This window comes from Streptomyces sp. NPDC002032 (assembly GCF_042890765.1).
Lineage (GTDB): Bacteria > Actinomycetota > Actinomycetes > Streptomycetales > Streptomycetaceae > Streptomyces.
Window position 1 is genome coordinate 53615 of the sequence record NZ_JBIASM010000013.1, and the last position, 55300, is coordinate 108914.

A 55300-nucleotide genomic window follows, 5' to 3' on the forward strand; every position below is an offset into this window, starting at 1 on the left:
GGATCCTTGATGAGCGGGACCGGGACGAGGTGGAGACGCGGGCCGTCATCCTCTCCGACCCGTCGGTCAACGAGCGGCAGAAGCAGGTGCTGCTCCAGATCTACGACGCGTTCCGCAGGGAGAACGCGCTGGAGGCGGACGCGGCGGAGGCCGCCGCGGCCGACGCTTCCGGCTCCGGAACGGACCCCGGCTCCGCAGCGGGACCCGGCTCCGACGACCCCGCGGTGCCCCCCAAGAACTGACTGTGATCCGGGAGGACCAAGCACATGGCCATCGCCGATGACCTGAAGAAGACCCTCACCGACCCCACCCCCCTCTACTTCGCCGCCGGCACCGCCGACCTCGCCGTCCAGCAGGCGAAGAAGGTGCCCGCGCTCATCGAGCAGCTGCGCGCCGAGGCCCCCGCGCGCATCGAGGCCGTCAAGAACACGGACACCAAGGCCGTCCAGGACCGGGCCCGCGTCGCCCAGGAGGCCGTCACCTCGAAGGTCGCCGAGGTCTTCGGGGCCATCGACCCGAAGAAGCTGGGCGAGACCGCCCAGGACCTGGCGCTGCGCGGGGTCGGCGTGGCCGCCGAGTACGCCGTCCGGGCGAAGGAGACGTACGACAAGGTCGCCGAGCACGGCGAGCAGACCGTACGTGCCTGGCGCGGCGAGGTCGCCGACGAGATCGTGGACATCGCCGGCGCCGTGGAGCCCGAGCCCGCGGCCGCCCCGGCGCCCGCCTCCGAGCCCGAGCCCGAGGCGGCCGAGGCCTCCGCGGACGGTGCCGACGGCGCCGACGGCGAGAAGCCCGCGAAGAGGGGCACCGCCCGCCGTGGCGCGGCCAAGAAGGCCACCGTCCCGGCCGGCGACGAGAGCTGACCGAGGGAGACGGACCGGGCACCAGCGCGGTGCCCGGTTCGTTGCCGTTTCGGAAAGCGGCTGTGGCGGTAGCGTGGAGTCAGGTGGGCCCGAGGTGAGAAGGCGGTCGAGACGATGCTGATGCAGGGGTTCAACAACGGGGTGCTCCCGTTGCTCGGCTACGCCATGCTGGCGCTCGCCGTCGTGGCCTTGGTCTTCGCGGTGATCGCCCGCGAGGACGCCTACCGGGCCGCCGACAAGCAGACCAAGACCTTCTGGTGCGTCGTCCTCGGCGTCACCGTCCTGGTGGACTTCTTCCTCGGGATGCTGTTCCTGCAGATCGCGGGCCTGGTGGCGACCATCGTGTTCATGGTCGACGTACGCCCCGCCCTCAAGCAGGTCTCCGGCGGCCCCCGCCGGGGCGGCAGCAGCAGCGACGGACCGTACGGCCCCTACAACGGCGGCCGCTGACCGGCGTACCGGCCGGGGATCCTTCAGCCCGCCGCGCGGGAGAGCAGGACCACGGCCACGTCGTCGGTGAGCTCGCCGCCGTTGAGGCGGCGGGCCTCGGTGACGGAAGCCTCCAGCAGGCCCTCGCCGCTCAGGCCGCGGTCCAGGTGGCGGTTGATCATCTCGATCATGCCGTCCTGGCCGAGGCGTTCCCGGCCCTCACCGATCCGGCCCTCGATGAGGCCGTCGGTGTAGAGCATCAGGCTCCAGGTGCCGCCGAGGTCGACCTGACGGCGGGGCCAGCGGGCCCGGGGCAGCAGTCCGAGCGCCGGGCCGCTGTTCTCGTAGGGGAGGAGCCGGGCGGGGCGGCCCGGCCTGGATATGAGCGGGGCCGGATGGCCGGCCAGGCACAGGCCCGCGCGGCGGCCGTCCGGGGCGATGTCCACCGTGCACAGCGTCGCGAAGATCTCCTCGCAGGGCCGCTCCACCTCCAGGACCTCCTGGAGGGTGGCCAGCAGGTCGTCCCCGCACAGGCCGGCCAGGGTCAGGGCGCGCCAGGCGATGCGCAGCTCGACGCCGAGGGCCGCTTCGTCGGGGCCGTGGCCGCAGACGTCGCCGATCATGGCGTGGACGGTGCCGTCGGGGGTGCGGACGGCGTCGTAGAAGTCCCCGCCGAGCAGGGCCCGGCTGCGGCCGGGGCGGTAGCGGGCGGCGAAGCGGAGGTCGGAGCCCTCCAGCAGGGGAGTCGGCAGCAGACCGCGTTCGAGGCGGGCGTTCTCCTGGGCGCGCAGTTTCGATTCTGCGAGCTTGTACTGGGCGGTGTCCGCCCGTTTTCTCTCCACGGCGTACCGGATGGCGCGGCTCAGCAGCCGCCCGTCGAGCTCGTCGCGGAAGAGGTAGTCCTGGGCGCCGGCGCGGACGGCCTCGGCGCCGCGGTCGGCTTCCGCCTCGGCCGTCAGGACGAGGACGGCGTGCCGGGGGGCGATCCGCAGGACCTGGCGCAGGGCGGCGAGGGCGTCGGCCTCGCCGGGCAGGACCAGGTCGAGGTCCAGCAGGACGCAGTGCACGTCGGGCGTGAGCAGCCGGGCGGCCTCGGTGAGGTTGCGGGCGCTGCGCAGGCGGATGCGGTGGCCGTCGGCGTCCAGGATCTCGGGGACGGTGAGGCCGCCCGCCGGGTCGTCCTCGATCACCAGCAGGGTCAGCGACGCCTGGGGTGCGGTGGCGGTGGCGGCGGGGGCTGTGGCGGCCGCAGTGGCTGCCGCCGCTCCGCTCTCCACGGCCGGGATCTCCCTCTGCCGCGGTACGGGTGCGGGCATCGTCGTCTCCGGTTCCTTCCCTCCCCCCGAGGGTGCGCTCATGCGCCAGACCCTAGCGGGCGGGTGGCGGCGAGCGGAATGGGCGGCGGGACGGGCGAGGGGGAGGGCCTCCGTCATATGCCCTTATCGCGGGGGAAAACCGAAACCCCGGGATGACCAACGTCACCCCCGGACGCATCCCCGTCCCGTCCACCGGACCCGCCACTCCCGGGCCCGCCGCTCCCGGACCCGCCGCTCCCGGACCCGCCGCTCCCGAGACCGCCAAGGACCCCGGGGTCCGTAGCGGCGCCCGGCCGGGGCCTACGCGTCGGGGCGGACCACGGCCTTGATCGGCATCGAGCCCGCGCCCGCCATCGTGACGTTGCGGCCCGGCCGCGGGGCGTGGACCATCGCGCCGTCACCCACGTACATCCCGACGTGGCTCGCGTCGTCGAAGTAGATGATCAGATCGCCGGGACGCATGTCCTTCAGCGCGACCTTCGGCAGCAGCCGCAGCTGCTCCTGCGAGGTCCGCGGGATCCCGCGCCCCGCCGCCAGCCACGCCTGCGAGGTCAGCCCGGAGCAGTCGAACGAGTTCGGCCCCTCCGCTCCCCACTCGTACGGCTTGCCCATCTGCGCGGTGGCGAACTGCACCGCCCGCTTGCCGGCGTCCGTCGCCGCGCCCTTGACGTCCCTCAGCGCGCCCGAGGACAGCCACGCCGTCTGCGCCTTGTACTGCGCTTCCTGCTCCAGCTGGATCAGCCGGGCCTTCTCCTCGGCCGCCAGCCGGTTCTCCAGGGCCTCCGCCGCCTTGATCTTGCCCTCGATCTCCTTCTTGGCGGCTTCCTGCTTGACCCGGTTCTCCTCCATCTTCTGCCAGAGCGCGCCCGCGTCCTTCGCGTACCGCTCCAAGTCCGTCTGGGTGCGGTTCAGTTCGGACAGCAGGTCGGTGGTGGCCTTCTCGCCCTGCCGCAGCCGGCCCGCCCCGTCCAGGTACGCGGACGGGCTGTCGCTCAGCGCCAGCGCGGCGCCCGGCGGGAGTCCGCCCGAGCGGTACTGGGCGCGGGCGGCGGCCCCGGCGCGGTCCTTCAGGCCCGTGATCCGGTCCTGGCCCGCCACCACCAGCTTGGCGATCTCCACGATCCGCTCGGACTGTGCCTTCGTCTCGCCCACCGCGAGGTTGTACGCGTCCGTCGCGCTGCCGGCCTGCCGGTAGAGGTCCTCGATCTCCTTGCGGACCTGCTCCAGGGACTTGCCCTCCGGCGCGGGCGCCGGCGCGGCCGGGGCCGCCGGATTCGGCGGCGCGCCCGGAGCGGCGTACGCGCTGCCCGCCGCGAGCCCGGGGGCCGTCAGTATCGCCATCGCGCACAACAGCGCGAGGGCGGACACTCCCTGCACGCGCGACGACGCTCGCTTCGCGGTCCCCATGGCTCCCCCAGGCGCCCCGAGTCAGACCGGACATCACCCGGCATCAGATCTGACTATTCATCAGTAACTTGGCACTGTCATCGGGATGGTGCCACGACTCGGTGAATTCCAACACCCTCCGGATGCCGCCCCGATCATGACCGCCCACGTCTCGCCCACCCCTGACGACTCAACGGTCATCCCCCGCAACCGGTTCCCCGGCCCGCGAGTTTCACCCCGCCGGGCGCAACGCCTCCCAGCGCACGGTCAGTTCCCCCTGCCGCCACCGCGCCGGCCCGTCCGCCAGCGGCCAGTCGCCCGCCAGGGCCCGCGCCGTCCGGATCCACCGCTGCCGCGCCCCGTACGAGGCGTACGGGGCCGCCGCCGCCCACGCCCGGTCGAAGTCGCGCAGGAACGCGTGCACCGGCTCGCCCGGCACGTTCCGGTGGATCAGCGCCTTCGGCAGCCGCTCCGCCAGGTCCGAGGGCCGCTCCAGCGAGCCGAGCCGGGTCGCGAAGGTCACCGTCCGCGGCCCCTCCGGCCCCAGCGCCACCCACACGTGCCGGCGCCCGATCTCGTCGCACGTCCCCTCGACCAGCAGCCCGCCCGGCGCCAGCCGCGCGCACAGCCGCTGCCACACCTGCTCGACCTGCTCCTCGTCGTACTGCCGCAGCACGTTCGCGGCCCGGATCAGGGCCGGCCGCTGCCCGCCGTCCAGCGGCACCTCGAAACCGCCGTGCCGGAAGCTCAGCCCCTCCCGTTCGTACGGCTTCGCCCCCGCCACCCGCGCCGGCTCGATCTCGATGCCGACCACCCGCACCCCCGGGGCCGCCTTCCGCAGCCGCGCCAGCAGCTCCACCGCCGTCCAGGGCGCGGCCCCGTACCCGAGGTCCACCGCGACCGGCGCCTCCTCCCGGCGCAGCCGCGCCCCGTGCTCGGCGGCGATCCAGCGGTCCATGCGGCGCAGCCGGTTCGGGTTGGTGGTCCCGCGCGTCACGGTGCCGACAGGGCGCTTCGGGGGCGGCTGAGTGCTGCGGGAGACCATGCGCCGAGCGTATGCCGACCGGCCCGGCAAGATAAAAAACCGGCGGTGCGACCAGGAAGTTCCGGCTCCCCGGAATGCGGGGGACCGCCGTTCGGGTTGCACTCCTAGCAGGGCGCCGACCGCGCTCCCGCAGCCATGCCACCCCGGGTGCGCTGCCCAGCCCGTCGTCCACGCGATCACAGCGACGCGATCCGAGCGAGAGGAACAGCTCCCTTGAGCCAGTACGTGTCCCGTCTCGGCGGCAGCATCAGCGGCCGCATCGCCGCTGCCCGCGGACCCCGCCACGACCAGCCCCGGCTGCGCCTGCCGGCCGTCGGCCACCACCGCAAGCCGCGCCGCGTGGCGATGCTCAGCGTGCACACCTCACCGCTGCACCAGCCCGGCACCGGCGACGCCGGCGGCATGAACGTCTACATCGTCGAGCTCGCCAAACGCCTGGCCGCGATCAACATAGAGGTCGAGATCTTCACCCGCGCGACCACCGGCGGGCTGCCGCCCGTCGTCGAGCTCGCGCCCGGGGTCCTCGTACGGCACGTGGACGCGGGCCCGTACGAGGGCCTCGCCAAGGAGGAGCTCCCGGCCCAGCTGTGCGCCTTCACCCACGGCGTCATGCAGGCCTGGGCCGGCCACCGTCCCGGCTACTACGACCTCGTCCACTCCCACTACTGGCTTTCCGGCCACGTCGGCTGGCTCGCCGCCGAACGCTGGGGCGTCCCGCTCGTCCACGCCATGCACACCATGGCCAAGGTCAAGAACGCCTCCCTCGCCGAGGGCGACACCCCCGAGCCGGCCGCCCGCGTCATCGGCGAGACCCAGATCGTCGCCGCCGCCGACCGGCTCATCGCCAACACCGCCGAAGAGGCCGACGAGCTCGTACGCCACTACGAGGCCGACCCCGGCAAGGTCGCCGTCGTCCACCCCGGCGTGAACCTCGACCGCTTCACCGCCGGCGACGGCCGCGCCGCCGCCCGCGCCCGCCTCGGCCTGCCCCAGGACGCCGTGATCCCGCTGTTCGCGGGCCGCATCCAGCCCCTCAAGGCCCCCGACATCCTGCTCCGCGCCGTCGCCGAGCTCGTCGACCGCGACCCCTCGCTGCGCTCCCGCCTCTTCGTCCCCGTCGTCGGCGGCCCCAGCGGCAGCGGCCTCGCCAAGCCCGAGGGGCTCCAGAAGCTCGCCGCCCGGCTCGGCATCGCCGACCTCGTGCACTTCCACCCGCCGGTGGGCCAGGACCGGCTCGCCGACTGGTTCCGGGCCGCGTCCGTCCTGGTCATGCCGTCCTACAGCGAGTCCTTCGGGCTCGTCGCGATCGAGGCCCAGGCCACCGGCACGCCGGTCCTCGCCGCCTCGGTCGGCGGCCTGCCCGTCGCCGTCAACGACGGGGTGACGGGCATCCTCGTACCCGGCCACGACCCGGTGGACTACGCGCGCGAACTGCGCCGCTTCGTGGACGAACCCGGCCTCACCGACCGCATGGGCGCCGAGGCCGCGCGGCACGCGCAGTTCTTCGGCTGGGACACCGCCGCCGGCGGCACCGCTGACGTGTACACCGCAGCCATGCACGATCACCGCCGTCGCGTACGCTCCCACCATGGCTGACGCTGACACCGCCGCGATCATCGAGTCCACGCTGGCCGGCGCCGAGCTGGGCTGGGAGAGCCCCGAACCGGGCAGCTACGTCGTCCAGCTCCCCGGCACCCGCAAGCTGAGCACCACCTGCTCGCTCCGCATCGGCCGCCACTCCCTCTCGGTGAACGCCTTCGTCATCCGCCACCCCGACGAGAACGAAGCGGGCGTCCACCGCTGGCTGCTGGAACGCAACCTCAAGCTCTACGGGATGGCCTACGCCGTCGACCCGCTCGGCGACGTCTACCTCACGGCCCGCCTGCCGCTGTCCGTCATCACCCCGGAGGACCTCGACCGGCTGCTGGGCACCGTCCTGGAAGCGGCGGACGGCGCCTTCAACACCCTGCTGGAGCTCGGTTTCGCCGGCGCCATCCGGCGCGAGTACGACTGGCGCGTGTCCCGGGGCGAGTCCACCCGCAACCTGGACGCGTTCAAGCACCTGACGCGGCCGTCGGCCTGAGGCGGCGGGCGGCCGGGGCGCGCCCGTCGGCCGGGGCCGCGCCCGTTGACCTGACGCGCCCGTCGGCCGGGGTCGCGCCCGTTGCCCCCCCGCCCGGCCGGGCTTCCGCTCAGGCCTCCACCGCCGCGGCCGTCACCGGCTTGGCCTCCGCCGCCTGCGCCTGCGCCTGCGCCTGCGCCGCGGCCGGTCGGCCGCTCGGCACGGCGGCCGGTCCCGGCCCGCTCCGCGGCAGCCCCCGCATCAGCAGCCAGTACCCCAGCGCCGCCACCGTCCCCAGGACCCCCGTCGCCCCCCACAGCCAGGCCGCGCCCAGGTGGTCGATCACGAAGCCGGCCATCAGCGGCGCCACCAGCGCGGCCACCGCCCAGGACATCGTGTACATCCCCTGGTAGCGCCCGCGTCCGTGCACCGGCGACAGCCGCGCCACCAGTCCCATCTGCGTCGGGGAGTTCACGATCTCCGCGAGCGTCCACACCAGCACCGTCAGCGCGTACGCCCACAGCGGCCCGGCGAAGGCCGTCATCGCGAACCCGTACCCGGCCAGCAGCGCCGAGGCCACCAGCAGCTTCTGCGGGTCGCGGTGCTCGATGAACCGCGTCACGGGGATCTGGAGGGCCACGATCAGCACCCCGTTGACCGCGAGGACCAGCCCGTAGTCGCCGGGCGAGAAGCCCGCCGCGCCCATCGCGACCGGCAGCCCCACCGAGCCCTGGGTGAAGATCAGCGAGATCAGGAACGACAGCCCGACGACGCTCATGAAGCGCCCGTCCCGCAGCACGCTCCCCAGCCGGACCTCGGGCCCGGCCGCCGCCTCCGCGGCCGCGTCCTTCACCGGCCGGGACTCCGGCAGCTTCAGGAACACCAGCACCGCGCAGAGCAGGGTCAGCGCCGCCTCCCCGAGGAAGCCGGCCAGGTAGCTGTACTCCGCCACCAGCCCCGCCACCGTCGAACTGATCGCGAAGCCGAGGTTGATGGCCCAGTAGTTCAGCGCGAAGGCCCGTACCCGGTCCTCCGGCCGGACGATGTCCGCCATCATCGCGGAGACCGCGGGCCGCGAGGCGTTCGACGTCATCCCCACCAGCAGGGCCACCGCCGCGATCGCCGCCGGGTGCTCCATGAAGCCCAGCAGCGCCACCGACAGGCCCGTCGAGACGTTCGCCGCCAGCATCGTCGGCCGCCGCCCCAGCCGGTCGGTCATCACCCCGGCCACCAGCGAGGACACCACGCCGCCCAGCCCGTGCAGGGCGACCACGAGTCCCGCGAAGGAGGCCGAGTAGCCCCGGTCCAGGGTCAGGTACATGGTCATGAATGTGGCGACGAAAGCCCCGAGCCGGTTGACGAGCGTGCTCGCCCACAGCCACCAGAAGGCACTCGGCAGACCCGACACGCTCTCCCGGACAGCCCGTCTCATGCTGGCAACGGACATAAGGAATCCCCCCGGCGGTGTAAGCGTCTCTTCTGCTTCCCGCACGTTACGAGGACGCCTCCGCGACCGCCACTGGATTGACGCCGGACGTCAATCGAAGGTCCCGCGGGCCCTTCCCCCGCCGCGCGCGAGCGCCCCGGGCCGTCCATTAGGCTCGTACGCATGGCCGACGCACCGTACAAGCTGATCCTCCTCCGTCACGGCGAGAGCGAGTGGAACGCGAAGAACCTGTTCACCGGCTGGGTGGACGTCAATCTCAACGAGAAGGGCGAGAAGGAGGCAGTCCGCGGTGGCGAACTCCTGAAGGACGCCGACCTCCTCCCCGACGTGGTCCACACGTCCCTCCAGAAGCGCGCGATCCGCACCGCCCAGCTCGCGCTGGAGGCCGCCGACCGCCACTGGATCCCGGTCCACCGCTCCTGGCGCCTGAACGAGCGCCACTACGGCGCCCTCCAGGGCAAGGACAAGGCCCAGACCCTCGCCGAGTTCGGCGAGGAGCAGTTCATGCTGTGGCGCCGCTCCTACGACACCCCGCCGCCGCCCCTCGAGGACGGCTCGGAGTTCTCCCAGTCCGGGGACCCGCGCTACGCGACGATCCCGCCGGAGCTCCGCCCCCGCACGGAGTGCCTGAAGGACGTCGTCGTCCGCATGCTCCCGTACTGGTACGACGGCATCGTCCCCGACCTCCTCGCGGGCCGCACCGTCCTGGTCGCCGCGCACGGCAACTCCCTGCGCGCGCTGGTCAAGCACCTGGACGGCATCTCCGACGCGGACATCGCGGGCCTCAACATCCCCACCGGCATCCCGCTCGCCTACGAACTGGACGCCTCCTTCAAGCCCCTCACCCCGGGCGGCACCTACCTCGACCCGACCGCCGCCGCGGCCGCCATCGAAGCCGTCAAGAACCAGGGCAAGAAGTAACCCGTACGCACTGAACAGCCCCCCACCTGCCGTTTTCCGGCGGGTGGGGGGCTGGCCGTTTTTGGGGGTGCGGGGGGTGGGGGCGGTTTTGCGTCGGGGTGGGGGGAAATCGTTGGTTTGGGGTGGGGGAGGGTGGGTTCGGGCGGGGGTGCAGTGGCGTTTCGGCGCTGAAGGTGGTGGGCCGGACGGGTGAGTGCTTCGTTTCTGCGCTGTCGGCCGTGCCCGGAGCCCGGCTACAACTCCGGTTCATGATCAAGCACTTCGTGCGGCGCGGTCTCCCCGCGCTCGCCCTCGCGCTCCTGCCCGTATTCGCCTCCGGCCCGGCCGCCGACGCCTCGTCCGCGCCCGCGGCCGCCGCCGCCGCCCGGAGCGACGCCCACTTCTACGGCGGCTCCACCCTCCACAAGAACCAGGCCTGGACCTCCGGCAACGGCCGGACCGTCCTGCGCGTCCAGAACGACGGCAACTTCGTCCTCTACAAGGACGGGCACGCGGCCTGGCAGGCGCCGGGCGTCTGGCCCAAGGCCAGCAGCGCCGTCTTCCAGGAGGACGGCAACTTCGTCGTCTACGACAGCAACGGCAACGCAGTCTGGGCGGCCGGCACCTGGCACAAGGGCCACTACCTGTCCGTCCAGGACGACGGCAACGTCGTCGTCTACAACAGCAACAACCAGCCGGTCTGGGCCACCAACACCGGCGACTGACCGGCGCCGGCAAGACGAAGGGCCCCGCCGGACCGGACTCGGCCGGGCGGGGCCCTTCGGGCGTGCTTCCGGGGGCGGGGTCAGCCGCCGCACTGGCAGGGGGCGCCGGACTGGCAGCCGCAGCCGCAGCCGGAACCGCAGCCGCAGGCCGCGAGCAGCGGCAGGCGCAGGGGCTCCGGCCGGGACTGCTGCTGCTCCTGCTCCGGGGTGAGCGGGACGGGGGAATCGGGCATGGATCCTCCTCGTGGGCGCACGTACGGGACGCCCTGCCGACGGAGCGCCCCCGCCTCATTCATGCCCAGCCACACCGGCGCGTCAACGGCGCATTGGGGCTCGCCCGCGAACCCGCCCCCCGGATGCCCGCGGATGCGCCCGCGTGTCCCTCGGGGCGCCCCCCCCGGGCAACCCCCGGGCAACCCCGGGCGCCCTCAGACGCCGTCGACCTGCGTCGGCTGCTGGAGCTCGTCCGCGTGCTCACCCGTCACCAGGTACACCACGCGCTTGGCCACCGACACCGCGTGGTCGGCGAAGCGCTCGTAGTAGCGGCCCAGCAGGGTCACGTCGACGGCGGTCTCGATGCCGTGCTTCCAGCGGTCGTCCATCAGGTGCTGGAACAGCGTGCGGTGCAGCTGGTCCATCTCGTCGTCGTCCTGCTCCAGCTGGAGCGCCAGGTCCACGTCCTTCGTGATGATGACCTCGGCCGCCTTCGCCATCAGGCGCTGCGCCAGCTGCCCCATCTCCAGGATCGTCGCGTGCAGGTCGCGCGGCACGGCCGTGTCCGGGAAGCGCAGCCGCGCCAGCTTCGCCACGTGCTGCGCCAGGTCGCCGGAGCGCTCCAGGTCGGCGCTCATCCGCAGCGAGGTCACCACGATGCGCAGGTCGGTCGCCACCGGCTGCTGGCGGGCCAGCAGCGCGATGGCACGGGCCTCCAGGTCGTGCTGGAGGTCGTCCACCTTCTGGTCGGCGGCGATGACGCTCTCCGCCAGCTTCAGATCGGCGTCCAGCATGGAGGTCGTCGCCCGCCCGATCGCGGAACCTACGAGCCGGGCCATCTCGACCAGGCTTTCTCCGATCGAGTCCAGTTCCTCGTGGTACGCGTCGCGCATGGTGTCCCTCTCTTGCCTGCTACTCGCTACTGCGTGGCCGATTGCCCCACGTTTACACGTTCGGACGCAGAGGCGTCCGACTCCGGCATCACAAGTGAATCAACCCCGTCGCCAGGGTGAACTCTGGGCGACGAGTGTTCGGGCCGCCACCCGAACGGCTGTGGAAGTGTCCTCCGGCCTGCTTAACCTGGACGCATGGACGTGAACGCGGCGGTCGCCGCAGCTGCAGCGATCGCCGGTCTGTGCACCGGTGTGATCGCCATGCTGGCGTTCCGCTGGAGCGAGCGCGACCAGGCCCGCCCCACCCGGAGCTCCATGCGCCCCGACATCAACGCGGTGCTCCCGCCCGGAGTGGACACCGTCCTCTCCGTGCTCCGCTCCTCCGCCGTCGTCCTCGACGAGGGCGACGCCGTGGTCAAGGCCAGTTCGGCGGCATATGCCCTCGGCCTGGTCCGCGGCGGCAAGCTGGCCGTGGAGCCCATGCTCCACATGGCCCGCGACACCCGCCGGGACGGCGAGATACGCCAGATCGAGCTCGACCTGCCCCGGCGCGGCACCGGCCGCGGCGAGGCCCTCGCGGTCTCCGCCCGCGTCGCACCGCTCGGCTCCCGGCTGGTGCTCCTGCTCGTCGAGGACCTCACGGAGGCCCGCCGCATCGAGGCGGTCCGCCGGGACTTCGTCGCGAACGTCTCGCACGAGCTGAAGACCCCCGTGGGAGCGATCTCCCTGCTCTCGGAGGCCGTCATGGACGCCTCCGACGACCCCGAGGCGGTCACCCGCTTCGCGGGCCGGATGCAGATCGAGTCCACCCGCCTGATCAACCTCGTACAGGAGCTGATCGACCTCTCCCGGGTGCAGAACGACGAGGCACTGGAGGACGCCGAGCCCGTACGGGTGGACACCCTCGTGGCCGAGGCCATCGACCGGTGCCGCCACACGGCGACGTCCAAGCAGATCACCATGGCCGCCGGCGGCACGGCCGACCTGCGGGTATGGGGCCACCGGGGGCAGCTGGCGGCCGCCCTCGGCAACCTGGTCGAGAACGCCGTGAACTACAGCCCGGCCCGCACCCGCGTCGGCATCGCCGCGCGCCGGGTGACCGCGCCGGGGGGAGACTTGATCGAGATAGCCGTGACCGACCAGGGCATCGGCATCCCGGAGAAGGACCGCGAACGCGTCTTCGAGCGCTTCTACCGCGTCGACCCGGCCCGCTCCCGCGCCACGGGAGGAACCGGCCTGGGCCTCGCGATCGTGAAGCACGTGGCGGCCTCGCACGGCGGGGAGGTGTCGGTATGGAGCTCGGAGGGTCAGGGCTCCACGTTCACCCTGAAGCTCCCCGAGGCGGCCGCGCCGGCGCCGGCGAAGACCCCCGCAACCGCCCCACACCTGCCCGACCCAGAACCAGTCATCCCTGCCCCGGAGGTCCTTCCGTGACCCGAGTGCTCGTCGTCGAGGATGAGGAATCCTTCAGCGACGCCCTGTCCTACATGCTCCGCAAGGAAGGCTTCGAGGTCGCGATCGCCGCGACGGGGCCCGACGGGCTGGACGAGTTCGAGCGCAACGGCGCCGACCTCGTCCTCCTGGACCTGATGCTGCCCGGCCTGCCGGGCACGGAGGTCTGCCGACAGCTGCGCGGCCGCTCCAACGTCCCCGTGATCATGGTGACCGCCAAGGACAGCGAGATCGACAAGGTCGTCGGGCTGGAGATAGGAGCCGACGACTACGTCACCAAGCCGTTCTCCTCCCGGGAGCTGGTCGCCCGCATCCGCGCGGTCCTGCGCCGCCGCGGGGAGCCGGAGGAGGTCACCCCGGCGGCGCTGGAGGCCGGTCCGGTACGGATGGACGTGGACCGGCACGTGGTCACCGTCGGCGGCGCCAAGGTGGACCTCCCGCTGAAGGAGTTCGACCTGCTGGAGATGCTCCTGCGCAACGCCGGCCGCGTGCTCACCCGCATGCAGCTGATCGACCGGGTCTGGGGCGCGGACTACGTCGGCGACACCAAGACCCTGGACGTCCACGTCAAGCGCCTCCGCGCCAAGATCGAGCCGGACCCCGGCGCTCCGCGCTACCTGGTGACGGTGCGCGGCCTCGGCTACAAGTTCGAGCCGTAAGCCGAAGTCACCACGCCCGCCCCCCGGGGCCGGCCGGAGGCCGGCGCAGCGGTCCGAAGCCGGTGAGGCCCCCGGGGCCTCGCCGCGCGAGGGTCGCACGGGGGAGGGGTTCGAGCCGGACCCGGGTGCTCCGCGCTACCTGGTGACGGTGCGCGGCCTCGGCTACAAGTTCGAGCTGTAAGCCGAAGTCACCACGCCCGCCCCCCGGGGCCGGCCGTAAGCCGGCGGCGTTTCGCTCCGGACATGAAGGGAGGGCCCCGACCGCATGCTGCGGTCGGGGCCCTCCCTTCGTGCGTGTGCCCGGCGTCAGTGGCCGGCGCTGTGCGACGGGGAGCCGGACGGCGTGCCCGACGGGCTCGCGCCCGGGGCGCCCGAGGGGGCACCGGACGGGGAGCCCGACGGCGTGCCGGACGGGGAGCCCGACGGGCTCGCGGCCGCCGGGGCCGGGGCCTCGGTCGGGCCGAAGCCCGCGTACATGCCGGTGGCCGGCACCACGAAGGCAGCGATGCCGACGTCACCGGTGCGGCTCAGCTGGAAGACGACCTCCTGCGCGTTGCCGGGCTCGACGGCGCCGCTGCCGCCCTCGATGACGGCGGAGGCGTTGCCCTTGCCGCCCAGCACCACGGAGCCGCCGGCGGGCACGGTGACCTTGCCGGAGCCCTCGGCGCCCTTCAGGACGACCTTGGACTTGCCACCCGCGAGGGTGATCCCGTCCAGCGTCTGCGGCGCGTCGCCGGCGTTGAAGAGGGTCGCGGAGACCGAGGCCGGCCCCTTCTTGCCCTTCTCGCCCTGGGTGATCACCAGTGCGTTCTGGACCTTGATGTCGCCCTTGGTGACGGCGGCGTTGTCCGGCTTGATCTCTAGAGTCTGCGCGTCGTTGCCGGCACCGCACGCGGCGAGCGAGGCGATCGAGAACACGACGGCGGTAGCGGCGAGGGCGCCGCGTCGAAGGCTGCGGCTCACGGCTGCGGCAACTCCTAGGACGTACGGACGGGAGGGTGGGCTCTCGGGACGGCCGAGGTAAAGCCGCCCTAAGGGTGTGTCAGCGGGCTTAGGTTACCGAGCCGCCGCCCCGCCCCCGCACCCGACCCTCCGCAGCGGGTGCCCCCGGCTGCGCCGCTCCCGTGATCTTGCATTCGCATAACCCGCCGGACACCTCCCGGTGATCAATTCCGGGATTCCCTTCGAACGCCACCCGGTGATCAATTCGGGATTGGGCCGGAACCCGCTCCGTACGGGTGGCCGCCAGTCGAACGGAGTACTTCGGTTTCGCGCCACCCAAACCGGCAAAACGGGACGTACGTCACACTCGTGAGCTCCTTCGCCGGGTGTAGCGTGGTCGATTCGACTGGTCCGCACAGCGCCTCCGACCTGCGAATACCCCCTTCCGGAAGCCCGTCGCAGCACGATCGTGTCGCTGTTGTCAAGCCCCGAGATGTGCCCTGACCTGCGAAAACGCCATTCATAACAGTCAGTTCTCGTGTTACCCTGGATAGCCACGGAAGGGGTACCTGTCACATGACGTTCAAGGTTGGCGACACCGTGGTCTATCCCCATCACGGGGCCGCGCTGATCGAGGCCATCGAAACTCGCCAGATCAAAGGCGTGGACAAGACCTACTTGGTGCTCAAGGTCGCCCAGGGCGACCTGACGGTTCGTGTGCCTGCGGACAATGCGGAGTTCGTCGGCGTTCGCGACGTAGTCGGCCAGGACGGGCTGGACCGGGTCTTCGAGGTGCTCCGCGCACCGTACGCAGAAGAGCCGACGAACTGGTCCCGGCGCTACAAGGCAAATCTGGAGAAGCTCGCTTCTGGCGATGTCATCAAGGTCGCGGAAGTAGTGCGTGACCTGTGGCGTCGTGAGCGTGAGCGCGGGCTTTCCGCGGGTGAGAAGCGCATGCTCGCGAAGGCGCGTCAGATTCTGGTGAGCGAGCTCGCGCTCGCCGAAAACACCAACGAGGACAAGGCCGAGGCCCTCCTCGACGAGGTTCTCGCGTCCTGACGCTCGAACCGAACCACAGTGTGCCGCGGTGCCCGATGACAAGCCCTCTCCTCCACGAGAGGGCTGTTGCCGGGCGCTGCGGCATGTCTGCCCCATATTCTTCGGACCCGTAGGTCTGCTTCCCCACCCCTGGGTCCGCTTCCCCACCGCCCGGCGCGCCGGAACCACCCGGTGTGCCGGATCCGGGCTGCCGGCTCGACCGGTCGTCACGGAAGGGGCGAGGGCGGCGCACCCGGCACCCTTCAGGCCATACCCACGTCGGCCGAAGTCACAAACCTGGCCCGGAGCTACTACTGATGTCTGACCCAACGCGCCCCCACCGCACCGCCGCGGTGATCCCGGCCGCCGGCCGCGGGGTACGCCTCGGCCCCGGTGCCCCCAAGGCCCTGCGGGCCCTCGGCGGGACGCCGATGCTGATCCACGCCGTCCGGGCCATGGCCCGCTCCCGCGCGGTCTCCCTCGTCGTCCTCGTGGCCCCGCCCGACGGCGTCGCCGAGGTGCGCAACCTGCTCGACGAGCACGCCCTGCCCGACCGCACCGAGATCCTGGTCGTCCCCGGCGGCGAGACCCGCCAGGAGTCCGTACGGGCCGGTCTGGACGCGCTCCCCGCCGACGTCACCTCCGTACTGATCCACGACGCGGCCCGCCCGCTCGTACCCGTCGAGACCGTCGACTCCGTCGTCGAGGCCGTGCGCGGCGGCGCCCCCGCCGTCGTCCCCGCCCTGCCGCTGGCAGACACCGTCAAGGAGGTCGAGCCCGGCGGGCCCGGCGAGCCCGAGCCGGTCGTCGCCACGCCCGAGCGGGCCCGGCTGCGCGCCGTGCAGACCCCGCAGGGCTTCGACCTCGCGACGCTGCTGCGCGCGCACGAGGCCATCGCCGTCAGCGGCGACGGCGCCACCGACGACGCCGGCATGGTGGAGCGCACCGGGGTCACCGTCGTGGTCGTCCCGGGCCACGAAGAGGCCTTCAAGGTCACCCGTCCGCTCGACCTGGTCCTCGCCGAGGCCGTACTCGCCCGCAGGAGGGCCACCGATGCCTACTAGCTCCGCAGGTTCCGCCGGGGCACCGCTGATCCCGCTCGTCGGGATCGGCACCGACGTGCACGCCTTCGAGGCCGGGCGCGAGCTGTGGTGCGCCGGGCTGCTGTGGGAGGGCGAGGACGGCCTCGCCGGTCACTCCGACGGGGACGTCGCCGCCCACGCCGCCTGTGACGCCCTCTTCTCCGCCGCCGGCCTCGGCGACCTCGGGGCCCACTTCGGCACCTCCCGCCCCGAGTGGTCCGGCGCCGCCGGGGTCGCCCTCCTGGCGGAAGCGGCCCGGATCGTGCGCGCCGGGGGCTTCGAGATCGGCAACATCGCGGTCCAGGTGATCGGTGTGCGCCCGAAGGTCGGCAAGCGGCGCGAAGAAGCACAGAAGGCGCTCTCGGCCGCGGCGGGCGCCCCCGTCTCCGTCTCCGGCACCACCACCGACGGCCTGGGCCTGACCGGCCGCGCCGAAGGCCTCGCCGCCATCGCCACGGCCCTCGTCTACCGCGCCTGACCCGCCGGTCCGGGACCGGCCCCGGCCGGGCCCGGACCCGTACCGCCGACGGCGGCCCGGCGTCGGGAGCGGGACGGGGGAGCCTCGCGGGGCGGTCGAGGGCCGGCCCGCCCGCGCGGCGGCCACAACGGGAAAACCGCCCGTACGGGACCCCGTCCCACGACCCACCCGCAACAAACCCGCCCCCGGGTGCCCAAAGGGTCGCGGGGCACTGCTAGAGGCCCACTACCCTGGATGCCGTGACTATTCGCCTGTACGACACCAGCGCCCGGCAGATCCGCGACTTCACCCCGCTCATCCCGGGCTGCGTCTCGATCTACCTCTGTGGCGCGACCGTGCAGGCCGCCCCACACATCGGGCACATCCGGTCCGGCCTCAACTTCGACATCATGCGCCGCTGGTTCGCCTACCGCGGCTACGAGGTCACCTTCATCCGCAACGTCACGGACATCGACGACAAGATCATCGCCAAGTCCGCCGACCAGGGCCGCCCGTGGTGGTCCATCGGCTACGACAACGAGCTGGCCTTCAACACCGGCTACGACGCGCTCGGCTGCCTGCGGCCCACCTACGAGCCGCGTGCCACCGGCCACGTCCCCGAGATGATCGAGATGATGCGCGGGCTCATCGAGCGCGGGCACGCCTACGAGTCCGAGGGCAACGTCTACTTCGACGTGAAGTCCTTCCCGGGCTACCTCTCGCTCTCCCGCCAGGAGCTCGACAACATCCGCCAGCCGGAGTCCACCGGCGAGACCGGCAAGCGCGACCCGCGCGACTTCGCGATGTGGAAGTCCGTCAAGCCCGGCGAGCCCTCCTGGGAGACCCCCTGGGGCCGCGGCCGTCCCGGCTGGCACCTCGAATGCTCCGCGATGGCGCACAAGTACCTCGGCGAGGCCTTCGACATCCACGGCGGCGGGCTGGACCTGATCTTCCCGCACCACGAGAACGAGATCGCCCAGGCCCGCGCCTTCGGCGACGAGTTCGCCAAGTACTGGGTGCACAACGCCTGGGTCACCATGTCCGGCGAGAAGATGTCCAAGTCGCTCGGCAACTCGGTGCTCGTCTCCGAGATGGTCAAGCACTGGCGTCCGATCGTCCTGCGCTACTACCTCGGCACCCCCCACTACCGCTCGATGATCGAGTACAGCGAGGAGGCCCTGCGGGAGGCGGAGTCCGCCTTCGCCCGCATCGAGGGCTTCTACCAGCGCGTCATCGAGAAGGCGGGCGCCCCCGTCGAGCCCGCCGGCGAGGTGCCCCCGGCCTTCGCCGAGGCGATGGACGACGACCTGGGCGTCCCGCAGGCGCTCGCCATCGTCCACACCACCGTCCGCCAGGGCAACAGCGCGCTGGCCGCCGACGACAAGGACGGCGCCATCGCCCGCCTCTCGGAGGTACGGGCCATGCTGGGCGTGCTCGGCCTGGACCCGCTCGACCCGCACTGGGCCGGTGAGTCCGCGGACCGGGGCGAGGACCTCCACGGAGCCGTCGACACCCTCGTGCGCCTCGTCCTGGAACAGCGCGAATCCGCCCGGACCCGCAAGGACTGGGCCACCGCCGACGCCATCCGCGACCAGCTCCAGCAGTCCGGCCTGGTCATCGAGGACAGCCCCACCGGACCCCGCTGGACCCTCGGCCCGCGCTAGGCGCGTACGACCGACAGGGCCCGCCGGAGCAGTCCGACTGTGCCGCCCGGCCTTCCGGGCGGCACACTCTTCATACGTACATATCGCAGCACCAACGAAAACAGGTAGAGGTCATGGCCGGGAACAGCCAGCGCAGGAACCGCCGCACGTCCAACAAGAAGGGCGCCACGGTCGGCAGCGGTGGCCAGCGGCGCAAGGGCCTGGAGGGCAAGGGCCCCACGCCCAAGGCCGAGGACCGCAAGAAGCACAAGGCCAACCGCATCAGCAACGCGATGGCCCGCCAGGCGGCCAAGCGCCGCCCGGCCCCGCGCCGCGGCGGTGTGAAGGGCACCAGCGAGATGGTCGTCGGCCGCAACCCGGTCTTCGAGGCGCTGCGCGACGGCGTCCCCGCCACCACCCTCTACGTCCAGCAGTTCATCGACAACGACGAGCGCGTCCGCGAGGCCCTCAAGCTCGCCGCCGACCGCGGCAACATCAACCTGATGGAAGCCCCGCGCCCCGAGCTCGACCGCATGACCAACGGGCTCAACCACCAGGGCCTGGTCCTCCAGGTCCCGCCCTACGAGTACGCGCACCCGGAGGACCTCACGGCCGCCGCGTACGACAACGGCGAGGACCCGCTGATCGTGGCCCTCGACGGGGTCACCGACCCGCGCAACCTCGGCGCGATCGTCCGTTCCGTCTCCGCCTTCGGCGGGCACGGCGTGGTCATCCCCGAGCGCCGCGCCGCCGGCATGACCGCCGGTGCGTGGAAGACCTCGGCCGGCACCGCCGCCCGCACCCCGGTCTCCCGCGTCACCAACCTGACCCGCGCCCTCCAGGACTACAAGAAGGCCGGCATCACCATCGTCGGTCTCGCCGCCGAGGGCACGCACACGGTCAACGACCTCGCCGAGCTGGCCGGCCCGGTCGTCATCGTCGTCGGCTCCGAGGGCAAGGGCCTCGGCCGCCTCGTCGGCGAGAACTGCGACTACCTCGTCCGCATCCCGATGCCGGGCGGCGCCGAGTCGCTGAACGCCGGTGTCGCCGCGGGCGTCGTCCTGTACGAGGCCGCCCGCCGCCGCGCCGAGAGCGGCCGGGTCTGATCCGGCCGGCCGGTCCGGTCCGTCCGGTCCGGTCCGTCCGGTCTGCCGGGCCGCCCGGGCCGCCCGTCCGGCCGGTCCGCTTGATCCACTTGGCTCACCGGATGTGACCCGTGAGCGTGTCACCCCGCCCCTTCCGGGCGGGGTGACTTGATCTTGACGGGTCTCGGACAGATCCCTGCTGTCAAGGCAGTGTCCTAAACACTCATCACTCGGTTAGATGAGTGTGGACACCAGAACGTCAGGGTTCGACGACCAGCCCGCGCTGAGCATGGTCAAGGTGCCGTGCGACCCCGCACAGGTCATCGTCAACCACGCCAGCTTCCGCGTGCGGCTCGCACCGAGCCCGAGCGCGCGTTCCAAGCCCGCGAATGCCCCCGGCCGCGCACCCGTACTCGGCGCCGCCGTGGTCGCCGCCGCCGGAGCCACCCGCCGCCGGGCCCCCGTCGTCTGGAGCGGCAAGGCCGCCCCCGGCGACGCGGCCGCCATGGGCGGGCTCCTCCAGGCCGTGCGGGAGGCCGGCCGCGGACACGACGAGTACGACGGCGGCACCACCCAGACCATCCCCCGGGTCGACCTGGCCCACGACCTGGCCGACGACACCCTCGCCACCCCCACCGTCATCGGCCAGCGCAGCTACGGCGACCCGGACGAGACCCGCTCCCTCGCCGCCCTGCGCGACCTGCCCCACGACCGGTACGACGGGGGCCGCCATCCCGGCCCCGAGACCGGCCCCGAGGCCGGCCCCGACGCCCGGCGCGGACCCGCCGACCCGCGGGCCCAGGCCTCGTACTACCCCGGCCGCCGGATGAACCTCGGCGTCGTGCTGCTCCCGCTGCGCGTCTTCCTCGGCTTCATCTCCGTCTACGCGGGCATGGGCAAGCTCTGCGACCCCGTCTACTTCGACGGCGGCGAACGCGGCTCCATGGTCACCTGGCTCCAGACCCTGCACCCCTGGGCCCTGGCCGAACCGCTGCGCGACTTCGCCCTCGCCCACCCGGTGGGAGCCGGGCTCAGCGTGGCCTTCCTCCAGGTCATCGTGGGCGTCCTGACGGTCTTCGGGCTGTGGCAGCGCTTCGCCGCCTGCATCGGGGCCCTGCTCTCCGCCGCGCTCCTGATGACGGTGAGCTGGAAGACCGTCCCCGCCTACGACGCCCCCGACATCATCTACCTGGCCGCCTGGAGCCCGCTGATCATCGCCGGCGCCCCGGTCTACTCCCTCGACGGACGCCTGGCCGGCGAGGCCTGGCGCACCCTCGGCCCGCGCAGCGAGGTCTGGCGGCTGCGCCGCCGGGTCCTGCGGCGCGGCGCCGTGATGGCCACCGTCGTCTGCGGGCTCACCCTGATCATCGGCTCCCTGCTGGGCGGCGCCGTCCGCTCCAGCACCGTCGTCACCGTTCCCGGCCCCGGCCAGGCCCCGAGCAACTACCTGCCCGGCAGCCCGCTGCCCCAGGTCCCCGCCAAGCAGCCCGGGCAGCCCGCCCGCCAGCAGCCCTCGAAGCAGGCCGGCCCCTCCGCCTCCGCCTCCGCCGGCCCCACCGCCAAGCCCGCCCGCACCGGCAGCGGAACCACCGCCCGGGAGAGCGCCGGCACCGGCTCCGGGGCCCCCAGCACCTCCACCAAGGGCAGCGGCCAGACCCCGCGCAGCAGCGCTCCGAAGCAGTCCAGCCCGCAGCAGCCGCCGGCCACCTCCTCCGGGAACCGGGGCGCCGGGGACACCCCGGCCAAGAAGCCCGGCCTCGTCGGCGGCCTCCTCGGCTGACCGCCCCCGTACCCGTCCCGCAGGGCCCGGCACGCCACGAGCGCGCGCCGGGCCCTGCGGCGTACCGGGACGGGGGAGGAGGCGGCGGGGTCCGGGAGGGGCGGCTCAGGCGGGCTGCTGGGCCGCCAGCTCCCGTGCCGCCTCGGTCAGGTCCTTCGCCGTGTCGATCGCCCGCCAGTAGGCCCCCTGCGGCAGCGGGAAGCCCGCCAGCCGCCGCTCGCGCGCCAGGTGCGGGAACGTGGTCCGCTCGTGGTCCCCCACGTCCGGGAGCAGCGCCGTGAAGGCGGGAGCGAAGACGTAGACCCCGGCGTTCACCGGGTACGGCGACGGCGGTGCCTCGATGAAGTCCAGCACCTGCCCGAACTCGTTCGTCTCCACCACGCCCCACGGCATCCGGGGCCGCGCCAGCGCCAGCGTCGCCAGTGCCCCCCGCTCCTCGTGGAAGGCCGCCATCTCGCGCAGCGGGAACCGCGTCCACACGTCACCGTTGGTCGCGTACCAGGGCCGGCCGGGGCAAGGCAGGTGCCGGGCCGCGTACTTGAGGCCGCCGCCGCGCCCCAGGGGCTCCTCCTCCACCACCGTCGTCACGCGCAGCGGCAACGAGGCTCCCGCCAGCCACTCCTGGAGCACTTCGGCGAGGTGCCCGCAGGAGACGACGGCGTCGGTGACCCCCTCCGCCGCCAGCCAGGCCAGCTGGTGCCCGATGATCGGCAGCCCCGTCCCCGGGATCTCCACCATCGGCTTGGGGCGGTCGTCCGTATACGGCCGCAGCCGCGAACCCTGGCCGCCCGCCAGGACGACGGCCTGGGTGGGCGGGGCGGGGAACGCGGCTGCGCGGTCGGTGGGTTGGGGCGAAGCGGCGGACGGGACGGAGGCGGGCGGTACGGGCAGTGCCGGGGGTGCGGGCGGTCCGGGCGGTACGGGCGGTACGGGGGCAACGTCGCTCATGGCCGCCAGCGTAGGGACGGCCCCTGCCCCGGCGGAGGCAGGCGCGGCGGGCGTCAGCCCATCGAGGCGACGCCGGACGCGTACGCCGTGTCGCACACCGGACGTGCGAAGGTCTGCGCCTTCGTCGGCCCGTACACGTCCACGGCGGCCCGGCCCAACGCCCGTGCGATGCCCACGCAGTGCTCGGCGAGCGAGGGCCGCTTGTCCACCTCCTGCTGGAGGTGCGTCAGGACGTCGCCCGGCTCCTGGCCCTGCCGGATTTCACCGAGCAGCTTTTCGCGCAGCACGTCCTGTGCGGCACGCGGCTTCGCGGGGACCGAGACGTCCTCGGCGGAGGCGGTCAGGATCTGGGAAGGGGAATTGTCCGCCCAAGGGACCATGGTGACCGCGAGGGTTCCGGACAGGACCAGGACGACGGGCAGGACCAGGGCGAGGGAACGGCCGATACGGCGGGCAGTGTGGGTCACGAGGGCGAGAGTAGCGCTCGGTGAGGATTTGGCGACATTTAGTCACCCGGTCGGGGGATGGTTCGACGTGGCTTTTCGAATCCGGGGTTGACGGGTGCGGCCGAATGGACCGGTCTGCCGGGGTTCGTGCAGCGCCGGGGGCGCCGCGCCGAGGGCAACTCGCGCGGAAGGGGCGCCCCTTGGCGGGACGCCCCTCCTCGCGCGCGTTCGCGTCGCTGTGCCGGTCCGAAACCTCAGCGGGACAGTCGTACGCCCGAGGACGTGGAGAACACGTGGATCTCGTCGGCCCGCGGCACCACGTGCAGCGTCGACCCCTTCTCCGGCACCTGGCGGCCGCCCACGCGCACCACGATGTCCTGCGTGGCCTTCTCCAGGCCGAGCGTGGTGCTGCCGTAGACGTAGCCGTCCGCGCCCAGTTCCTCGACCACGTTGACCGTGACGGTGAGGCCGCCGCTGTCACCGATGTCGAAGTGCTCGGGGCGGACGCCGACGGTGACCGTACGGTCGCCCGCGTCGGCGGCGGCGGACAGCGCCTCGCGCGACACGGGGACGACGCTCTCGCCGAACTTCACGCCGCCGTCGGTGATCGGGACCTCGACGAGGTTCATGGCGGGCGAGCCGATGAACCCGGCCACGAACAGGTTCGCCGGCCGGTCGTACATGTTGCGCGGGGTGTCGACCTGCTGGAGCAGCCCGTCCTTGAGGACCGCCACGCGGTCGCCCATCGTCATGGCCTCGACCTGGTCGTGGGTGACGTAGACGGTGGTGATGCCGAGGTCGCGCTGGAGCGCGGCGATCTGCGTGCGGGTGGACACGCGGAGCTTGGCGTCGAGGTTCGACAGCGGCTCGTCCATGAGGAAGACCTGCGGCTTGCGGACGATGGCGCGGCCCATCGCGACGCGCTGGCGCTGACCGCCGGAGAGCGCCTTGGGCTTGCGGTCCAGGTACTGGGTGAGGTCGAGCATCTTGGCCGCCTCCTCCACCTTGCGGCGGATGGTGGCCTTGTCCTCACCGGCGATCTTGAGCGCGAAGCCCATGTTGTCGGCGACCGTCATGTGCGGGTACAGCGCGTAGTTCTGGAACACCATCGCGATGTCCCGGTCCTTGGGCGGCAGGTGCGTGACGTCGCGGTCGCCGATGCGGATGGCGCCGCCGTTGACGTCCTCCAGGCCCGCGAGCATGCGCAGGGAGGTGGACTTGCCGCAGCCGGAGGGGCCGACGAGGACGAGGAACTCGCCGTCCTCGATCTCCAGCTCCAGCTGGTCGACGGCGGGCTTGTCGCCGCCCGGGTAGAGGCGGGTCGCCTTGTCGAAGGTGACAGAAGCCATGGTGGTGTATCCCTTCTACCGGCAGGAACGTGCCGGACGATCCGAGTGGAAGGTCTAGTCCAGTTGACCGGACTCCGCCCGACGCTACCCGCCGGGACGCCTCCTGTCAGCACCCGGCGCCCGCGGATCCGTCCGCGGGCCCGGTTCCGGGGGGTCCGGAACGTGATGGCCTCCCGAATCGACCGCTGTGTAGAGTGAGTGCGGCCCCGCCTCCTTAGCTCAGTCCGGCCAGAGCAACGCACTTGTAATGCGTAGGTCGTCGGTTCGAATCCGACAGGGGGCTCTGCGCGTGAAGGCCCCGGATCCTTGTGGTCCGGGGCCTTCGGCGTGTTCCGGGGTGGGGTGGGGGCGGGGGTCAGGCGCGGCCCGAGATGCGGTCGGCGAGGCGGGCCAGGGGGGTGGTCGTGGGGCGGTGGGTGGCCGTTTCGCGGCGGTCGGCCTCGCGGTAGGCGGCGTAGAGGGCGTGGACGCCGAGCCAGCGGAGGGGCTCGGGCTCCCAGCGGCGGACGCGGTGCTGGACCCAGGGGAGGCCGGTCAGTTCGGTGCTCTCGCCGAGGACCAGGTCGCGCAGGGTGCGGGCCGCGAGGTTGGCGGTGGCCACGCCGGAGCCGACGTAGCCGCCCGCCCAGCCGAGGCCGGTGGTGGCGTCGAGGGTGACGGTGGCGCACCAGTCGCGGGGGACGCCGAGGACGCCCGACCAGGCGTGGGTGATCTCCGTGCCGGTGAGCTGGGGGAAGAAGGAGAAGAGCAGGCCGGTGAGGGCCGTGACGGTGGCCGGCTGGGTGCGGCCGTCGTGGTCGGTGCGCGAGCCGAAGCGGTACGGGACCCCGCGGCCGCCGATCGCGATGCGGCCGTCGGCGGTGCGCTGGGCGTACATGTAGGCGTGGGCCATGTCGCCGAGGAGCGTCGAGCCCGACCAGTTGAGGGACTCCCAGGCGGACGGCGGCAGCGGGGCCGTGACGATCATCGAGGAGTTCATGGGGAGCCAGGTGCGCTTGTGGCCCTTGAGAGCGGCGGTGAAGCCCTCGGTGCAGCGCAGGACGTACGGGGCGCGGACGGTGCCGTAGGGGGTGACGGCGCGGCGGGGGGCGAGTTCCGTGACGGGGGTGGATTCGTGGATCACCACGCCGAGGCGTTCGCAGGCGGCGGCGAGGCCGCGGACCAGCTTGAGGGGGTGGACGCGGGCGCCGTGCGGGGTCCAGCTGGAGCCGACGGCGTCGGCGATGTCGATGAGGGCGCGGGTGCCGGGGGCGTCGTGGAGGACGCGGTCGCTCTCGCCGAAGCCGAGTTCGGCTGCGTGGAAGGCCTTCAGGCGGGTCAGCTGGGCGGGGGTGCGGGCGACTTCGAGGACCCCGCCCCGGTGGATGTCGGCGTCGATGTGCTCGGCGGCGGCGGTCTCGATGACCTCGGTGACGGTCTCGTTCATGGCGTGCTGGAGGCGCTGGGCCGCCTGGTGGCCGTGGCGGGCGGCGTAGCGGTCGCGGCCGGCGATGCCGTTGTAGAGCCAGCCGCCGTTGCGGCCCGAGGCGCCGTAGCCGCAGAACTTCTGCTCCAGGACGGTGACGCGCAGGCCGGGGGCGGCGCGCTTGAGGTAGTACGCCGTCCACAGGCCGGTGTATCCGCCGCCGACGATCACGACGTCTGCCGTGGCGTCGGTGGTGAGGGGGGTGCGCGGTGGCCGGGGGGCGGTGGAGTCGGTCGCGTACCAGAAGGAGATACCGCCGTTGATCGTCATGGGGGAGTTGGTACACGGGGTGTCCGAGGGGTGTCCAGGGGCGGGGTGTCGTGTTCCGGGGGCCGTTGACAGGCCGTTTGGCCCCTGTGCGGGGGCCGGCCCGTGCGTAGGGTGGCGGAGAGTATTTGTCAGTTTTTATGGTGTATGAGTTTTTTACGGAGAGGGTTTCCGGTGGTGGTGGGCGTACGGAGGGCAGGGCGCGCGGGACGGGTCGTCGCGGCGGTGGCGGCGGCGGCGCTGCTGGGCGGCGCGGTGGCCGGCTGCGGTTCGGGGTCGGGTTCGGGTTCGGGGTCGGGGTCGCGGTCGGGTTCGGACGCGGCGTCGGCCGAGGTGCGGACGAGCCCGATCGCGGACCGGCTCGCGACGCTGCCGGCCGTCGTGGACGGGGCGAAGGTGGTCGTGGGCAGGCCGGGGGCGCCGCGCACGGTGCAGGTGCTGGTGGACCCGCGGTGCGGCTACTGCGCGAAGTTCGAGGCCGCGGGCGGGGAGACGCTGCTGAAGCTGGCGGACGGGGGGAAGGTGCGGATCGAGTACCTGCTGGCCTCGTTCCTGGACCGGGGCGGGGCGAGCGGCTCCGTCAAGGCGGTGAACGCGCTGCGGGCGTCGGTGGACGCCGGGAAGTTCGCGGAGTACCAGGCGGCGGTCTTCGCCAGTCAGCCGAAGGGCAGGTTCACCGACGAGCTGCTGCTGCGGATCGCCGACCGGGTGCCGGGGCTGCGCGGGACCGCCTTCGACCGGGCCGTGGCGGAGGGGACGTACACGGGGTGGGCCGGGGAGGCCGAGCGGGCCTTCGAGGCGACCGGGGCGGAGGGGACGCCGGCGGTGCTGGTGGACGGGAAGCCGGTGGGGGCGAAGGACGGGGCGATGTTCGACGCGGCCGCGTTCGGGCGGGTCCTCGGGGAGGCGGGCATCGGGGGATAGCTGCGTAGGGTCGGCGCCATGGTGGAGATTCCGTACGGCTTGGTCGAGGTGCAACTGCGGTACGGGGGAGCGGCGGGGCGGGAGTTCATCGAGGGACTGCCGGTGCGGGTGGCGGAGTTCCTGGAGCGGTGGGGGCTGCGGGTGGCGGGCTCGGCGATGCACGGGATGACGGCCCTGGTGCTGCCGGTGGTGCGGGCGGACGGCACGGAGGCGGCGTTGAAGCTGCCGGCGCCGGACGAGGAGACCGCGGGGGAGCCGCTCGCGCTGCGGGCGTGGGACGGGCGCGGGTGCGTACGGCTGCTGGAGTGGGACGGCCCGACGGGGACGCTGCTGCTGGAGCGGCTGGACGCGGGACGGCACCTCTCGGCGCTCGCGGAGCGGGACGCGCGCGCCGCGGTGCTGGTGGTGGGGGAGTTGCTGGCGCGGCTGACGGCGGTCCGGGCGCCGGAGGGGCTGCGGGGACTGGGCGAGGTCACGGCGGGGATGCGGGCGCGGGTCCCGGAGGCGGTGGGGAGGCTGGCGGACGCGGGAGAGCGTCGGCTGCTGCGGGACTGCGCGGCGGCGCTGGCGGAGGTCGCGGGGGAGCCGGGGGACCGGTTGCTGCACTGGGACCTGCACTTCGGCAACGTGCTGGCCGGGGTGCGGGAGCCGTGGCTGGCGATCGATCCGAAGCCGTTGTCGGGGGATCCGGGGTTCGAGCTGTTGCCTTCGCTGGTCAACGCGTTCCGGGAGGGGGACGTGGGGTGGCGGTTCGACCTGCTGACGGAGGTGATGGGGCTGGACCGGGAGCGGGCACGGGCGTGGACGCTGGGGCGGGTGGTGCAGAACTGCCTGTGGGAGCTGGAGGACGGCCGGACGCGGCTGCCGGAGCCGGAAGTGGCGGTGGCCGGGGTGCTGTTGGGGAGGTGAGGCGGGTGGCGGGGTGGCGGGCCGCGCCGCGGCGGGGGTGCCGGGCGCGGGGTCTCCCGTACGGGCTACGGCTCCAGGACGACCTTGCCGGTGGTGGCGCGGGTTTCCAGGGCGCGGTGGGCGGCCGCGGCTTCGGCCAGCGGGAAGCGCCGGACGGCGGGGCGCAGCCGGCCGGCGGCGGCTTCGGCGAGGGCGCGGGTCTCCAGGACGCGGAGCGGGTCGGGGGCGCCGACGGCTTCGAGCATGGCGGGGCCGAGGACGACCTGGCTGGTGATGCCGCGGGCGGCGAGGGCGGCCCGTTCGGCGTCGGTGAGGGTCAGGGGGCCGCCCGACCAGCCGTGGACGAGGTGGCGGCCGCCGGGGGCGAGGAGGCCGAGGGCGGTACGGGCGGTGGCCGCGCCGACGGAGTCGAAGAGGACGGTGCCGCCGTCGGGGTGGTGGGCGCGGACGGTGCCGGCCCAGTCGGCGGTGGTGTAGTCGACGGCGAGGTCGGCGCCGTTGGCGGTGGCCAGGGCGCATTTGGCGGGGCCTCCGGCGAGGGCGACGACGGTGGCGCCGGCGTTCTTGGCGTACTGGACGAGCAGCGTGCCGATTCCGCCGGCGGCCGCGGTGATCAGGGCGGTGGAGCCCGGGCCGAGGCCGGCGAACTGGAGGATGCCGAGGGCGGTGCGGCCGGTGCCGATCATGGCGACGGCCCGGGCGTGGTCGAGGCCCTCGGGGACCGGGTGCAGGCGGGCGGCGTCGGTGACGGCGTAGTCGGCGTAACCGCCGGGGGCGAAGCCGAGGTGGGCGACGACGGAGCGGCCGAGCCAGGCGGGATCGGTGCCGGGGCCGACGGCGTCGACGGTGCCGGCCACCTCGCGGCCGGGGGTGGTGGGGAGCGCCGGGAGGGGGGCGGGGGGTCCCTCGACGCCCTTGCGGAGGCTGATGTCGAGGAGGTGGACGCCGGCCGCGGCGACGGCGATGCGGACCTGGCCGGAGGCGGGGACGGGGCGGGGGGTGGTCTCGTAGGAGAGGTTCTCGGCGGGGCCGAAGGCGTGCAGCCGGATGGCGCGCATGGTGTCCATCCGGCAAGCCTCGGACCTGAAGCGGGGTTGAGGTCAAGGGCGGGCCGCCGTTGTCACAGGCGTGCGCCACGATGGGGGGATGGCGACACGGAACGAGCGGCAGCGGACGGCGGGGCGGACGGCGGCGGGGCGGGCGGCGGATGCGGCGTCGGCGGTGAAGGCGGCGCGGCGGCCGGAGGTGCGGCTGCCGGGGCTGGTGGCGTGGGAGGGCGGTGAACTGGAGCCGGACGGGGACTACGACGGGCTGGAGTTCGCCGACCTCGACCTGGCCGGGCAGGAGGGCGTGGGGGCGCGGTTCATGGACTGCGCGCTGCGCCGGTGCGCGCTGGACGCGGCCGGGCTGGCGAAGGCGCGGGTGCTGGACTCGGTGCTGGACGGGGTCCGGGGGGTGGGCACCGACCTGTCGGGGGCCTCGCTGCGGGACGTGGAGCTGCTGGAGCCGCGGCTGGGCGGGGCGCAGCTGCACGGGGCGGTGCTGGAGCGGGTCCTCGTACGGGGCGGGAAGATCGACTACCTGAACCTGCGGACGGCCCGGTTGAAGGACGTGGTCTTCGACGGCTGCGTGCTCGTGGAGCCGGACTTCGGGGGCGCGGTGCTGGAGCGGGTGGAGTTCCGGGGGTGCGTGGTGCGGGGCGCCGATTTCACCGGGGCCCGGATGACGGACGTGGACCTGCGGGCGGCCTCGGAGCTGGGGATCGCGCGCGGGGTGGAGGCCCTGGCGGGGGCGGTGATCAGCCCTGCGCAGCTGTTCGAGCTGGCTCCGGCGCTGGCGGCGCAGCTGGGGGTGCGGGTGGTGGGGTAGCGGCGGGGCGGGGCCGGGCGGGGTCCCCGGGGGCGGGCGGGGTCCCCGGGGCTCGTGGGACGCGGGGTCAGGCGGGGACGCGGGGGAAGCGGGACTGGAGCGTCCAGATGACGGGGTTGTCGGCGAGGCCGTCGTGCATGTCGACGAGGTCGGCGATGAGGTCGTGGAGGAAGTCGCGGGCCTCGCGGCGCAGGAGGCGGTGGCTGAAGGTCAGCGGCTCCTCCTCGGGCGCCATCCAGTCGGCCTCGACGTCGACCCAGCCGAAGCGTCGCTCGAAGAGCATGCGGTCGGCGGACTCGGTGAAGTCGAGCTCGGCGTACTGGCGGTTGGCGGAACGGCTGCCGCGCGGGTCCTCGTCGAGCTGCTCGACGATGTCGCACAGGGCCCAGGCGAAGTCGAGGACCGGGACCCATCCCCAGGCTGTGGATACTTCCCGGTCCTTGTCGGTGTCGGCGAGGTAGACGTCACCGCAGAAGAGGTCGTGGCGCAGGGTCCGGACGTCCGCGGAGCGGTAGTCGGTCTGCGGGGGGTCCGGGAAGCGCCGGGAGAGGGAGTAGCCGATGTCGAGCACGTCCTTGATGGTGTCACGGGTGCGCCCCTCCCGGCGCCGGGGGCCGTCGGACCGGCCCGGGGGCGGCCCGGGTCAGCCGACGTTGACGGCCTTCCAGGCGGCGGCGACGCGGGTGACCCCGGGGCTGGAGGGTGTCGGTCGGGGTCGGCCGGTGAGGTCGGGGCTGCGCCCGGCCTTCTGGGGCTCCGCCCCGGACCCCCGCGCCTCAAATGCCGGCGGGGCTGGATTTTGGCGGGCGTGGGCTGCCAGGTCCGGCAACTTCAGCCTCGCCGGCGTTTGAGGCGCGGGCGCGGAGCGCCGTGGGGTGACGGGTCCGGGCGCAGCCCGGGGAACGGTGGAAGGGCGGGTAGGGGACCACGCCCCGCGCAGCGACGCACCCACCTTCAGGCGACGGCCGGGGAGCGGGTCAGTGCTGAGTGGTGCCGCCAAGGGAGGGGCGGGCACCGGCCAGGGGTGGCGGCGCCGTCCGGCGGGGTCCGGCGACCCGGGCCGATGCCCGGGGGCGTCAGTGGTGAGGGGGGCGGGCGGTGCGTCGCGTTGCGGGTCGGGTCGGCGTTGTGTGTGTGGGGGGCGTCAAGACGGCAGTAGGCGTTGTTCCTTGGCTACGGCTACCGCGCCCGCGCGCGTGTCCACGCCGAGTTTGTCGTAGATGCGGCCCAGGTGGGTCTTGACCGTGGCTTCGCTGATGAACAGGGCACGGGCGATGTCGCGGTTGCCGAGGCCGCGGGCCAGCTGCCCCAGGATGTCCAGTTCGCGGTCCGTCAGCGTGGGCCGGGTGCCGCGCATGCGGGCCATCACCCGGCTGGCGACCGGCGGGGAGAGGGTGGTGCGGCCCGCCGCCGCCGCGTGGATGGCGGCGAAGAGTTCCTCGGGGCGTTCCGCCTTCAGCAGGTAGCCGGTCGCTCCCGCGCCGATGGCCCGGGTGATGTCCGCGTCCGTGTCGTACGTGGTGAGGACCAGGACGTGCGGCGGCCCCGGCAGGGCCGTGATGCGCCGGGTGGCCTCGACGCCGTCGATGCCCTCGCCCAGCTGGAGGTCCATCAGCACCACGTCCGGGCGGAGCTTAGCCGCCAGCGCGACGGCTTCCTCGCCGCTGCCGGCCTCGCCGAGCACCTCTATGTCCGGTTCGCTGCCGAGCAGCGCGAGGAGTCCCGCGCGCACCACCACGTGGTCGTCGCAGAGGAGGATCGTCGTCATCCCGTGGGCTCCAGGGGGATCGCGGCCGAGAGCACGGTGCCCTCGCCCGGGGTGGATTCGATGGTCAGGGTTCCGCCGAGCTGGCGCACGCGGGCGCGCATGGCGGGGAGGCCGTGGCCGCGTTCGGGGGCGCCGGGGGCGGTGCGGGACTCGGTGAAGCCGTCGCCGTCGTCCGCGACGTCCAGGACGACCTGGTCGCCGAGGAAGCTCAGGGTCAGCGCGGCGGTCCGGGCGCCGGAGTGCTCGCGGATGTTGGCCAGCGCGCCCTGCGCGATGCGCAGGAGGGCCGATTCGGCGCGGTCGGGCAGCGGGGCCGGGGCGCCCTCCAGATGGAAGCGGACCTCGATGTCCGGGCCCGCGTCCAGGGCGCGCAGCGCGTCGGGCAGTCCGGCGCCGTTCTCCAGTTCGGGCGGCGCCAGGTCGTGTACGAGCCGACGTGCCTCGGCGAGGCCGCGGGCGGCGATGCCGGTGGCGGTGCGGACGTGCGCGCGGGCGGTGTCCGGTTCGCTCTCCCAGGTGCGGTCGGCGGCCTGGAGCAGCATCTGCTGGCTGGACAGGTGCTGGGCCAGGGTGTCGTGGATCTCCATGGACAGCCGCTGCCGTTCGGCGAGGGTGCCCTCGCGGCGTTCGGTGGCGGCGAGTTCGCGGCGGGTGCGGATCAGGTCGTCGATGAGGGCGCGCTGCTCCTGGGCCTGGCGTTCCATGTGGACGAAGACGGCGGTGGCGAGGGCGGCCACGGCGGGCGGGGCCAGGAGGAGGTTCGGGTCGAAGGCGGTGGACAGCCTGAGCTGGGCGGCGACGACGAAGACGGTGAGCAGCGCGACGAGGACCACGGCGGCGCGGGGGCGCAGGGTGCGCAGGGCGGTGAAGAAGAGGGGGACGGCGCACCAGGCGAAGCTCGGCGCGAGGAGGACGAGGACCACCCAGGTGGCGACGACGAGGCCGAGCCAGAGCCGGCGGCGCAGGGTGGCGGGGACGGGCGCGGTGGGCGGCGTACGGGTGGCGCCGACGGCGGGGCCGAGGACGTAGAGCAGCGCGAGGGCGATGCTGAGGGCGATGACCCAGGGGGTGCGGGGTTCGCCGGGGTGGCGCAGGAGGAAGCGCGCCACGGAGGCGCCGAGGAGCAGGAAGAACGCCGTGTGCATGACGGTGGCCAGCGTGCGGGTGTCGTCCGAGGCGGTCGGGCGGGGCCGCGGGAGGTGGCTCACGGCGGGGCTCCTGGGGTGGTGGGGGCGATGTCCATTTTGCCGCTGCGCCGGGCCGGCCCGTCGGCCGGGCCCGCCCCGGGCGGGTCGCGCGGCCGGGGTGGTGTGCGCGGCCCGCGCGGCGTGGTGGGCTTGCACCGCCCGTCGGCTTGCACGGCCCGTCGGCCCGCACGGCCCTGGTGGCCGTGCAGGCCTGGTCGGCGTACCTGGCCCACGTGGGCCACATGGCCCGGTCGGCCCGTACGGGCCGCCTGGCCCGCGTGGCTGTACGGGCCGCCTGGCCCGGCCGGCCCGCACGACCCCCATGGCCCGCGAGGCCTGGTCGGCCCTCATGGGCCGGTCGGCATACATGGGCCTCACGGCTCGCACTGCCCTCACGCACCTCACGGATCGGTTGGGCCGCATGGTCCGTGCGGTCCGGGGCGCGGCTGCGCCAGTTGTCGGGCTCGGGGTCTCGGGTTCCGGGCTCCGGCTCCGCGCGTCGGCGGGGTCGGGGGCGGGGCCCGGGGTTTCAGGAGAGTCCGTGGGGTGGGGGTGGCGCATCGGCCGATCGGTTGACCCTGGGGTCAGCCGGTGCGGTCGGCGGTGGGAGCCGGTACGGGGACGGGGAGCGGGGCGGTCGCGGCGGAGGCTTGGAGCAGCGAGTCGGGCCGACGGGCTACCGAGCGGCCGACCTCCGACCGACGACCATCAGGAGCAGCAGCCATGAACACCCGTACCCGCGTCCTCACCGGTACCGCTCTCGCCCTCGCCCTCGGCGCCGGTACCTTCGGTGCCGTCAGCGCGAGCGCCACCCCGGCCGCGAAGAAGAGCGACGACCGGAACTTCACCACCTCGACGCACCTCACCGTCGACGCCGCCACCCGCGCCGCCCAGGCCGCGCTCCAGGCGGCCGCGAAGGAGAACCAGAAGGTGACGGTGGCCGTGGTGGACCGCAACGGCAACACCGTCGTCACCCTGCGCGGCGACGGCGCCGGCCCGCAGTCCTACGAGTCGGCCCAGCGCAAGGCCTTCACCGCCGTGTCCTGGAACGCCCCGACCTCGGTGCTCGCGGGCCGTCTCGCGCAGACCCCGAACCTGAAGGACATCCCCGGCACCCTCTTCCTCGCGGGCGGCGTCCCGGTGCAGGCCGAGGGCGCTCCGGTGGCCGGGGTCGGCGTGGCCGGCGCCCCGAGCGGCGATCTGGACGAGAAGTTCGCCAAGGCCGGCGTCGACGCCCTCGGCAAGTAGCCCCGGCCACGCCAAGTAGCCCCGCCCGCGCCCCGGGGGCCCCGCTTAGGATCGGGGGCGTGGAACACCGTGCGTTCGTCCGTCTCGCCGCCCCCCTGCTCGCCGTGCTCCTCGGCCTCACCGCGGGGTGTACGGGTACCACGGTGCAGGGGCGGCCCGGGGCGTCCGGGCTGCGGGATCCGTACTTCCCCCGGGCGGGCAACGGCGGGTACCAGGTCGAGCACTACGACCTGGACCTCGCCTACGACCCCGCCGACGGGCAGCTGCACGCCACGGCGGTCATCACCGCCCGCGCCGAGCAGGGGCTCAGCGCCTTCAACCTCGACCTGAGCGGCCTCAAGGTCGAGGGCGTGGACGTGCAGGGCGCCGGTGCCCGCTTCAACCGGACCGGGAACGAGCTGACGGTCCGCCCGGCCAAGGACCTGAAGGAGGGCGAGGTCTTCCGTACGGAGATCGACTACTCCGGACGCCCGAAGCCCGTCGTCGACCCGGACGGCTCCAAGGAGGGCTGGATCGCCGGCCCGGACGGCGCGGTCGCCGTCGGTGAGCCGGTGGGGTCGATGGGCTGGTTCCCCGGCAACCACCACCCCAGCGACAAGGCCACGTACGACATCACCGTCACCGTCCCGAACGGCTACGAGGCCGTGTCCAACGGCGAGCTGCGCTCCCGGCGGCAAGTGGCGGACGGCCAGACCGAGTTCGCGTGGCACAGCCCCGAGCCGATGGCGAGCTACCTCGCCACCGTCGCCGTCGGCAAGTTCAAGGTGACGACCGGCCGGACCGCTTCGGGCGTCGCCGTCTACGACGCCGTCGCCCCCGGCGAGGAGGCGGGCAGCGCGCCCGCGCTGGCGCGGCTGGGGGAGATCGTCGAGTGGGGGAGCGCGAAGTTCGGCCCCTACCCCTTCGGGACGGCCGGTTCGATCGTGATGCCGCCGCAGACGCTCACGTACGCCCTGGAGACGCAGACGAAACCGGTCTACTCGGGCGCGCCCGACGAGGAACTGGTCCTGCACGAGATGGCGCACCAGTGGTTCGGGGACTCGGTCTCGCCGAAGTCCTGGAAGGACATGTGGCTCAACGAGGGCTTCGCGACGTACGCGGAGTGGCTGTGGGCGGAGGACCGGGGCGGGGTGAGCGCGCAGCGCCGCTTCGAGGCCTTCCTGGCCGGGGACACCTCGGTCGACCCGCACGCCGACGGCGACTGGGACGCCTTCGCGCCCGCCTCCCCGCCCGGACCGGGCAAGATCTCCGACGACCCGGTGTACTACCGGGGGGCGATGGTCCTGCACCGGATCCGGCAGGAGGTGGGCGACGCGAAGTTCTTCGGCCTGCTGCGCGGCTGGGCCGCCGACCACCGGCACGGGAACGCGAGCACGGCCGACTTCACCGCGTACGCGGAGCGGCACACGGGCCACGACTTGCGCACGGTGTGGGACGTCTGGCTGTACGGGGAAGGCCGCCCCGCCGCCCCCGCCGCCCCCGCCGCATCCGCCAGCCCCGCCCCCGCCCCCACCCCCGCCGCCGGCTGACTGCCCCGGCCCCGCGCTGGGTCAGAGGGCCTTGCGCATCACCTGGCAGGGGCGGCCGCGTTCGCGGTCCGGGGCGCGGCGCAGGAGCGCGTAGCCCTGGGCCCGCCAGAAGGCGAGGGCGGTGGTGTTCTCCTCCAGTACGGCGATGCGCAGGCCGGTGCGGCCCGCCGCGCGGAAGCGGTCCTCGACCATGGTGGCCACGGCCCGGCCGTGGCCCGCGCGGTGCGCGGTGGAGTCGATCAGGAGCAGGCCGATCCACGGGTCCGGGTCGGCCGCGGCCGGGTCCGGGTGGTGGGCCAGGGTGACGACGAGTCCGACGAGGCGGCCGGCGGAGCGGGCCAGCAGGACTTCGGAGCCCTCGGTGGCGAGCTCGTCGGCGAGGGCGGCCGCGACCTGTTCGACGGTGATGCGGGCCGGGTCGGGGAAGTCGCCGCTCAGTTCGAAGAACGCGCGGTTCGTCGCGTAGAGGGTGGCGACCTCGGTGAGGACAGGGCCGGGCAGGGCGCCGTCCACGGGGACGAGCGGTTGGAGGATCACCCGTCGAACGGTAGCGAAGCCCCCCTGCCCCCGGTACGGGGAGGGGGGCTTCACCTGCGGCGGGTCGGACCCGGACGGCCGCGGCCGGTCGCGGCCGTCCGCGGCCGGACCTTGCCGGACCTGGCGGACCCGGCCGCACCCGGACGGCCGGGTCACCGGACGTCAGCCGTCGGCGGAGGCCGCCGGACGGGGTCGTCAGACGTTGACGCCGAAGTCCTGGGCGATGCCGGTGAGGCCGGAGGCGTAGCCCTGGCCGACCGCGCGGAACTTCCACTCGGCGCCGTTGCGGTAGAGCTCGCCGAAGACCATGGCGGTCTCGGTGGCGGCGTCCTCGGAGAGGTCGTAGCGGGCGATCTCGGCGCCGCCGGCCTGGTTCACGACGCGGATGTAGGCGTTGCGGACCTGGCCGAAGTTCTGGCTGCGGGACTCGGCGTCGTAGATCGAGACCGGGAAGACGATCTTGTCCACATCGGCGGGCAGGCCGGCGAGGTTGACCTTGATGGCCTCGTCGTCGCCCGCGCCCTCGCCCGTGCGGTTGTCACCGGTGTGGACGATGGTGCCGTCCGGGGTGGTCTTGTTGTTGAAGAACACGAAGTGGCCGTCGGAGACGACCTTGCCGGTCGCGTTGACCGCGATGGCCGAGGCGTCCAGGTCGAAGTCGACGCCGGTGGTGGTGCGGGTGTCCCAGCCGAGGCCGACCGTGACGGCGCTGAGGCCGGGGGCCTCCTTGGAAAGCGAGACGTTGCCGCCCTTGGACAGGCTTACTGCCATTTTGACTGGTGTCCCTTCTTCGTCACATGACCGCGCTGCGTGGTCGCGGCCAAGTTACTGCTGACCTCCATAACGCGGGGAGGGGGCCGGTAGGTTCCACGGGGCCGGGGCCGGGCCCGAAATCGGGGTGACGGGGGCGGCGGCGGGGGCCGATCATAGGAAGCATGCCTGGTCCCTATGTCATCCGCGGTTCCGTCGTGCTCCCCGAGGGGGAGCTCGCCTGGCGTTTCTCGCGGTCCTCCGGGCCGGGCGGCCAGCACGTGAACACCTCGGACTCGCGCGCGGAGCTGCTGTTCGACCTGGCGGCCACCAAGGCGCTGCCCGAGGTGTGGAAGGCGCGGGCGCTGGAGCGGCTGGCGTCCCGGCTGGTGGACGGGGTGGTGACCGTACGGGCATCCGAGCACCGCTCGCAGCTGCGCAACCGGGAGATGGCCCTGGTCCGGCTGGCCTCGCTGCTGGCGGAGGCCACGGCCCCGCCGCCGAAGGCGCGCCGGGCCACGAAGATCCCCCGGGGCATCAACGAGCGCCGGCTGCGGGAGAAGAAGGCCCGCGGCGAGACGAAGCGGGGACGCACCGGCCGCGACTGGTAGCCCCCGGCCGACGGCAGCCCCCCCGGCCGCGACGCCCCCCGCCCCCCGCCCCCGCCCCCGACCCCGCTACGGCGCGAGGTGGCGGTAGCGGCCGCGGAAGTACGTCAGGGGCGGTGCGTCCGGGGCCGGCAGGGCCGCGTCCAGGACCCGGCCGATGACCAGCGTGTGGTCGCCCGCCTCGACGCGGGACTCGGTGCGGCACTCCAGGGTGGCCAGCGCCCCCGTCAGCAGCAGCGCCCCGCTGACCGGGCCCCGTACGCGGGGCAGCCCCTCGAACAGCAGCCGGTCGCTGATCCGGTTCTTCATGGCGAAGCGCCCCGCGATCTGGACCTGCGAGTCCGCGAGGACGGAGACCGCCCACAGCGGCTGCTCCGCGAGCAGGTCGTCCATCCGCGAGCCCTCGCGCAGGCTGACCAGCACCAGCGGCGGGTCCAGGGAGACGGACATGAAGGCGGTGGCCGTCATGCCGACGTCCTCGCCGCCCGGCCCGTCGGCGGTCGACGCGGGCTCGTGCGCGGTGATCAGGCACACCCCCGCGGCCAGCCGGGACATGGCGGCACGGAACTCGTCGTTGCTCACCCCCTCAGGATGGGGGGTGGCGGACGGTCCGGGGGGCAGCGGGGTCAGTGGGGTCGTCTTCGGCACGTTCCGCACGCTAGCCGTGCGGCCGTGCGGCGCACATCGGGCGCTGGTCCGAGCCGCGTCCCCGCCCCCGGGACTAGGCCCGGGCGTATCGTTTGCTCACGGAAAGAGCGGGGAGCGCTCCCACTCAACACCCGGTCCAGAGTGCCTCGTTATTCATCTCATGTGACTTGAGTCACAGAGAGCAAGATTTGTTGACCCTGTGTACCTGCCGCACAGCTCACTGTGATTCAGTGGACGGGACACCGCAACGAAACGCCGATGACAAACCTGGAGTTGCTGTCGAGGTCTCGGGGAGAGCGAGCAATGGAGACCGAGTCGGAGCCGTACGTCCGTCTTGCGACCCTGCGGCAGCTGCACCAGGTGGTGGCCGAGCTCAACACGGCGCGCAGCCTGGCGGACACCCTGCAGACCGTCGTGGACGGCATCGTGCGCGGCCTCGGCTACGAACTGGCCTGTGTCAACCTCGTACGTCCTGACGGGGACCTCGTCGTCGCCGCCTTCGCCGGCGACCCGGCCGCAGAGGCCCTGATCACCGGACGCGTGGGTTCCCGCCCGTCCTGGGACCGCCGGCTGGCGATGGGCGAGGACTGGGACGGCCTGCGCTTCATCCCGCACACCGAGGGCTGGGTCCTGATCGAGGACGACGTGCCCCAGTGGCACACCGACGGCCCCGATCCGCGGTTCGAGGACGAGTGGCACCCCGAGGACCGGCTGTACGCCCCGATGTATGCGACGGGCGGGGAACTTCTGGGTGTCATTTCGGTGGACAGACCGCGCAACGGCCGCCGGCCGGGCGCGTGGGGGCGCGAAGCGCTCCAGATGTACGCCTTCCAAGCAGCGATTGCGATCAGCAACGCGCGGCTGCGGGCGAACATGCAGCGGGCCCTCGTCCGGCTGGAACGCGAGCAGCAGGCGCTGCGTGCGAGCGAAGAGTCGTTTCGGCAGGCCTTCGAGTACGCCCCCAGCGGGATGGCCATCGCCGAGATGGGCGGGGACCAGCACGGCCGGCTGCTGCGCACCAACGACGCCCTGTGCCGGCTGCTGGGCCGGCCCGCCTCGGTGCTGCGCCGCTACTCCTTCTCCGACCTCGTCCACCCCGAGGACATCGGCACCCTGCTGCGGACCTCCGCCGAGGGCGGCCGGGCCGAGCTGCGCCTGGGGCGGCGCGACGGCACGTACGTCTGGGTCTCGCTGCGCAACTCGGTCGTCGCGGACGCCGCCGACGGGCCGCGCTTCCTGCTCACGCACGTCGAGGACATCGAGGAGCGCAAGCGGCACGAGCTCCAGCTCGCGCACCGGGCCAGCCACGACTCCCTCACCGGCCTGCCCAACAGCGCCGAGCTGCGCTCCCGGCTCGGCGCCCGGCTGTGCCGGCGGCCCCAGTCGGTGCGGGCCACGGCCGTCGAGGCGCTCGACGCGGCCTTCGAACCGCGGCCGGAGGCGGGGGGTGGTGCGGGCGAGCACGGCTTTCGGCCCGGCGGCCACGAGACCGCCGACCACGCCCGTCCCCTGGCCGGGGCGGCGCCGGGGCCGGAGTCCTTCGAGTTCGCGGGGGCCTTCACGGCCCACGCGGACGGCCCGTACGACCACCACGTGCACACCGTGGCCCCCGCCACGGACGTCGACGACGGCACGAAGGGGCTCGCGGTCCTCTTCTGCGACCTCGACGGCTTCAAGTCGATCAACGACCGGTTCGGGCACCACACGGGCGACGCCGTCCTGATCGAGGTCGCCCGCAGGCTCTCGACCTGCGTCAGGGACGGTGACACCGTCGCCCGGCTGGGTGGTGACGAGTTCGTCGTCCTGGCCGACGGACTGGGCGCGGCCGACGCCGCCGACCTCGCCGTACGGCTGCGGGGCGCGATCATCCCGCCGATCCGCGTGGACGGCCGGGCGGTCCGGGTCGGGGCGAGTTTCGGGATCGGCTGGGCCAGCTGCGGGATGTCCGCGGACGAGGTGCTGCGCTCCGCCGACCAGCGGATGTACATCGAGAAGCGGTCCCGTTCCAAGGCGCACCGGCGGGCCGGGTAGTCTGATCGGCCGCCCGTGGGCGCACGTGTTCGGGGTAGGCTCCCGTGGGTCGAAAGGAGTGACCTGCGATGACGACGCCCGCGAACAACGGCCCGCACGGTGGGGCGAACCAGCCCGAGGACGACGATCCGTTCGGCTACCTCTACGCGGACGGCCAGGCCGCCGGTGCCGCCTCGCCCGCTTCGGGCGGTGGATACGGCTACCCGGGCCCGACGGGCGGTGGTCAGGCCGGCGCGCAGCCCGGCGTCCCCCGTACCTCGTACAACCAGGTGCGTACGGTCGGCGAGCGGACCTACGGCGGGCAGCGGGGACAGGTCCCCCCGCAGCAGGCCGCGTACCAGGCCCAGTACCAGGCCCCCGAGGCGCTCCAGGCGGGCGGCTACGGCGTGCCCGCGCAGCAGCAGTACACCCAGCAGGTTCCGCTCCCGGGCGGCCGCGGCGGCCACGGCGGCGGCGGTGGCGGTTCCAGCCGCAAGGGGCTGCTGATCGCGGCGGTGGCCGTGGTCGCGGCGGTCGCGATCGGCATCGGCGCGGCGCTCGCCTTCGGCAACAAGGGCGACGACAAGAAGAAGGACCAGGCCGGCCAGCAGAACCAGCAGACGTCGGCGCCGCAGCAGCCCGAGGGCTCCGCGGAACCGAGCAGCACCCCGCAGCCGTCGCAGACGCCGCTGCCGAAGGCGGACGCCTCCGGTGCGGGCATGGCCCTCACGGGCGGCGCCACGCTGATGACGGCGGTGCCGGGGGCGAAGAGTGCGGGCGGCCAGTACGTCGGCAACTTCAACCAGACCGGCGCGGCCGTGACCTGGACGCTGGACGTCCCGAGCGCGGGGCAGTACAAGCTGAAGATGACCTACGGCGTGCCGGGCAAGGACGCCAGCACCACGCTGACGGTCAACGGCGACAAGCAGACCCGGCCGATAAACATGAAGAACTTCGCCCTCGCCAAGCCGGGCGAGTGGGACAAGGGCTGGACGAACACCTACTCGCTGGTGGACCTGAAGAAGGGCGCCAACAGCGTCAAGATCTCGTGCGAGGCGGGCAACCAGTGCGAGATCAACATCGATCAGCTCTGGCTCGAACGGGCCTGATCCGCCCGGGCCCCGGCAAGATCCGAAAGAGACGGCCTAGAGCTGCGTGACCTTCACCGACCCCCGTACCTCCTCGTAGGTGCGGGGGTCGAATTCTCCCGCGACGGGGGCGTGGACCGTGGCGGCCGAGAGGGCCGTGGCGCGCGTGAGGGCGGCCGGCCAGTCGAGGCCCTCCGTCAGGGCGGACAGCAGGCCCGCCACCGCGGAGTCCCCGGCGCCGGTGGGGTTGCCGGCCAGGCGGCGGGGCGGGACGGCCTGCCAGGTGCCCTCGGGGGTGGCGGCGAGCAGTCCGGCGGGGCCGAGCGAGGTGACCACCGCGCGGGCGCCCCGGCGGCGGGCGTCGCGGGTGGCGGGGAGCGGGTCGCGGGAGCCGGTGAGCTCCGCCAGCTCGGCGGCGTTCGGCTTGATGATCTCCGGCCGGGCGGCGACCCCGCGGCGCAGGGCCTCGCCGCCGGTGTCGAGGAGTACGGGGACGCCGGCCGCGCGGGCCGCCCGTACGAGGACGGCGTAGGCGCCGACCGGCACACCCGGCGGCAGGCTGCCGCACAGCGCCACCGCGCGCGCTCCGGTGAGGAGTTCGGCGTAGCGGCCCTGGAAGGCGGCCCACTCGGCGGCGGTGATCTGGGGGCCCGGTTCGTTGAACTGGGTGGTGTCGCCGGTGGTTTCGTCCACGACGGCCAGGGTGCGCCGGGTGCGGTCCGCGCAGGGCAGCAGGGCGTCGGTGACCCCGGGTGCGGCGGCGAGGAGTTCGCGTACGAGCGCGCCGCAGGGGCCGCCCGCGAAGCCCGTGGCCGTCACCGGGTGGCCGAGGGCGCCGAGCACGCGGGCCACGTTCAGGCCCTTGCCGCCCGGGCGTTCGGCGACTCCGGTGACCCGGTGGGAGGCGTGCGGGAGCAGTCGCGGCACCCGGTGGGTGACGTCGAGTGCGGTGTTGAGCGTCACGGTGAGGATCATGGCCAGCCCCGGTCTTCGGTGAATGCCGGGATCATGCCAAATAGCGGGCGGCGGGCCCAGTCCCGAGGGCCCGCCGCCCGCGCCGTCCAGCCGGAAGGCGGCTCAGGACGGCGGGTTGACGATCCATTCGCCGCGGCGCATGACGCCCTTGACGTCGAACGCGGCGTCGAGGACGACCAGGTCGGCGTACTTGCCGGGCTCCAGCGAGCCGACCCGGTCGTAGAGGCCGATCAGCTTCGCCGGGTTGGCCGAGATGGCCTGTACGACGGATTCCACCGGGAGCCGGTCCACCGTCACCGACCGCTTGAACGCGGTGTCCAGGGTGAGGGTGGAGCCGGCGATGGAGCCGCCCTCCACGAGCCGGGCGACACCGTCCTTGACCTCCACCTCCAGCGGGCCGAGGTGGTAGGTGCCGTCACCGAAGCCGGCCGCGTCCATGGCGTCGGTGATCAGGGCGACACGGTGGGCGCCCGCGTGGTGGAAGGCCAGTTCCAGCATCGCCGGGTGCAGGTGGGTGCCGTCGTTGATCAGCTCGACGGTGACCCGCTCGTCCTCCAGCAGCGCGGCGATCGGGCCGGGCGCGCGGTGTTCCAGGCCGGGCATCGCGTTGTAGAGGTGGGTGGCGACGGTCGCGCCCGCGTCGATGGCCTGGCGCGTCTGGTCGTACGTGGAGTCCGTGTGGCCGATCGCCGCGATGACCCCGTGCTCGGCCAGCAGCCGTACGGAGTCCAGCCCGCCCGGCAGTTCGGTGGCGAGGGTGACCATGCGGGCGGCGCCGTGCGCGGCGTCGACCAGCTTGCGGACCTCGGCCGGGTCGGGGTCGCGGAGCAGGTCCTCCTTGTGGGCGCCCTTGCGGCAGGGGTTGATGAAGGGGCCCTCGAAGTGGATGCCGGCGATCTCGCCCTGCTGGGTGAGCTCGGCGAGCAGGGCGGCGCGCCGGGCCAGTTCGTCCAGGTCGCCGGTGACGGTGGAGGCGATGAGGGTGGTGGTGCCGTGCTCTCGGTGGGTCCGTACGCCCCTCAGGACCTCCTCGGCGGTCCCGGAGGTGAAGGAGGCGCCGCCGCCGCCGTGGTTGTGCATGTCCACGAAGCCGGGGACGATCCAGTGCCCGGACAGGTCGACGACCTCGGCGCCCTCGTGGGCGCTGCCCGCGATGCGGTCGCCCTCGACGATCACCCGTCCGCCTGCGACGGTCCCGGTGGGCAGCACCACCCTGGCGCCGGAGAGAACGGTGCTGTGTGCGCTTCCGGACATCAGGCAGGTACCTCCGTGGCGAGTAGGTCCCAGGCGAGCAGCCCTGCGCCCAGGCATCCGGCGGTGTCCCCGAGGGCGGCCGGAAGGATCTCGGGCAGCCGCTGGAACGTCACGCGCTCCTCGACGGCCGCCCGAAGTGGTGTGAACAAGGTTTCCCCCGCCTCGGCCAGCCCGCCACCGATGATCAGCGTGCGCGGGTCCAGCAGGGTGATCGCGGTGACCAGCCCGTCGGCGAGCGCGCCGATGGCGGCGAGCCACACCTCGCGGGCGCGCGCGTCGCCGGACTCGACGGCCTTGGCGCAGTCCGCGGCGTCGGCCCCGGGGTCGCCGGAGGCGGCGGCCCAGGCGCGGGAGACGGCGGAGGCCGAGGCCAGCGTCTCCAGGCAGCCGCGCTGGCCGCAGCCGCAGGCGGGGCCGCCCGGGCGGACCACGATGTGGCCGATCTCTCCCGCGTAGCCGTGGGCGCCGGCCTCGATGCGGCCGGCGATGCCGATGGCCCCGGCGATGCCGGTGCCCAGCGGGACGAACAGGAAGCGGTCGGCGCCCCGCCCGGCGCCGATGCGGCCCTCGGCGAGGCCGCCCGTGCGCACGTCGTGGCCCAGGGCGACGGGGATGCCGCCGAGGCGGGCGCCGAGCAGGTCGCGCAGCGGTACGTCGCGCCAGCCCAGGTTGGCGGCGTAGACGGCGGTGCCCCGTTCGGCGTCGACGATGCCGGGGACGGCCACTCCGGCGGCCGAGGCGGCCGCGCCGAAGCGCTCCGGGCCCAGGCGCAGCAGTTCGGCGGCGAAGTCCAGGATCGTCTCGACGACGGCCTCGGGGCCCCGCTCGCGGCCGGTGGCGCGGCGCGCCTCGTGCAGCAGGGTGCCGTCCTCGGCGATGAGGGCGGCCTTCATCCCGGTGCCGCCCACATCGAGGGCGATGACGTGTTTCACGGGTTTCACAGGAGACAGTCTCGCGTGCTCGGGAGGGAAAGGTCTAGTCCATTGGGGGGGATTGTTGAGCTGCCATACAAATTCGGGACCCCGGTCCGGACACGGTCGGGACACGGTCCCGGCGCGGGGCCGCCGCCGGATGTGGAGGAGTCGCCAAAGTGGTGTAGACCTTACGTCGAATCGTACGTACAACTAGGGGTGGATCGAGAACCGTGAAGGGCCGTTACCTGAGCCTGGCCGCAACCGGGGCCGCGCTGTGCCTGACCGCCGTGACACTGACGGGCTGCGGAGCCGTCCCGGGTCTCGGTGGTGACAACGAGGTGACCCTCCGGGTCGTGGCGGCCGACTACGGCGACAATCCGCAGAACTCCTCCGCGACCTACTGGAAGGACCTCGCCGCGTCCTTCGAGAAGGACAACCCCGGTGTCCACGTCGAGGTCAGCGTCTACTCCTGGTCCGAGGTCGACGCCAAGGTCGCCGCGATGGTCAAGGACGGCAAGGCCCCCGACATCGCCCAGATCGGCGCCTACGCCGACTACGCCGAGGCCGGCAAGCTCTACACGGCCGACGAGCTGCTCTCCGTCACCACCGAGGCCGACTTCCTCGCGCCGCTCGCCGACGCGGGCAAGGTCAAGCGGGTCCAGTACGGCATGCCCTTCGTGGCCAGCACCCGGCTGCTCTTCTACAACACCAAGCTGCTCGGCGACGCCGGGGTCATCCCCAAGGACGGCTCCGCGCCGTGGCAGCCCAAGAGCTGGGCGGACCTGGAGGCGGCCGCGAAGAAGCTCAAGGGCGCGGGCGTGCCCACTCCCTTCGCGGTGCCGCTGGGCCGCGAGGAGGCCCAGGCCGAGTCGATGATGTGGATGCTGGCGGGCGGCGGTGGCTACACCGACAACGAGGAGGCGTACGCGATCGACTCCCCGGAGAACGTGAAGTCCTTCGAGTTCCTGCGCGACAAGATGGTCGGACAGGGCCTGACCGGCCCGGTCGAGCCCGGCAAGCTGGACCGCCAGGCCGCCTTCGACGCCTTCACCCGCGGTGAGGTGGGCATGCTCAACGGCCACCCCACGCTGATCAAGCAGGCCGCCGGCAAGGGCGTGAAGTTCGGCATGGTGCCGATGCCGACCACCGACGGCACCGACCACTCCGCGATGGGCGTCGCGGACTGGGTGATGGCCTTCAAGAACGGGCACAAGAAGGAGTCCGGAAAGTTCCTGGACCACCTGTACTCGGCGAAGAACGTGACCACCTTCACCAACATGTACGACCTGCTGCCGGTCACCACCAGCGGCTACCGGGCCATGGAGTCCGCCACCGGCGGCTCGGCGGCCCAGCTGAAGACCTTCCTGACCGCCCTGCCGACCGCCCGCCTCTACCCGGTCGGCAAGAAGTCCTGGGCCGGGGTCAGCGAGGACATCAAGCAGAACATCGGACGCGTCGTCCAGCCGGGCGGCCAGCCCGCGAAGGTGCTGGAGGACATCGCGACGACCGCGCGGAAGGCCGACGGCGAGCGCTGAGCGCGCTGACGCCGAGCGCTGACGGCTCCCCGGCCCGGGCCGGCCGGGTCCCGCCCCGGTCCCGGCCGGGGCTCCCCGGACGGCTGTCGGTGCGCGGCGTTAATCTGGCCGTATGACGGACGACGGGCCCCTGACGGCCACGGAGGCCGCCGTGCTCGCGTACGAGGGACGAACCTGGCCCGGGCCCGGCGCCAAGGAGCGGGCGGTACGGGAGGGCCTCGGGCTCACTCCCGTCCGGTACTACCAGCTGCTCAACGCCCTCATGGACGATCCGCGGGCGCTCGCCCACGCACCGGGCACGGTCAACCGGCTCCGCCGCATCCGCGCCGCCCAGCGGGCCCGCCGGTAGCCGCTCCCCGGGAGGGGGTGGGCGCGCCCGGGCGGCGCCGGTAGGGTCGTCCGTATGGTGAGCCATCCGCACGACCTGCCGATGCCCGTGCCCGCCACCGCGGCCGGACGCGAGGGACTCGACGCCCTCCTGCGCACGCCACGCAAGGCCGTCGTCGCCCTGGACTTCGACGGCACCCTCGCCGACATCGTCGCCGACCCCGACCAGGCCCGCGCCCACCCGGACGCCGTGCCGGCCCTCGCCCGGCTCGCGCCCCGGGTCGCGGCGGTCGCCGTCCTCACCGGCCGGCCGGCCGGGGTCGCCGTCCGCTACGGCGGCTTCGCCGGGGTGCCCGGGCTCGAACACCTCGTGGTGCTCGGGCACTACGGGGCCGAGCGCTGGGACGCCGTCTCCGGCGTGGTGCACGCCCCCGCCGAACACCCCGGAGTGGCCGCCGTACGGGCCGAGCTGCCGGGGTTCCTCGACGCGATCGGGGCGTGGCGCGGGACCTGGATCGAGGAGAAGGGCCGGGCGCTGGCCGTCCACACCCGCCGCGCCGAGAATCCCGAGGCGGCGTTCGAGGCCCTGCGGGAGCCCCTCGGGGAGCTCGCCGCCCGTCACGGACTGATGGTCGAGCCGGGCCGGGCCGTCCTGGAACTGCGCCCGCCGGGCATGGACAAGGGCGTCGCGCTGAACGCGTTCCTTGAGGAGCGCGGCGCCGAGGCGGTGCTGTACGCGGGCGACGACCTCGGTGACCTCGCGGCGTTCGCGGCCGTCGAGAAGCGGCGCGCCGACGGTCTGCCGGGGCTGCTGGTGTGCAGCGGCTCGGCGGAGGTGCCCGAACTCGCCTCCCGCGCCGACCTGGTCCTGCCGGGGCCGGGCGCCGTCGCCGCCTTCCTCGCCCGCCTGGCCGACGCCCTGCCGGAGGCGGACGCGGACCCCGCCTAGGGACCGCGCCCGGGGACTGCGCCCGGGCGGCGGGGCCGGCCGGCCGCCCCGCCGCCCGGCTCCGCCGCCCCCGCCCCCGCTCAGAGCCCGGCCAGGGCCTCCAGCTGGGCCTCGAACCAGGCCGCCGGGGGCAGCGCCGTGGCCGCCGCGGCCAGCCGCTTCGTGCGCTCCGCCCGCTCCTCGCGGGGCATGGACAGGGCCTGGTGCAGGGCCTCGGCCGTCGCGCTCACGTCGTACGGGTTCACCGTGAGGGCGTCGCCCTTCAGCTCCTCGTACGCCCCCGCCCCGGTCGACAGCACCAGGGCGCAGCCTTCCTCCGAGACCACCGGGATCTCCTTCGCGACCAGGTTCATGCCGTCCCGCACCGGGTTGACCAGCGCCACGTCCGCCATCCGGTACGCCGCGAGGGAACGCGCGAAGTCGTCCTCGACCGAGACCAGGACCGGCTGCCAGTCCGCCGTCCCGAACTCCTCGTTGATCTCCGCCGCCAGCTCCCGCACCGAGGCCGTGTAGGACCGGTAGGCCTCCAGGTCCTGCCGGGAGGGGTAGGCGGAGGCCAGGTGCACCACCTGGCCGCGCCACTCGGGGTGCGTGGTGAGCAGCTCCCGGTAGGCCAGCAGGCCGCGCAGGATGTTCTTCGACAGTTCGGTGCGGTCCACGCGGACGATCGTCCTGCGGCCCGCGACCTCCGCCCGCAGCGCCGCCAGCTTGTCGTCCACGACCGGCCGGTGCGCGAGCGCCCGCAGGTCGTCCGCGTCCACGCCGAGCGGATACTGGCGGACCCTCGTGAAGCGCTTCTCCCCGTACCCGCTCCCGCTCCCGCCGGGGACCGTCCTGCGGTGCCACACCCCGTGCTCCCGGGACCCGGCGGGCGATGCCGGCTCCGCGATGCCGGCCGCGTCGTCCCGGCCGGCTCCGCTGATGAAGTGGCCCGACCAGCGCCGGTCGTGGAAGCCCAGCTCGTCCGCGCCGAGCATCCCCCACACCAGCCGGCCGCGGACGTCGTCCGGGAGCATCTCCATGAACTCCGTCGATGCCCACGGCGTGTGCGTGAAGTGCGCGATCCGCAGGTCGGGGCGCAGCTCCCGCAGCTGTCCCGGGACCAGCGCCAGGTGGTAGTCCTGCACCAGGACGCGGGCGCCCTGCGCCGCCTCCTCGGCCAGCGCCTCGGCGAAGGCCCGGTTGTAGGCCTCGTACGCCTCCCAGTGGCGGCGGAACGCCGCGTCGAAAACCGGCTCGCGGGGGACGTCGTAGAGGTGGTGGTGGGTGAACCAGAGCACCGAGTTGGCGATGCCGTTGTACGCGCCGTCGTAGACGCCGGGATCGATGTCCAGCATCCGGACGCCCGGCTCGGCGGTCCCCCGGCGCACCGCCTCCCGGTCCGCGTCCGAGAGCGCGGCGCAGATCCAGAGGGCCTCCGGCTGCTTCGCGAGGGCCGCCGACAGGCCGGAGACGAGCCCGCCCCCGCCGCGCCGGGCGCTGAGGGTGCCGTCGTCGGAGAGGGCGTACGAGAGCGGGCCGCGGTTCGCGGCGACGAGTACCTGAGAAGCCATGCCGCGAACCTAGCCCGGCCCGCCCCGGCTCAAACCGAGCCGTACGCCACATCCCCGGCCGCTCAGGCCACCCGGCTCCGCGCGTACTCGGCGATTCCGGCCATCGGCGGCCGCTCCTCGGTGTCCACCGGGTAGGTGCGCGGGACGAACCCGTCCGGCCCCCGCTCGAACTGCGTCAGCTCGGGCCGTACGAGGTGCGCGCGCGAGAGCCGCAGCTGGGCCGTGCGGTAGATCGCGGCGGCCATCCGGCCCAGCGCCTGCCCGTCCTGGTGCCGGTGCAGCCGGACCCCGACGTCGACCTGGGCCAGCGCGTCGAGCCCGACCGTGTGCAGCGCGTCCACCAGCAGGCCCAGCTCGACGCCGTAGCCGACGGGGAAGGGCAGCCGCTCCAGCAGCGAGCGCCGTACGGCGTACTCGCCGCCCAGCGGCTGCACGAATCCGGCCAGCCGCGGCCAGTTCAGGTTCAGCAGCGGGCGGGCCACCAGCTCGGTGACCCGGCCGCCCTGGCCGGGGGCGTCGCCCAGCGGGCGGTCGTACATGGCCTTGACGAACTGCACCTGCGGATCGGTCAGCAGCGGGCCGACGATCCCGGAGACGAAGGAGGCGGAGAAGTCCCGCAGGTCGGCGTCGACGAAGCAGACGACGTCGCCCGTCGTCGCGAGCAGCGAGCGCCACAGCACCTCGCCCTTGCCGGGCAGCGCCGGGATCCGCGGCAGGATCGCGTCCCGGTGCACGACCCGGGCGCCGGCCTTCGCGGCCACCTCCGCCGTACGGTCGCGGGACCCGGAGTCGACCACGACCAGCTCGTCCACCAGGGGGGTCGCGAGGCCGTCGATGAGATCGCGCCGGATCACCTCCACGATCCGCCCGACCGTGGCCTCCTCGTCGAGCGCGGGCAGCACCACGCTGACCGTCGTCCCGGCCGCCCGTTTCCGGTCGAGCAGCTGGTCGAGCGGTCGGTCGGCGGCGGACCAGGAGCGGTCCGCCAGCCAGCGCTCCACCTCATCCAGCACTCTCAGCACTCCTTGCTCCTCGGCACCACTCATTGTTTTGGGCCGAAATGTGATCCATCTCGCCGTTCGGACGGCTGTCTCAACCACCCGGGCCTTCGGTTACAGTCTTGAACAACGCGAAGGACCACCGCATGCCGGGGGTCCCGCGGACAAACGCACCGGCGCGCCACAGAGCGCGTGTGCCGGTGCCATACCGCTCATCCAGAGGGGCAGAGGGACACGGCCCGTTGAAGCCCCGGCAACCCTCCAGTCGGTTCTCGCGATGCGTTTCGAACGCACTCCTGCGAGGTCCCCGGCTCGGGAAGGTGCCAATTCCGTCTCATGGCGAAGTGCGCCATGGGGAAGATGAGGAGAAAGGGCCTCGCCGTCATGGCTGCACAGACTGTCGCCACCTCCGCCACCCTCGGATCCGTCGATCTCGGACCCGCCACCGGCCTTTCCTGCCGGGAGTGCGGAACCCGCTTCGAGCTCGGCCCCGTTTTCGCCTGCGTCGAGTGTTTCGGTCCGCTCGAAGTCGCCTACGACCTGCCGCTCGGCGACCCCGAGGCCCTGCGCGCGGCCATCGAGGCCGGCCCGGACAACATCTGGCGCTACGCCCCGCTGCTGCCCGTCCCGGCGGACGTGGCCTCCAAGCCCAGCCTGAACCCCGGCTTCACCAAGCTCGTGGACGCCCGGAACCTGGCCAAGGAGCTGGGTGTCACCGGCAAGCTCTACGTCAAGGACGACTCCGGCAACCCGACGCACTCCTTCAAGGACCGCGTCGTGGCCATCGCCGTCGAGGCCGCCCGCGCCTTCGGCTTCACCACCCTGTCCTGCTCCTCCACGGGCAACCTGGCCGGCGCCGTCGGCGCCGCGGCCGCCCGCGCCGGCTTCCGCTCCTGCGTGTTCATCCCGCACGACCTGGAGCAGGGCAAGGTCGTCATGGCCGCCGTCTACGGGGGCGACCTCGTCGGCATCGAGGGCAACTACGACGACGTCAACCGCTTCTGCTCCGAGCTCATCGGCGACCCGCTGGGCGAGGGCTGGGGCTTCGTCAACGTCAACCTGCGCCCCTACTACGGCGAGGGCTCCAAGACGCTGGCGTACGAGATCTGCGAGCAGCTCGGCTGGCAGCTGCCCGACCAGATCGTCATCCCGATCGCGTCCGGCTCCCAGCTGACGAAGATCGACAAGGGTCTGCAGGAGCTGATCAAGCTGGGTCTGGTCGAGGACAAGCCGTACAAGATCTTCGGCGCCCAGGCCGAGGGCTGCTCCCCGGTGTCCACCGCCTTCAAGGCGGGGCACGACGTGGTCCGCCCGCAGAAGCCGGACACCATCGCGAAGTCCCTGGCCATCGGCAACCCGGCGGACGGCCCGTACGTCCTGGACATCGCCCGGCGCACCGGCGGTTACGTCGAGGACGTCAACGACACCCAGGTCGTCGAGGCCATCAGGATCCTGGCGCAGACCGAGGGCATCTTCGCCGAGACCGCGGGCGGCGTGACCGTCGGCGTGACGAAGAAGCTCATCGAGAACGGGCAGCTCGACCCGGCGCTGACCACCGTGATCCTGAACACCGGTGACGGCCTGAAGACCCTGGAGGCGGTGGCCGCCGACAGCGGCCAGAGCGCCGTCATCCGCCCCAGCCTGGACGCGTTCCGCGCCGCCGGCCTGGCCTGACCCTTCCCACGACTCCCGGAAAGGCGGTAGCGCCATGAGCGTCAACGTCCGCATCCCCACCATCCTGCGCACCTACACCGGCGGCGTCGCCGAGGTCCCGGCCGAGGGCGCGACCCTGGCCGAGGTCATCGAGTCCCTGGAGCGCAGCCACCCCGGCATCGCCGGCCGGGTCCTGGACGACCAGGGCAAGCTCCGCCGCTTCGTGAACGTCTACGTCAACGACGACGACGTGCGCTTCGAGGGTGGTCTGCAGGCGGCGACGCCGGACGGCGCCGGCGTCTCGATCATCCCGGCCGTCGCGGGCGGCTGACGCTCCTGCCCCGCCGGGCACCGGACGTAAAGTGAATTGCCCCCTCCGCTCATAAGCGGAGGGGGCAATTCTGCTTGATTGGGCGCGGTAGGGTTGGGGAAGTCCCCTCCGCTGTTCTTGCCCGCCGCATATGAGCGGGGCCGGGGAGGGTTGACATTGAGTCAACATGCGTGCGGCCTTTGGGTCTTTGGCGAGGATTGCCTGGCCCGAGTTGCCCGGCAATATGCCAAATTTTCACTCTATTTCAATGTTTCCCCGTGTCCAGAATTCTCGTCGGAATGACCTGTCGCAGACAGCACCGGTGCGGATACATTCAGCCGCGGTCGAGGCGTTCCGGCGCAACTTCTGACCCGGGTCCGCGAAGTGCGGACCCGCGCAAGGGCCAGTAATAGGGGAGTTAGGCATGGCTCAGGGCACCGTCAAGTGGTTCAACGCGGAGAAGGGCTACGGCTTCATCGCGGTCGACGGTGGTGCGGATGTGTTCGTCCACTACAGCGCCATCCAGATGGACGGGTACCGCACCCTTGAAGAGGGTCAGCGGGTCGAGTTCGAGATCTCGCAGGGCCAGAAGGGTCCGCAGGCGGACATGGTCAAGCTCGCTGCCGGCTGAGTCCCCAGCGCGATCGACCACCGACGCGACTCACCACGAGGGGCCCACATCCTGGACACGGGATGTGGGCCCCTCGTGCGTTGTGCCGCCCCGCCGCACGGCCGGAAGCCGACCGGGATCACCCCGAGCCGCTTGCACTCGCGGGGGTCGAGTGCTAATCATTGGCGTTAGCACTCTCCTGGTGAGAGTGCTACCAAAACGAGGACCGGGTCGGTGAGGCCCGACGGGTCCGGCGGGAAGGAACCGCCGGCTCCGCAGGCCGTCCGTCGCGGGCGCGGGCGCGGTCCGGAGCAATCCACCCCTGTCCGGGAGGACCACTTCAGATGGCCAAGATCATTGCGTTCAACGAGGAGGCCCGGCGCGGTCTCGAGCGTGGCATGAACCAGCTCGCCGACGCCGTCAAGGTCACCCTTGGCCCCAAGGGTCGCAACGTCGTCCTTGAGAAGAAGTGGGGCGCGCCCACGATCACCAACGACGGCGTCTCCATCGCCAAGGAGATCGAGCTCGAGGACCCGTACGAGAAGATCGGCGCCGAGCTGGTCAAGGAAGTCGCCAAGAAGACGGACGACGTCGCCGGCGACGGTACGACCACCGCCACCGTTCTCGCCCAGGCGCTCGTCCGCGAGGGCCTGCGCAACGTGGCCGCCGGTGCGAACCCGATGGCCCTCAAGCGCGGTATCGAGAAGGCCGTCGAGGCCGTATCCGCCGCCCTGCTGTCGCAGGCCAAGGATGTCGAGACCAAGGAGCAGATCGCTTCGACGGCCTCCATCTCCGCCGCCGACACCCAGATCGGCGAGCTCATCGCCGAGGCCATGGACAAGGTCGGCAAGGAAGGCGTCATCACCGTCGAGGAGTCGCAGACCTTCGGTCTGGAGCTTGAGCTCACCGAGGGCATGCGCTTCGACAAGGGCTACATCTCGGCCTACTTCGCCACCGACATGGAGCGTATGGAGGCGTCGCTCGACGACCCGTACATCCTGATCGTCAACTCCAAGATCGGCTCGGTCAAGGACCTGCTGCCGCTCCTGGAGAAGGTCATGCAGTCCGGCAAGCCGCTGCTGATCATCGCCGAGGACGTCGAGGGCGAGGCCCTGTCGACCCTGGTCGTCAACAAGATCCGCGGCACCTTCAAGTCCGTGGCCGTCAAGGCCCCGGGCTTCGGCGACCGCCGCAAGGCCATGCTCGGTGACATCGCCATCCTCACGGGCGGCACCGTCATCTCCGAGGAGGTCGGCCTCAAGCTGGAGAACGCCGGTCTCGACCTGCTCGGCCGCGCCCGCAAGGTCGTCATCACCAAGGACGAGACGACCATCGTCGACGGCGCCGGTGACAGCGACCAGGTCCAGGGCCGCGTCAACCAGATCCGCGCCGAGATCGAGAACTCCGACTCGGACTACGACCGCGAGAAGCTCCAGGAGCGCCTCGCGAAGCTGGCCGGCGGCGTGGCCGTCATCAAGGCCGGCGCCGCGACCGAGGTCGAGCTCAAGGAGCGCAAGCACCGCATCGAGGACGCCGTTCGCAACGCGAAGGCGGCCGTCGAGGAGGGCATCGTCGCCGGTGGTGGCGTGGCCCTGCTCCAGGCCTCCTCGGTCTTCGAGAAGCTTGAGCTCACCGGCGACGAGGCGACCGGCGCCAACGCCGTCAAGCTCGCGCTGGAGGCCCCGCTCAAGCAGATCGCCGTCAACGGTGGTCTCGAGGGTGGCGTCGTCGTCGAGAAGGTGCGCAACCTCCCGATCGGTCACGGCCTGAACGCCGCGACCGGCGAGTACGTCGACATGATCGCCGAGGGCATCATCGACCCGGCGAAGGTCACGCGCTCCGCGCTGCAGAACGCCGCGTCGATCGCCGCGCTGTTCCTGACGACCGAGGCCGTCATCGCCGACAAGCCCGAGAAGGCCGGTGCCCCCGCGGGCGGCGGCATGCCGGGCGGTGACATGGACTTCTGATCGGCCCCGGCTGATCGGCTGTTCTCGAACGAGGGCGGCACCCCCACCGGGGGTGCCGCCCTCGGGCGTTCCCGGGGGACCGCGTCCCCGGCGGACCGCGTGCCCGGGGGGTGGGACGTATCGCCGCGGTGGGGACCGGTTTGGAAGACTCGGGGCATGACTGCAAGCAGTGGACCGTTCGTCAAGATCTGTGGGCTGAAGACCGCCCGTGACGTCGACGTGGCCGTGGCGGCCGGGGCCGACGCCGTCGGGTTCGTCTTCGCGGCCGCCAGCCCGCGGACCATCGCGGCCGGCGCCGCCCGGGAGCTGGTGGCCCGGGTGCCCGAGGGGGTGCTGACCGTCGGCGTGTTCCGCGGGCAGGGCGTCGAGGAGGTGCGCCGGCTCACCGAGGAGAGTGGCGTGCGCGGCGTACAGCTGCACGGGGAGGAAGGACCGGCGTACTACGAGGCCCTGCGCGCCCCCGGCCGGACCCTGCTGCGGGCCACCGCCGAGCACGTCCGGCGCTGCGGCGAGTACGGCGAGGACCTGCTGCTGCTCGACGCCCCCGACCCGGGCTCCGGCAAGCCGTGGAACTGGGGATCGGCGCAGTTCACGGCCCCCGAGGGGCAGTGGCTGCTGGCCGGCGGGCTCACCCCGGACACCGTCCGGGAGGCCCTCGCCGTGACCCGCGCCTGGGGGGTCGACGTCTCCAGCGGGGTCGAGGCCGAACGCGGCGTGAAGTCCCCCGAGCTGATCCGCGCCTTCATCGCCGCAGCGCGATCGTACGATTACTCTCAGTGAGAACGGCGGTGTGGCGCGCCGCCGGGCGGGCAGAACCGCTCCATGGAACCGGAAACGTTCGGATGGCTGCGGCGCCTCACCCGCCGCCTCGCCCCCGGAGGCGGCGGCGGGGGCCTGCCCGTGCTCGCCCCGCGCCTCACCCCCGTCTTCACCGCCGACTTCGCCTCGACCACCCAGTGGGTGGCCGGCCGCTCCTGGGCCTATCCCGACGGCGGCCCGGTCAATCCGGGCGACAACAAGCTCGACCACCTCGTCGACGACCCCGCCTACAGCCGCGGCGGGACCTTCCTGGCCACCCTGCGCCCCGACGGCGACTGGGACACCGGGCTGCTCACCACCGAGGGCAGCGACCAGGGGTTCACCGTCCGCACCGGTGACGTCCTGGAGGCCCGGGTGCGGCTGCCCGTGGAGACGGGGGCCTGGCCCGCGATCTGGACCTGGCGCGACGGCGGCCAGGAGATCGACGTCTTCGAGTACCACCCCGACAACCCCGACCTGCTGGAGCTGT

At 73.1% G+C, this 55300-nt stretch carries 55 protein-coding genes, 1 tRNA gene and 1 riboswitch (2 of these 57 cut by a window edge); of the genes, 33 read left to right on the forward strand and 23 right to left on the reverse strand.

Annotated features, from left to right (window positions below):
- From ACFYYT_RS26545 to ACFYYT_RS26555, 3 genes are all read left to right on the forward strand, one after another.
- Positions 1–242, forward strand: the 3' portion of a protein-coding gene (locus tag ACFYYT_RS26545) for a helix-turn-helix transcriptional regulator (protein ID WP_351825620.1). It extends 214 nt beyond the left edge of the window; only the last 242 of its 456 coding nucleotides appear in the window; its start codon lies off the left edge, out of view; its stop codon occupies positions 240–242.
- A gap of 24 nt (positions 243–266) precedes the next feature.
- Positions 267–863, forward strand: coding sequence for a hypothetical protein (locus ACFYYT_RS26550; RefSeq protein ID WP_351825622.1), 597 nt, complete (start codon positions 267–269; stop codon positions 861–863).
- Positions 864–977: 114 nt separating this feature from the next.
- Positions 978–1313 (forward strand): DUF2516 family protein, encoded by a 336-nt coding sequence (locus ACFYYT_RS26555; protein WP_351825624.1) that lies wholly within the window; start codon positions 978–980, stop codon positions 1311–1313.
- A gap of 23 nt (positions 1314–1336) precedes the next feature.
- Here ACFYYT_RS26555 and ACFYYT_RS26560 read toward each other — a convergent pair whose 3' ends face one another.
- From ACFYYT_RS26560 to ACFYYT_RS26570, 3 genes are all read right to left on the reverse strand, one after another.
- Positions 1337–2650 (reverse strand): PP2C family protein-serine/threonine phosphatase, encoded by a 1314-nt coding sequence (locus tag ACFYYT_RS26560; protein ID WP_385320679.1) that lies wholly within the window; start codon positions 2648–2650, stop codon positions 1337–1339.
- 258 nt (positions 2651–2908) lie between these two features.
- Positions 2909–4015 (reverse strand): NlpC/P60 family protein, encoded by a 1107-nt coding sequence (locus ACFYYT_RS26565; protein WP_351825626.1) that lies wholly within the window; start codon positions 4013–4015, stop codon positions 2909–2911.
- Positions 4016–4226: 211 nt separating this feature from the next.
- A complete protein-coding gene (locus tag ACFYYT_RS26570) occupies positions 4227–5039 on the reverse strand; it encodes a class I SAM-dependent methyltransferase (RefSeq protein WP_351825628.1) in 813 nt (270 codons plus the stop codon).
- Between the two features lie 213 nt (positions 5040–5252).
- Between ACFYYT_RS26570 and mshA the strand changes: the two genes are divergently transcribed.
- Together mshA and ACFYYT_RS26580 are read left to right on the forward strand one after the other, a co-directional pair.
- Positions 5253–6635: a D-inositol-3-phosphate glycosyltransferase gene (mshA, locus tag ACFYYT_RS26575; protein ID WP_385320673.1), complete on the forward strand. Its 1383-nt coding sequence runs from the start codon at positions 5253–5255 to the stop codon at positions 6633–6635.
- Positions 6628–7122 (forward strand): YbjN domain-containing protein, encoded by a 495-nt coding sequence (locus tag ACFYYT_RS26580; protein WP_351825630.1) that lies wholly within the window; start codon positions 6628–6630, stop codon positions 7120–7122. The genes mshA and ACFYYT_RS26580 overlap by 8 nt, the downstream gene beginning before the upstream one ends.
- Before the next feature lie 109 nt (positions 7123–7231).
- Here the strand turns inward: ACFYYT_RS26580 and ACFYYT_RS26585 are convergent, their stop codons facing one another.
- Positions 7232–8548, reverse strand: a complete 1317-nt coding sequence (locus ACFYYT_RS26585) for an MFS transporter (protein WP_351825632.1) — start codon at positions 8546–8548, stop codon at positions 7232–7234.
- 162 nt (positions 8549–8710) lie between these two features.
- Between ACFYYT_RS26585 and ACFYYT_RS26590 the strand changes: the two genes are divergently transcribed.
- Positions 8711–9469: a phosphoglyceromutase gene (locus tag ACFYYT_RS26590; protein ID WP_351825634.1), complete on the forward strand. Its 759-nt coding sequence runs from the start codon at positions 8711–8713 to the stop codon at positions 9467–9469.
- Positions 9470–9717: 248 nt separating this feature from the next.
- A complete protein-coding gene (locus tag ACFYYT_RS26595; RefSeq protein ID WP_351825636.1) occupies positions 9718–10173 on the forward strand; it encodes a hypothetical protein in 456 nt (151 codons plus the stop codon).
- An 80-nt stretch (positions 10174–10253) separates the two neighbouring features.
- Here the strand turns inward: ACFYYT_RS26595 and ACFYYT_RS26600 are convergent, their stop codons facing one another.
- The gene (locus tag ACFYYT_RS26600) at positions 10254–10406 is read right to left on the reverse strand and encodes a hypothetical protein (RefSeq protein ID WP_351825638.1); all 153 of its coding nucleotides are present in this window, start codon (positions 10404–10406) and stop codon (positions 10254–10256) included.
- 195 nt (positions 10407–10601) lie between these two features.
- A complete protein-coding gene (gene phoU / locus ACFYYT_RS26605) occupies positions 10602–11279 on the reverse strand; it encodes a phosphate signaling complex protein PhoU (RefSeq protein WP_351825640.1) in 678 nt (225 codons plus the stop codon).
- Positions 11280–11474: 195 nt separating this feature from the next.
- Here phoU and ACFYYT_RS26610 point away from each other — a divergent pair, with 195 nt between their 5' ends.
- Positions 11475–12713 carry an ATP-binding protein gene (locus tag ACFYYT_RS26610; protein WP_351825642.1) on the forward strand — a complete coding sequence of 413 codons (1239 nt, stop codon included), beginning with the start codon at positions 11475–11477 and terminating at the stop codon, positions 12711–12713.
- The gene (locus ACFYYT_RS26615; protein ID WP_042813788.1) at positions 12710–13390 is read left to right on the forward strand and encodes a response regulator transcription factor; all 681 of its coding nucleotides are present in this window, start codon (positions 12710–12712) and stop codon (positions 13388–13390) included. Before ACFYYT_RS26610 ends, ACFYYT_RS26615 begins: the two co-directional genes overlap by 4 nt.
- A 306-nt stretch (positions 13391–13696) precedes the next feature.
- Here the strand turns inward: ACFYYT_RS26615 and ACFYYT_RS26620 are convergent, their stop codons facing one another.
- Positions 13697–14353, reverse strand: coding sequence for a DUF461 domain-containing protein (locus ACFYYT_RS26620; RefSeq protein WP_351825644.1), 657 nt, complete (start codon positions 14351–14353; stop codon positions 13697–13699).
- Positions 14354–14908: 555 nt separating this feature from the next.
- Between ACFYYT_RS26620 and ACFYYT_RS26625 the strand changes: the two genes are divergently transcribed.
- The 6 genes from ACFYYT_RS26625 to ACFYYT_RS26650 all read left to right on the forward strand — a co-directional run bounded on the left by ACFYYT_RS26625 (position 14909) and on the right by ACFYYT_RS26650 (position 21417).
- Positions 14909–15391, forward strand: coding sequence for a CarD family transcriptional regulator (locus ACFYYT_RS26625; RefSeq protein WP_003953493.1), 483 nt, complete (start codon positions 14909–14911; stop codon positions 15389–15391).
- 296 nt (positions 15392–15687) lie between these two features.
- Positions 15688–16434, forward strand: coding sequence for a 2-C-methyl-D-erythritol 4-phosphate cytidylyltransferase (ispD, locus tag ACFYYT_RS26630; protein ID WP_351825646.1), 747 nt, complete (start codon positions 15688–15690; stop codon positions 16432–16434).
- Positions 16424–16930 carry a 2-C-methyl-D-erythritol 2,4-cyclodiphosphate synthase gene (gene ispF / locus ACFYYT_RS26635; protein WP_351825648.1) on the forward strand — a complete coding sequence of 169 codons (507 nt, stop codon included), beginning with the start codon at positions 16424–16426 and terminating at the stop codon, positions 16928–16930. Before ispD ends, ispF begins: the two co-directional genes overlap by 11 nt.
- A 239-nt stretch (positions 16931–17169) precedes the next feature.
- Positions 17170–18573 carry a cysteine--tRNA ligase gene (gene cysS / locus ACFYYT_RS26640; protein ID WP_351825650.1) on the forward strand — a complete coding sequence of 468 codons (1404 nt, stop codon included), beginning with the start codon at positions 17170–17172 and terminating at the stop codon, positions 18571–18573.
- A gap of 113 nt (positions 18574–18686) precedes the next feature.
- Positions 18687–19658 carry a 23S rRNA (guanosine(2251)-2'-O)-methyltransferase RlmB gene (gene rlmB / locus ACFYYT_RS26645; RefSeq protein ID WP_351825652.1) on the forward strand — a complete coding sequence of 324 codons (972 nt, stop codon included), beginning with the start codon at positions 18687–18689 and terminating at the stop codon, positions 19656–19658.
- A gap of 217 nt (positions 19659–19875) precedes the next feature.
- Entirely contained in the window at positions 19876–21417 is a 1542-nt protein-coding gene (locus ACFYYT_RS26650; protein WP_351825654.1) for a DoxX family membrane protein, read from the forward strand.
- 105 nt (positions 21418–21522) lie between these two features.
- Here the strand turns inward: ACFYYT_RS26650 and ACFYYT_RS26655 are convergent, their stop codons facing one another.
- From ACFYYT_RS26655 to ACFYYT_RS26665, 3 genes are all read right to left on the reverse strand, one after another.
- Positions 21523–22365: a nucleotidyltransferase family protein gene (locus ACFYYT_RS26655; protein WP_351825656.1), complete on the reverse strand. Its 843-nt coding sequence runs from the start codon at positions 22363–22365 to the stop codon at positions 21523–21525.
- Positions 22366–22418: 53 nt separating this feature from the next.
- Positions 22419–22832, reverse strand: a complete 414-nt coding sequence (locus ACFYYT_RS26660) for a hypothetical protein (protein WP_351825657.1) — start codon at positions 22830–22832, stop codon at positions 22419–22421.
- A gap of 233 nt (positions 22833–23065) precedes the next feature.
- On the reverse strand, positions 23066–24160 hold the full coding sequence (locus tag ACFYYT_RS26665) for a sn-glycerol-3-phosphate ABC transporter ATP-binding protein UgpC (RefSeq protein WP_351825659.1): 1095 nt from the start codon (positions 24158–24160) through the stop codon (positions 23066–23068).
- A 208-nt stretch (positions 24161–24368) separates the two neighbouring features.
- Between ACFYYT_RS26665 and ACFYYT_RS26670 the strand changes: the two genes are divergently transcribed.
- Positions 24369–24443: transfer RNA gene (locus tag ACFYYT_RS26670), tRNA-Thr, on the forward strand.
- Positions 24444–24515: 72 nt separating this feature from the next.
- Here the strand turns inward: ACFYYT_RS26670 and ACFYYT_RS26675 are convergent.
- On the reverse strand, positions 24516–25895 hold the full coding sequence (locus tag ACFYYT_RS26675) for an FAD-binding oxidoreductase (RefSeq protein WP_351825661.1): 1380 nt from the start codon (positions 25893–25895) through the stop codon (positions 24516–24518).
- Between the two features lie 174 nt (positions 25896–26069).
- On the opposite strand from ACFYYT_RS26675, the gene ACFYYT_RS26680 reads away from it, so the two are divergent.
- Together ACFYYT_RS26680 and ACFYYT_RS26685 are read left to right on the forward strand one after the other, a co-directional pair.
- Positions 26070–26816 carry a thioredoxin domain-containing protein gene (locus tag ACFYYT_RS26680; protein ID WP_351825663.1) on the forward strand — a complete coding sequence of 249 codons (747 nt, stop codon included), beginning with the start codon at positions 26070–26072 and terminating at the stop codon, positions 26814–26816.
- Between the two features lie 18 nt (positions 26817–26834).
- Positions 26835–27725, forward strand: a complete 891-nt coding sequence (locus tag ACFYYT_RS26685; RefSeq protein ID WP_351825665.1) for an aminoglycoside phosphotransferase family protein — start codon at positions 26835–26837, stop codon at positions 27723–27725.
- Between the two features lie 65 nt (positions 27726–27790).
- Here ACFYYT_RS26685 and ACFYYT_RS26690 read toward each other — a convergent pair whose 3' ends face one another.
- Positions 27791–28783 carry a zinc-binding dehydrogenase gene (locus tag ACFYYT_RS26690; protein WP_351825706.1) on the reverse strand — a complete coding sequence of 331 codons (993 nt, stop codon included), beginning with the start codon at positions 28781–28783 and terminating at the stop codon, positions 27791–27793.
- Positions 28784–28871: 88 nt separating this feature from the next.
- Here ACFYYT_RS26690 and ACFYYT_RS26695 point away from each other — a divergent pair, with 88 nt between their 5' ends.
- Positions 28872–29594, forward strand: coding sequence for a pentapeptide repeat-containing protein (locus tag ACFYYT_RS26695; RefSeq protein ID WP_351825667.1), 723 nt, complete (start codon positions 28872–28874; stop codon positions 29592–29594).
- 67 nt (positions 29595–29661) lie between these two features.
- On the opposite strand, the gene ACFYYT_RS26700 is transcribed toward ACFYYT_RS26695, so the two are convergent.
- From ACFYYT_RS26700 to ACFYYT_RS26710, 3 genes are all read right to left on the reverse strand, one after another.
- The gene (locus tag ACFYYT_RS26700) at positions 29662–30165 is read right to left on the reverse strand and encodes a hypothetical protein (RefSeq protein WP_351825669.1); all 504 of its coding nucleotides are present in this window, start codon (positions 30163–30165) and stop codon (positions 29662–29664) included.
- Positions 30166–30738: 573 nt separating this feature from the next.
- Positions 30739–31362, reverse strand: a complete 624-nt coding sequence (locus tag ACFYYT_RS26705) for a response regulator transcription factor (protein ID WP_351825671.1) — start codon at positions 31360–31362, stop codon at positions 30739–30741.
- Positions 31359–32507 (reverse strand): sensor histidine kinase, encoded by a 1149-nt coding sequence (locus ACFYYT_RS26710; protein WP_351825708.1) that lies wholly within the window; start codon positions 32505–32507, stop codon positions 31359–31361. Before ACFYYT_RS26710 ends, ACFYYT_RS26705 begins: the two co-directional genes overlap by 4 nt.
- A 765-nt stretch (positions 32508–33272) precedes the next feature.
- Here ACFYYT_RS26710 and ACFYYT_RS26715 point away from each other — a divergent pair.
- Together ACFYYT_RS26715 and ACFYYT_RS26720 are read left to right on the forward strand one after the other, a co-directional pair.
- The gene (locus ACFYYT_RS26715) at positions 33273–33797 is read left to right on the forward strand and encodes a heme-binding protein (RefSeq protein ID WP_351825672.1); all 525 of its coding nucleotides are present in this window, start codon (positions 33273–33275) and stop codon (positions 33795–33797) included.
- Between the two features lie 59 nt (positions 33798–33856).
- Entirely contained in the window at positions 33857–35326 is a 1470-nt protein-coding gene (locus ACFYYT_RS26720) for a M1 family metallopeptidase (protein ID WP_351825674.1), read from the forward strand.
- A gap of 21 nt (positions 35327–35347) precedes the next feature.
- Here the strand turns inward: ACFYYT_RS26720 and ACFYYT_RS26725 are convergent, their stop codons facing one another.
- Positions 35348–35863 carry a GNAT family N-acetyltransferase gene (locus ACFYYT_RS26725; protein ID WP_351825676.1) on the reverse strand — a complete coding sequence of 172 codons (516 nt, stop codon included), beginning with the start codon at positions 35861–35863 and terminating at the stop codon, positions 35348–35350.
- A 195-nt stretch (positions 35864–36058) separates the two neighbouring features.
- A complete protein-coding gene (locus ACFYYT_RS26730) occupies positions 36059–36634 on the reverse strand; it encodes a TerD family protein (protein WP_351825678.1) in 576 nt (191 codons plus the stop codon).
- A gap of 164 nt (positions 36635–36798) precedes the next feature.
- On the opposite strand from ACFYYT_RS26730, the gene arfB reads away from it, so the two are divergent.
- Complete coding sequence (arfB, locus tag ACFYYT_RS26735; protein WP_351825680.1) at positions 36799–37224, forward strand: alternative ribosome rescue aminoacyl-tRNA hydrolase ArfB; 426 nt, start codon at positions 36799–36801, stop codon at positions 37222–37224.
- Between the two features lie 66 nt (positions 37225–37290).
- Here arfB and ACFYYT_RS26740 read toward each other — a convergent pair whose 3' ends face one another.
- Positions 37291–37869 (reverse strand): flavin reductase family protein, encoded by a 579-nt coding sequence (locus ACFYYT_RS26740; RefSeq protein WP_351825682.1) that lies wholly within the window; start codon positions 37867–37869, stop codon positions 37291–37293.
- A 303-nt stretch (positions 37870–38172) separates the two neighbouring features.
- On the opposite strand from ACFYYT_RS26740, the gene cdgB reads away from it, so the two are divergent.
- Positions 38173–39900, forward strand: coding sequence for a diguanylate cyclase CdgB (gene cdgB / locus ACFYYT_RS26745; protein WP_351825684.1), 1728 nt, complete (start codon positions 38173–38175; stop codon positions 39898–39900).
- Positions 39901–39968: 68 nt separating this feature from the next.
- Positions 39969–40988: a CBM35 domain-containing protein gene (locus tag ACFYYT_RS26750; RefSeq protein WP_351825686.1), complete on the forward strand. Its 1020-nt coding sequence runs from the start codon at positions 39969–39971 to the stop codon at positions 40986–40988.
- A 36-nt stretch (positions 40989–41024) separates the two neighbouring features.
- Here ACFYYT_RS26750 and ACFYYT_RS26755 read toward each other — a convergent pair whose 3' ends face one another.
- The 3 genes from ACFYYT_RS26755 to ACFYYT_RS26765 form a co-directional block, all read right to left on the reverse strand.
- A complete protein-coding gene (locus ACFYYT_RS26755) occupies positions 41025–41942 on the reverse strand; it encodes a 1-phosphofructokinase family hexose kinase (protein ID WP_351825688.1) in 918 nt (305 codons plus the stop codon).
- 102 nt (positions 41943–42044) lie between these two features.
- On the reverse strand, positions 42045–43196 hold the full coding sequence (nagA, locus tag ACFYYT_RS26760; protein WP_351825690.1) for an N-acetylglucosamine-6-phosphate deacetylase: 1152 nt from the start codon (positions 43194–43196) through the stop codon (positions 42045–42047).
- A complete protein-coding gene (locus ACFYYT_RS26765; RefSeq protein ID WP_351825710.1) occupies positions 43196–44128 on the reverse strand; it encodes an ROK family protein in 933 nt (310 codons plus the stop codon). The genes nagA and ACFYYT_RS26765 overlap by 1 nt, the downstream gene beginning before the upstream one ends.
- Positions 44129–44340: 212 nt before the next feature.
- Here ACFYYT_RS26765 and ACFYYT_RS26770 point away from each other — a divergent pair, with 212 nt between their 5' ends.
- The 3 genes from ACFYYT_RS26770 (at position 44341) to otsB (ending at position 46921) form a co-directional block, all read left to right on the forward strand.
- Positions 44341–45645 (forward strand): extracellular solute-binding protein, encoded by a 1305-nt coding sequence (locus ACFYYT_RS26770; RefSeq protein ID WP_351825692.1) that lies wholly within the window; start codon positions 44341–44343, stop codon positions 45643–45645.
- Between the two features lie 112 nt (positions 45646–45757).
- Entirely contained in the window at positions 45758–45994 is a 237-nt protein-coding gene (locus ACFYYT_RS26775; protein ID WP_351825694.1) for a DUF3263 domain-containing protein, read from the forward strand.
- Positions 45995–46048: 54 nt separating this feature from the next.
- Complete coding sequence (gene otsB, locus ACFYYT_RS26780; protein ID WP_351825696.1) at positions 46049–46921, forward strand: trehalose-phosphatase; 873 nt, start codon at positions 46049–46051, stop codon at positions 46919–46921.
- An 80-nt stretch (positions 46922–47001) separates the two neighbouring features.
- On the opposite strand, the gene ACFYYT_RS26785 is transcribed toward otsB, so the two are convergent.
- The gene (locus ACFYYT_RS26785; RefSeq protein ID WP_351830936.1) at positions 47002–48474 is read right to left on the reverse strand and encodes a trehalose-6-phosphate synthase; all 1473 of its coding nucleotides are present in this window, start codon (positions 48472–48474) and stop codon (positions 47002–47004) included.
- Between the two features lie 62 nt (positions 48475–48536).
- Positions 48537–49487 carry a glucosyl-3-phosphoglycerate synthase gene (locus ACFYYT_RS26790; protein ID WP_351830934.1) on the reverse strand — a complete coding sequence of 317 codons (951 nt, stop codon included), beginning with the start codon at positions 49485–49487 and terminating at the stop codon, positions 48537–48539.
- A gap of 194 nt (positions 49488–49681) precedes the next feature.
- Positions 49682–49839: riboswitch (SAM riboswitch) on the forward strand.
- Between the two features lie 17 nt (positions 49840–49856).
- On the opposite strand from ACFYYT_RS26790, the gene thrC reads away from it, so the two are divergent.
- From thrC to ACFYYT_RS26820, 6 genes are all read left to right on the forward strand, one after another.
- Positions 49857–51146: a threonine synthase gene (gene thrC, locus ACFYYT_RS26795; RefSeq protein WP_351830932.1), complete on the forward strand. Its 1290-nt coding sequence runs from the start codon at positions 49857–49859 to the stop codon at positions 51144–51146.
- 34 nt (positions 51147–51180) lie between these two features.
- Complete coding sequence (locus ACFYYT_RS26800; protein ID WP_351830930.1) at positions 51181–51456, forward strand: MoaD/ThiS family protein; 276 nt, start codon at positions 51181–51183, stop codon at positions 51454–51456.
- A gap of 403 nt (positions 51457–51859) precedes the next feature.
- Entirely contained in the window at positions 51860–52066 is a 207-nt protein-coding gene (locus ACFYYT_RS26805; protein ID WP_008743607.1) for a cold-shock protein, read from the forward strand.
- A gap of 323 nt (positions 52067–52389) precedes the next feature.
- Positions 52390–54012, forward strand: coding sequence for a chaperonin GroEL (gene groL, locus ACFYYT_RS26810; protein WP_351830926.1), 1623 nt, complete (start codon positions 52390–52392; stop codon positions 54010–54012).
- A 156-nt stretch (positions 54013–54168) separates the two neighbouring features.
- Positions 54169–54792 (forward strand): phosphoribosylanthranilate isomerase, encoded by a 624-nt coding sequence (locus tag ACFYYT_RS26815; RefSeq protein WP_351830923.1) that lies wholly within the window; start codon positions 54169–54171, stop codon positions 54790–54792.
- 42 nt (positions 54793–54834) lie between these two features.
- Positions 54835–55300 carry the 5' portion of a beta-glucanase gene (locus ACFYYT_RS26820; protein ID WP_351830920.1) on the forward strand. It continues 275 nt past the right edge of the window, so 466 of the gene's 741 nt are visible here — the first part of the coding sequence; its start codon is at positions 54835–54837; the stop codon falls past the right edge of the window.

Coding starts and splice junctions, on each gene's coding strand:
- ACFYYT_RS26715 (WP_351825672.1), top strand. CDS start 33,273: ATGAACACCCGTACCCGCGTCCTCACCGGTACCGCTCTCGCCCTCGCC.
- ACFYYT_RS26550 (WP_351825622.1), top strand. CDS start 267: ATGGCCATCGCCGATGACCTGAAGAAGACCCTCACCGACCCCACCCCC.
- groL (WP_351830926.1), top strand. CDS start 52,390: ATGGCCAAGATCATTGCGTTCAACGAGGAGGCCCGGCGCGGTCTCGAG.
- ispF (WP_351825648.1), top strand. CDS start 16,424: ATGCCTACTAGCTCCGCAGGTTCCGCCGGGGCACCGCTGATCCCGCTC.
- ACFYYT_RS26590 (WP_351825634.1), top strand. CDS start 8,711: ATGGCCGACGCACCGTACAAGCTGATCCTCCTCCGTCACGGCGAGAGC.
- arfB (WP_351825680.1), top strand. CDS start 36,799: ATGCCTGGTCCCTATGTCATCCGCGGTTCCGTCGTGCTCCCCGAGGGG.
- ACFYYT_RS26750 (WP_351825686.1), top strand. CDS start 39,969: ATGACGACGCCCGCGAACAACGGCCCGCACGGTGGGGCGAACCAGCCC.
- ACFYYT_RS26685 (WP_351825665.1), top strand. CDS start 26,835: ATGGTGGAGATTCCGTACGGCTTGGTCGAGGTGCAACTGCGGTACGGG.
- ACFYYT_RS26570 (WP_351825628.1), bottom strand. CDS start 5,039: ATGGTCTCCCGCAGCACTCAGCCGCCCCCGAAGCGCCCTGTCGGCACC.
- ACFYYT_RS26655 (WP_351825656.1), bottom strand. CDS start 22,365: ATGAGCGACGTTGCCCCCGTACCGCCCGTACCGCCCGGACCGCCCGCA.
- ACFYYT_RS26705 (WP_351825671.1), bottom strand. CDS start 31,362: ATGACGACGATCCTCCTCTGCGACGACCACGTGGTGGTGCGCGCGGGA.
- ACFYYT_RS26595 (WP_351825636.1), top strand. CDS start 9,718: ATGATCAAGCACTTCGTGCGGCGCGGTCTCCCCGCGCTCGCCCTCGCG.
- ACFYYT_RS26585 (WP_351825632.1), bottom strand. CDS start 8,548: ATGTCCGTTGCCAGCATGAGACGGGCTGTCCGGGAGAGCGTGTCGGGT.
- ACFYYT_RS26625 (WP_003953493.1), top strand. CDS start 14,909: ATGACGTTCAAGGTTGGCGACACCGTGGTCTATCCCCATCACGGGGCC.
- ACFYYT_RS26600 (WP_351825638.1), bottom strand. CDS start 10,406: ATGCCCGATTCCCCCGTCCCGCTCACCCCGGAGCAGGAGCAGCAGCAG.
- ACFYYT_RS26555 (WP_351825624.1), top strand. CDS start 978: ATGCTGATGCAGGGGTTCAACAACGGGGTGCTCCCGTTGCTCGGCTAC.
- ACFYYT_RS26815 (WP_351830923.1), top strand. CDS start 54,169: ATGACTGCAAGCAGTGGACCGTTCGTCAAGATCTGTGGGCTGAAGACC.
- ACFYYT_RS26560 (WP_385320679.1), bottom strand. CDS start 2,650: ATGAGCGCACCCTCGGGGGGAGGGAAGGAACCGGAGACGACGATGCCC.
- ACFYYT_RS26805 (WP_008743607.1), top strand. CDS start 51,860: ATGGCTCAGGGCACCGTCAAGTGGTTCAACGCGGAGAAGGGCTACGGC.
- ACFYYT_RS26650 (WP_351825654.1), top strand. CDS start 19,876: ATGAGTGTGGACACCAGAACGTCAGGGTTCGACGACCAGCCCGCGCTG.
- ispD (WP_351825646.1), top strand. CDS start 15,688: ATGTCTGACCCAACGCGCCCCCACCGCACCGCCGCGGTGATCCCGGCC.
- ACFYYT_RS26785 (WP_351830936.1), bottom strand. CDS start 48,474: ATGGCTTCTCAGGTACTCGTCGCCGCGAACCGCGGCCCGCTCTCGTAC.
- nagA (WP_351825690.1), bottom strand. CDS start 43,196: ATGTCCGGAAGCGCACACAGCACCGTTCTCTCCGGCGCCAGGGTGGTG.
- ACFYYT_RS26675 (WP_351825661.1), bottom strand. CDS start 25,895: ATGACGATCAACGGCGGTATCTCCTTCTGGTACGCGACCGACTCCACC.
- thrC (WP_351830932.1), top strand. CDS start 49,857: ATGGCTGCACAGACTGTCGCCACCTCCGCCACCCTCGGATCCGTCGAT.
- phoU (WP_351825640.1), bottom strand. CDS start 11,279: ATGCGCGACGCGTACCACGAGGAACTGGACTCGATCGGAGAAAGCCTG.
- ACFYYT_RS26730 (WP_351825678.1), bottom strand. CDS start 36,634: ATGGCAGTAAGCCTGTCCAAGGGCGGCAACGTCTCGCTTTCCAAGGAG.
- cdgB (WP_351825684.1), top strand. CDS start 38,173: ATGGAGACCGAGTCGGAGCCGTACGTCCGTCTTGCGACCCTGCGGCAG.
- rlmB (WP_351825652.1), top strand. CDS start 18,687: ATGGCCGGGAACAGCCAGCGCAGGAACCGCCGCACGTCCAACAAGAAG.
- ACFYYT_RS26800 (WP_351830930.1), top strand. CDS start 51,181: ATGAGCGTCAACGTCCGCATCCCCACCATCCTGCGCACCTACACCGGC.
- ACFYYT_RS26775 (WP_351825694.1), top strand. CDS start 45,758: ATGACGGACGACGGGCCCCTGACGGCCACGGAGGCCGCCGTGCTCGCG.
- ACFYYT_RS26665 (WP_351825659.1), bottom strand. CDS start 24,160: ATGGCTTCTGTCACCTTCGACAAGGCGACCCGCCTCTACCCGGGCGGC.
- ACFYYT_RS26580 (WP_351825630.1), top strand. CDS start 6,628: ATGGCTGACGCTGACACCGCCGCGATCATCGAGTCCACGCTGGCCGGC.
- ACFYYT_RS26690 (WP_351825706.1), bottom strand. CDS start 28,783: ATGCGCGCCATCCGGCTGCACGCCTTCGGCCCCGCCGAGAACCTCTCC.
- ACFYYT_RS26610 (WP_351825642.1), top strand. CDS start 11,475: ATGGACGTGAACGCGGCGGTCGCCGCAGCTGCAGCGATCGCCGGTCTG.
- ACFYYT_RS26695 (WP_351825667.1), top strand. CDS start 28,872: ATGGCGACACGGAACGAGCGGCAGCGGACGGCGGGGCGGACGGCGGCG.
- ACFYYT_RS26755 (WP_351825688.1), bottom strand. CDS start 41,942: ATGATCCTCACCGTGACGCTCAACACCGCACTCGACGTCACCCACCGG.
- otsB (WP_351825696.1), top strand. CDS start 46,049: ATGGTGAGCCATCCGCACGACCTGCCGATGCCCGTGCCCGCCACCGCG.
- ACFYYT_RS26710 (WP_351825708.1), bottom strand. CDS start 32,507: ATGCACACGGCGTTCTTCCTGCTCCTCGGCGCCTCCGTGGCGCGCTTC.
- ACFYYT_RS26565 (WP_351825626.1), bottom strand. CDS start 4,015: ATGGGGACCGCGAAGCGAGCGTCGTCGCGCGTGCAGGGAGTGTCCGCC.